The sequence below is a fragment of the Methylobacillus rhizosphaerae genome (assembly GCF_900187985.1).
Taxonomy (GTDB): domain Bacteria; phylum Pseudomonadota; class Gammaproteobacteria; order Burkholderiales; family Methylophilaceae; genus Methylobacillus; species Methylobacillus rhizosphaerae.
In genome coordinates this window covers 345,600-403,270 of record NZ_FZOA01000001.1, presented here as the reverse complement: position 1 = coordinate 403,270, position 57,671 = coordinate 345,600, and the positions used below count along the sequence as shown (strand labels likewise).

52 protein-coding genes (2 of these 52 cut by a window edge) are annotated in these 57,671 nt (G+C 52.7%); 25 read left to right on the top strand and 27 right to left on the bottom strand.

What is annotated here, in order from left to right; all coding sequences use genetic code 11:
• The 5 genes in view from CHB59_RS01975 to CHB59_RS01955 are tightly spaced (at most 43 nt apart) and all read right to left on the bottom strand, a layout consistent with a single transcriptional unit that may run on beyond the window.
• A protein-coding gene (locus tag CHB59_RS01975; protein ID WP_179212032.1) for an FAD-dependent monooxygenase crosses the window boundary here: on the bottom strand, positions 1–1,163 show its 5' portion. Its footprint begins 4 nt before the window's first position; the window shows 1,163 of its 1,167 coding nt (coding positions 1–1,163); it begins with the start codon at positions 1,161–1,163; its stop codon lies beyond the left edge, outside the window.
• A gap of 11 nt (positions 1,164–1,174) precedes the next feature.
• Entirely contained in the window at positions 1,175–2,353 is a 1,179-nt protein-coding gene (locus CHB59_RS01970; RefSeq protein ID WP_089374533.1) for an FAD-dependent oxidoreductase, read from the bottom strand.
• Positions 2,346–3,656: a Xaa-Pro aminopeptidase gene (gene pepP / locus CHB59_RS01965; RefSeq protein WP_281251999.1), complete on the bottom strand. Its 1,311-nt coding sequence runs from the start codon at positions 3,654–3,656 to the stop codon at positions 2,346–2,348. Before pepP ends, CHB59_RS01970 begins: the two co-directional genes overlap by 8 nt.
• Positions 3,657–3,699: 43 nt before the next feature.
• Positions 3,700–4,362, bottom strand: coding sequence for an N-acetylmuramate alpha-1-phosphate uridylyltransferase MurU (gene murU / locus CHB59_RS01960; protein WP_218816189.1), 663 nt, complete (start codon positions 4,360–4,362; stop codon positions 3,700–3,702).
• Positions 4,363–4,383: 21 nt separating this feature from the next.
• Positions 4,384–5,379: an aminoglycoside phosphotransferase family protein gene (locus CHB59_RS01955; protein ID WP_089374617.1), complete on the bottom strand. Its 996-nt coding sequence runs from the start codon at positions 5,377–5,379 to the stop codon at positions 4,384–4,386.
• 198 nt (positions 5,380–5,577) lie between these two features.
• Between CHB59_RS01955 and CHB59_RS01950 the strand changes: the two genes are divergently transcribed.
• From CHB59_RS01950 to nadD, 10 genes are all read left to right on the top strand, one after another.
• Positions 5,578–7,986: an LPS-assembly protein LptD gene (locus tag CHB59_RS01950; RefSeq protein WP_089374531.1), complete on the top strand. Its 2,409-nt coding sequence runs from the start codon at positions 5,578–5,580 to the stop codon at positions 7,984–7,986.
• A 6-nt stretch (positions 7,987–7,992) separates the two neighbouring features.
• Positions 7,993–9,309: a peptidylprolyl isomerase gene (locus tag CHB59_RS01945; RefSeq protein ID WP_089374530.1), complete on the top strand. Its 1,317-nt coding sequence runs from the start codon at positions 7,993–7,995 to the stop codon at positions 9,307–9,309.
• 8 nt (positions 9,310–9,317) lie between these two features.
• Positions 9,318–10,316 (top strand): 4-hydroxythreonine-4-phosphate dehydrogenase PdxA, encoded by a 999-nt coding sequence (gene pdxA, locus CHB59_RS01940; RefSeq protein WP_089374529.1) that lies wholly within the window; start codon positions 9,318–9,320, stop codon positions 10,314–10,316.
• Positions 10,313–11,080: a 16S rRNA (adenine(1518)-N(6)/adenine(1519)-N(6))-dimethyltransferase RsmA gene (gene rsmA, locus CHB59_RS01935; RefSeq protein ID WP_089374528.1), complete on the top strand. Its 768-nt coding sequence runs from the start codon at positions 10,313–10,315 to the stop codon at positions 11,078–11,080. Before pdxA ends, rsmA begins: the two co-directional genes overlap by 4 nt.
• Before the next feature lie 42 nt (positions 11,081–11,122).
• The gene (gene adk / locus CHB59_RS01930; RefSeq protein WP_089374527.1) at positions 11,123–11,779 is read left to right on the top strand and encodes an adenylate kinase; all 657 of its coding nucleotides are present in this window, start codon (positions 11,123–11,125) and stop codon (positions 11,777–11,779) included.
• A 173-nt stretch (positions 11,780–11,952) separates the two neighbouring features.
• Positions 11,953–14,406, top strand: coding sequence for a leucine--tRNA ligase (leuS, locus tag CHB59_RS01925; protein WP_089374526.1), 2,454 nt, complete (start codon positions 11,953–11,955; stop codon positions 14,404–14,406).
• A gap of 9 nt (positions 14,407–14,415) precedes the next feature.
• Positions 14,416–14,949, top strand: coding sequence for an LPS-assembly lipoprotein LptE (locus CHB59_RS01920; protein WP_245834998.1), 534 nt, complete (start codon positions 14,416–14,418; stop codon positions 14,947–14,949).
• Positions 14,946–15,962: a DNA polymerase III subunit delta gene (holA, locus tag CHB59_RS01915; protein WP_089374524.1), complete on the top strand. Its 1,017-nt coding sequence runs from the start codon at positions 14,946–14,948 to the stop codon at positions 15,960–15,962. Before CHB59_RS01920 ends, holA begins: the two co-directional genes overlap by 4 nt.
• A gap of 6 nt (positions 15,963–15,968) precedes the next feature.
• Positions 15,969–17,228: a glutamate-5-semialdehyde dehydrogenase gene (locus tag CHB59_RS01910; protein ID WP_089374523.1), complete on the top strand. Its 1,260-nt coding sequence runs from the start codon at positions 15,969–15,971 to the stop codon at positions 17,226–17,228.
• Positions 17,228–17,923, top strand: a complete 696-nt coding sequence (gene nadD, locus CHB59_RS01905; RefSeq protein WP_089374522.1) for a nicotinate-nucleotide adenylyltransferase — start codon at positions 17,228–17,230, stop codon at positions 17,921–17,923. Before CHB59_RS01910 ends, nadD begins: the two co-directional genes overlap by 1 nt.
• Positions 17,924–17,954: 31 nt before the next feature.
• Here nadD and CHB59_RS01900 read toward each other — a convergent pair whose 3' ends face one another.
• Genes CHB59_RS01900 through CHB59_RS01870 form a run of 7 tightly spaced genes read right to left on the bottom strand, consistent with a single transcriptional unit; the run spans position 17,955 to position 23,403 of the window.
• Entirely contained in the window at positions 17,955–18,425 is a 471-nt protein-coding gene (locus CHB59_RS01900) for a L,D-transpeptidase family protein (RefSeq protein ID WP_089374616.1), read from the bottom strand.
• Positions 18,426–18,448: 23 nt separating this feature from the next.
• Positions 18,449–19,117: a dethiobiotin synthase gene (gene bioD / locus CHB59_RS01895; RefSeq protein WP_089374521.1), complete on the bottom strand. Its 669-nt coding sequence runs from the start codon at positions 19,115–19,117 to the stop codon at positions 18,449–18,451.
• Positions 19,114–19,989, bottom strand: a complete 876-nt coding sequence (gene bioC / locus CHB59_RS01890) for a malonyl-ACP O-methyltransferase BioC (RefSeq protein ID WP_089374520.1) — start codon at positions 19,987–19,989, stop codon at positions 19,114–19,116. Before bioC ends, bioD begins: the two co-directional genes overlap by 4 nt.
• Complete coding sequence (gene bioH / locus CHB59_RS01885; protein ID WP_089374519.1) at positions 19,986–20,786, bottom strand: pimeloyl-ACP methyl ester esterase BioH; 801 nt, start codon at positions 20,784–20,786, stop codon at positions 19,986–19,988. The genes bioC and bioH overlap by 4 nt, the downstream gene beginning before the upstream one ends.
• Complete coding sequence (gene bioF / locus CHB59_RS01880; RefSeq protein ID WP_179212031.1) at positions 20,783–21,982, bottom strand: 8-amino-7-oxononanoate synthase; 1,200 nt, start codon at positions 21,980–21,982, stop codon at positions 20,783–20,785. Before bioF ends, bioH begins: the two co-directional genes overlap by 4 nt.
• Positions 21,983–21,988: 6 nt before the next feature.
• Complete coding sequence (bioB, locus tag CHB59_RS01875; RefSeq protein WP_089374518.1) at positions 21,989–22,996, bottom strand: biotin synthase BioB; 1,008 nt, start codon at positions 22,994–22,996, stop codon at positions 21,989–21,991.
• A gap of 20 nt (positions 22,997–23,016) precedes the next feature.
• Positions 23,017–23,403 (bottom strand): hypothetical protein, encoded by a 387-nt coding sequence (locus tag CHB59_RS01870; RefSeq protein WP_089374517.1) that lies wholly within the window; start codon positions 23,401–23,403, stop codon positions 23,017–23,019.
• Between the two features lie 405 nt (positions 23,404–23,808).
• On the opposite strand from CHB59_RS01870, the gene CHB59_RS01865 reads away from it, so the two are divergent.
• The 3 genes from CHB59_RS01865 (at position 23,809) to trmL (ending at position 25,468) form a co-directional block, all read left to right on the top strand.
• A complete protein-coding gene (locus CHB59_RS01865) occupies positions 23,809–24,216 on the top strand; it encodes a hypothetical protein (protein WP_089374516.1) in 408 nt (135 codons plus the stop codon).
• A 91-nt stretch (positions 24,217–24,307) separates the two neighbouring features.
• Entirely contained in the window at positions 24,308–24,994 is a 687-nt protein-coding gene (locus CHB59_RS01860) for a ComF family protein (protein WP_179212030.1), read from the top strand.
• Positions 24,995–25,003: 9 nt separating this feature from the next.
• Entirely contained in the window at positions 25,004–25,468 is a 465-nt protein-coding gene (trmL, locus tag CHB59_RS01855) for a tRNA (uridine(34)/cytosine(34)/5-carboxymethylaminomethyluridine(34)-2'-O)-methyltransferase TrmL (protein ID WP_089374515.1), read from the top strand.
• A gap of 82 nt (positions 25,469–25,550) precedes the next feature.
• Here the strand turns inward: trmL and CHB59_RS01850 are convergent, their stop codons facing one another.
• The 5 genes from CHB59_RS01850 to CHB59_RS01830 all read right to left on the bottom strand — a co-directional run bounded on the left by CHB59_RS01850 (position 25,551) and on the right by CHB59_RS01830 (position 28,265).
• A complete protein-coding gene (locus CHB59_RS01850) occupies positions 25,551–26,540 on the bottom strand; it encodes an NAD(P)H-dependent glycerol-3-phosphate dehydrogenase (protein ID WP_089374514.1) in 990 nt (329 codons plus the stop codon).
• 24 nt (positions 26,541–26,564) lie between these two features.
• The gene (locus tag CHB59_RS01845) at positions 26,565–27,017 is read right to left on the bottom strand and encodes an SH3 domain-containing protein (protein WP_089374513.1); all 453 of its coding nucleotides are present in this window, start codon (positions 27,015–27,017) and stop codon (positions 26,565–26,567) included.
• Positions 26,998–27,468 carry a protein-export chaperone SecB gene (gene secB, locus CHB59_RS01840; protein WP_089374512.1) on the bottom strand — a complete coding sequence of 157 codons (471 nt, stop codon included), beginning with the start codon at positions 27,466–27,468 and terminating at the stop codon, positions 26,998–27,000. Before secB ends, CHB59_RS01845 begins: the two co-directional genes overlap by 20 nt.
• Positions 27,469–27,597: 129 nt before the next feature.
• Positions 27,598–27,855: a glutaredoxin 3 gene (gene grxC / locus CHB59_RS01835; RefSeq protein ID WP_089374511.1), complete on the bottom strand. Its 258-nt coding sequence runs from the start codon at positions 27,853–27,855 to the stop codon at positions 27,598–27,600.
• A gap of 2 nt (positions 27,856–27,857) precedes the next feature.
• Complete coding sequence (locus CHB59_RS01830; protein ID WP_089374613.1) at positions 27,858–28,265, bottom strand: rhodanese-like domain-containing protein; 408 nt, start codon at positions 28,263–28,265, stop codon at positions 27,858–27,860.
• Between the two features lie 215 nt (positions 28,266–28,480).
• On the opposite strand from CHB59_RS01830, the gene gpmI reads away from it, so the two are divergent.
• Complete coding sequence (gene gpmI, locus CHB59_RS01825; protein ID WP_089374510.1) at positions 28,481–30,034, top strand: 2,3-bisphosphoglycerate-independent phosphoglycerate mutase; 1,554 nt, start codon at positions 28,481–28,483, stop codon at positions 30,032–30,034.
• Between the two features lie 9 nt (positions 30,035–30,043).
• The gene (locus CHB59_RS01820) at positions 30,044–31,324 is read left to right on the top strand and encodes a murein hydrolase activator EnvC family protein (protein ID WP_245834997.1); all 1,281 of its coding nucleotides are present in this window, start codon (positions 30,044–30,046) and stop codon (positions 31,322–31,324) included.
• 66 nt (positions 31,325–31,390) lie between these two features.
• Here CHB59_RS01820 and CHB59_RS01815 read toward each other — a convergent pair whose 3' ends face one another.
• Positions 31,391–31,810: a secondary thiamine-phosphate synthase enzyme YjbQ gene (locus tag CHB59_RS01815; protein ID WP_089374508.1), complete on the bottom strand. Its 420-nt coding sequence runs from the start codon at positions 31,808–31,810 to the stop codon at positions 31,391–31,393.
• A gap of 139 nt (positions 31,811–31,949) precedes the next feature.
• On the opposite strand from CHB59_RS01815, the gene CHB59_RS01810 reads away from it, so the two are divergent.
• Positions 31,950–33,539: an AI-2E family transporter gene (locus tag CHB59_RS01810; protein WP_089374507.1), complete on the top strand. Its 1,590-nt coding sequence runs from the start codon at positions 31,950–31,952 to the stop codon at positions 33,537–33,539.
• 56 nt (positions 33,540–33,595) lie between these two features.
• Here CHB59_RS01810 and CHB59_RS01805 read toward each other — a convergent pair whose 3' ends face one another.
• The 3 genes from CHB59_RS01805 to CHB59_RS01795 all read right to left on the bottom strand — a co-directional run bounded on the left by CHB59_RS01805 (position 33,596) and on the right by CHB59_RS01795 (position 37,491).
• The gene (locus tag CHB59_RS01805; RefSeq protein WP_089374612.1) at positions 33,596–34,087 is read right to left on the bottom strand and encodes a hypothetical protein; all 492 of its coding nucleotides are present in this window, start codon (positions 34,085–34,087) and stop codon (positions 33,596–33,598) included.
• A gap of 146 nt (positions 34,088–34,233) precedes the next feature.
• A complete protein-coding gene (clpB, locus tag CHB59_RS01800; protein WP_089374506.1) occupies positions 34,234–36,819 on the bottom strand; it encodes an ATP-dependent chaperone ClpB in 2,586 nt (861 codons plus the stop codon).
• A gap of 99 nt (positions 36,820–36,918) precedes the next feature.
• The gene (locus CHB59_RS01795) at positions 36,919–37,491 is read right to left on the bottom strand and encodes a hypothetical protein (RefSeq protein ID WP_089374505.1); all 573 of its coding nucleotides are present in this window, start codon (positions 37,489–37,491) and stop codon (positions 36,919–36,921) included.
• Between the two features lie 336 nt (positions 37,492–37,827).
• On the opposite strand from CHB59_RS01795, the gene CHB59_RS01790 reads away from it, so the two are divergent.
• The 7 genes from CHB59_RS01790 (at position 37,828) to CHB59_RS01760 (ending at position 47,149) form a co-directional block, all read left to right on the top strand.
• A complete protein-coding gene (locus tag CHB59_RS01790) occupies positions 37,828–39,867 on the top strand; it encodes a TonB-dependent receptor (RefSeq protein ID WP_218816186.1) in 2,040 nt (679 codons plus the stop codon).
• Positions 39,868–39,895: 28 nt separating this feature from the next.
• The gene (locus tag CHB59_RS01785) at positions 39,896–41,047 is read left to right on the top strand and encodes a PepSY-associated TM helix domain-containing protein (RefSeq protein ID WP_089374504.1); all 1,152 of its coding nucleotides are present in this window, start codon (positions 39,896–39,898) and stop codon (positions 41,045–41,047) included.
• Between the two features lie 216 nt (positions 41,048–41,263).
• Positions 41,264–42,550, top strand: coding sequence for an ATP-binding protein (locus tag CHB59_RS01780; RefSeq protein ID WP_089374503.1), 1,287 nt, complete (start codon positions 41,264–41,266; stop codon positions 42,548–42,550).
• Between the two features lie 8 nt (positions 42,551–42,558).
• Positions 42,559–43,095 (top strand): response regulator transcription factor, encoded by a 537-nt coding sequence (locus tag CHB59_RS01775; RefSeq protein ID WP_089374610.1) that lies wholly within the window; start codon positions 42,559–42,561, stop codon positions 43,093–43,095.
• Between the two features lie 284 nt (positions 43,096–43,379).
• Positions 43,380–45,749 carry a phosphoenolpyruvate synthase gene (gene ppsA / locus CHB59_RS01770; RefSeq protein ID WP_089374502.1) on the top strand — a complete coding sequence of 790 codons (2,370 nt, stop codon included), beginning with the start codon at positions 43,380–43,382 and terminating at the stop codon, positions 45,747–45,749.
• Positions 45,750–45,772: 23 nt separating this feature from the next.
• The gene (ppsR, locus tag CHB59_RS01765) at positions 45,773–46,585 is read left to right on the top strand and encodes a posphoenolpyruvate synthetase regulatory kinase/phosphorylase PpsR (RefSeq protein ID WP_089374501.1); all 813 of its coding nucleotides are present in this window, start codon (positions 45,773–45,775) and stop codon (positions 46,583–46,585) included.
• A gap of 198 nt (positions 46,586–46,783) precedes the next feature.
• Positions 46,784–47,149, top strand: a complete 366-nt coding sequence (locus CHB59_RS01760; protein ID WP_089374500.1) for a DoxX family protein — start codon at positions 46,784–46,786, stop codon at positions 47,147–47,149.
• Positions 47,150–47,249: 100 nt separating this feature from the next.
• On the opposite strand, the gene CHB59_RS01755 is transcribed toward CHB59_RS01760, so the two are convergent.
• Positions 47,250–49,475: a TonB-dependent receptor gene (locus tag CHB59_RS01755; protein WP_089374499.1), complete on the bottom strand. Its 2,226-nt coding sequence runs from the start codon at positions 49,473–49,475 to the stop codon at positions 47,250–47,252.
• Positions 49,476–49,862: 387 nt separating this feature from the next.
• Here CHB59_RS01755 and CHB59_RS01750 point away from each other — a divergent pair, with 387 nt between their 5' ends.
• The gene (locus CHB59_RS01750) at positions 49,863–50,921 is read left to right on the top strand and encodes an NAD(P)-dependent alcohol dehydrogenase (RefSeq protein WP_089374498.1); all 1,059 of its coding nucleotides are present in this window, start codon (positions 49,863–49,865) and stop codon (positions 50,919–50,921) included.
• Between the two features lie 75 nt (positions 50,922–50,996).
• Here the strand turns inward: CHB59_RS01750 and lspA are convergent, their stop codons facing one another.
• The 4 genes from lspA to murJ are packed head-to-tail and all read right to left on the bottom strand — an operon-like array spanning position 50,997 to position 56,768.
• Positions 50,997–51,452 (bottom strand): signal peptidase II, encoded by a 456-nt coding sequence (gene lspA / locus CHB59_RS01745; protein ID WP_089374497.1) that lies wholly within the window; start codon positions 51,450–51,452, stop codon positions 50,997–50,999.
• The gene (ileS, locus tag CHB59_RS01740; RefSeq protein ID WP_089374496.1) at positions 51,445–54,249 is read right to left on the bottom strand and encodes an isoleucine--tRNA ligase; all 2,805 of its coding nucleotides are present in this window, start codon (positions 54,247–54,249) and stop codon (positions 51,445–51,447) included. The genes lspA and ileS overlap by 8 nt, the downstream gene beginning before the upstream one ends.
• A gap of 42 nt (positions 54,250–54,291) precedes the next feature.
• Entirely contained in the window at positions 54,292–55,212 is a 921-nt protein-coding gene (locus tag CHB59_RS01735) for a bifunctional riboflavin kinase/FAD synthetase (protein WP_089374495.1), read from the bottom strand.
• A 14-nt stretch (positions 55,213–55,226) separates the two neighbouring features.
• On the bottom strand, positions 55,227–56,768 hold the full coding sequence (murJ, locus tag CHB59_RS01730; RefSeq protein ID WP_089374494.1) for a murein biosynthesis integral membrane protein MurJ: 1,542 nt from the start codon (positions 56,766–56,768) through the stop codon (positions 55,227–55,229).
• A 170-nt stretch (positions 56,769–56,938) separates the two neighbouring features.
• On the opposite strand from murJ, the gene rpsT reads away from it, so the two are divergent.
• Positions 56,939–57,202 (top strand): 30S ribosomal protein S20, encoded by a 264-nt coding sequence (gene rpsT / locus CHB59_RS01725; protein ID WP_089374493.1) that lies wholly within the window; start codon positions 56,939–56,941, stop codon positions 57,200–57,202.
• 239 nt (positions 57,203–57,441) lie between these two features.
• Here the strand turns inward: rpsT and CHB59_RS01720 are convergent, their stop codons facing one another.
• Positions 57,442–57,671, bottom strand: partial view of a 5-(carboxyamino)imidazole ribonucleotide synthase gene (locus CHB59_RS01720; RefSeq protein ID WP_089374492.1) — the end only. Its footprint extends 916 nt past the window's final position; only the last 230 of its 1,146 coding nucleotides appear in the window; its start codon lies off the right edge, out of view; it ends in the stop codon at positions 57,442–57,444.

Below are 57,671 nucleotides of genomic sequence, written 5' to 3'. Positions count from 1 at the left end.
ATAATAGCTTGTTGTATCAACTTCTTTTTCAATGCTGGCATACTGTTCAAGCACTGTACACCCTGATTACGTACCATTCCGAGCCAGGCAGCAGGATGGGCATACAAATGCGCCAATCCATGTGTCAATAACTGCATCGACAACATATCTGCCTTGCGAGCGCGCTCATACCGTCGTAATACCATCAGGTCGCCTGGACGGCGTCTTGACTGCGAAACACCAAGAGTCTCGGCAAGTGCCTGCACATCGCGGAATCCCAGATTCACACCCTGCCCTGCCAGCGGATGCACCTGGTGTGCCGCATCGCCAACCAGGGCCAAGCCTGGCTTGACGATGGCATCCGGCACCTGCATCGCCAGTGGAAAAGCCTGAGCAGGCGTTATCAGTTGCAGCTCTCCCAAGTGATGCTGCCCAGCGGCAGCCACCTCTTGAGCTAATGCTGTATTATCAAGCGAGAGCAGGCGCTGAGCCTGCGCATTATCGACAGACCATACCATGGAAATCTGTTGTTGTGGCAAAGGCAACCATGCCAGTACATTTTCACCATGAAACCATTGAAAAGCATGTGATAGATGCGGCCGCTCACAGGAAAAATTCGCCACAACCCCCATCTGTGCATAGTCATGCCGCTTTAACGTAATATCTGCCTGCGCACGCAGCCAGGAAGAACTTCCGTCTGCGCCGATCAGTAAGGATGCACCATAACAATCGCCATCCGCGGTCAATACCTTATTCGTGCCTACCCGCCAGTGTACTTGTGTCGTTTTCAGCCCATTCAACAGTGGCACATCCAGCATCTCCATCCTGGCAAGCAAGGCCTGCTGCAAACGATTACCTTCAACAATCCAGCTCAGGCTGGCAAGGTTGGCAGCATAAGCGTCCAGTTCCAGGACATGACCCTGATCACTCCAGACATGCATGCTGTCCACCGCACAGATGCGCCCGGCATCCAGCACCTGCCAGACGCCTAACCGGGTCAGCCACTCAACGTTACCTGGACTGACTGCATAGATACGGCTGTCCCATTCTGGACTCAAGGTAGCAGCATCCATATTGCCGCGCTCAAGTATGGCAACACGATAGCCTTGCAATTTCAAGGCGATCGCTGCCGCGACTCCCACAAGTCCAGCTCCCAGCACCAAAACATCAAATTCGTATTTCATACCAGCCATGGCTACCCTTTGGGACCAAAACTCATCTTGCCAACCAACCGTTTCTTGGCGAATGGCACGATATCCAACAGCCCCAGGCCCAATGCCCGAACTTTGCGTAATCCCACAATATCATTGGAAAATACATTGACTAGGAAATCAGTGAACATCAACCCACCTCGCGTATCTGCCTTGCGAGCTGCCTGATATGTCCTGAGCATACCGTCCCCACCCCAATCAGCAACAGGTGTGGCCGCCAGCAACTGTGCCAGCTCCCAGGCATCGCGCATGCCCACATTAAACCCCTGGCCAGCAACGGGGTGCATGGTTTGTGCTGCATTGCCAATCACGGCAAGATGGGGAGCTGTTACTGGCTTCAGATAAGAAAGTTTAAGCGGGAAACTCAAACGCTTCCCTATTTCCAGGAATCGACCGAGACGGTCCCCAAAATGTGTATGCAATGCTTCAAGGAACTGCTCATCATCCAGCGCCAGCAGAGTCTGTACTTCTTCTGTTTTGCCAGTCCAGACCAGAGAAAAATCCCTTTCTCCGTTTGGTAATAAGGCGACCGGGCCTGCAGGAGTAAAGCGCTCATAGGCAATATTGCCATGTGGCAATTCGCACTTCACTTTGCTGACCAGCGCATCATGTCCGTACTGCTTGGTTTCGCGCTGCAAGCCAGGGATATCCGCAAGGCTACGTCCGCCATCCGCTAGCACCGCCATACGACTTCGGCAGGCATGCACCTCATCCTGGTATCGATATTCGACATGTGCAGCCTCATTGCCAGGTCTGATCGCCAGCGCCTCGGCCTCGTAATGCACATGGATATCCGGGAATTGCTGCAACGCACGATCCAGGGCTGCCGATAGATCACCATAGGCTAATACATAGCCCAACGCAGACTGCCCATGCTCCTCAGCCTTGAGCAAACTGCGTCCCAGGCTGCCTCGCTGTGACACATGGATCGTCTTGATCGCCGTTGCCTTGGGTTCGAGCTCGGACCACAGCCCGAGTTTTTCCAGAATCAGGATACTGCCATAAGACAGCGCCAAGGCACGCTGATCGTGATGTGCAGCACCTTTTGCACGTGCTTCCAGCATGGTGACATTGTAGCCTTTATACTGCAGCGCCAGTGCCAGCGTAGCACCCACTGGGCCGCCACCGACAATCAGAATGTCATGTTCAAGCGCTTCACTCATGACCAGTCGCCATCCATGTTTCGACTTCCTGTACTGTCTTCGGTGTTGCCGCTGTCATGATTTCACATCCCGTTGCAGTAACCACTGCATCATCCTCGATCCGGATACCGATATTCCAGAAGTGTTCTGGCACATTATCTGACGGGCGGATATAACATCCCGGCTCGACTGTCAGCACCATGCCTGGCTGCAGTAAACACCACTCCCCATTCGCTTGCTTGTATTCACCAGCATCATGCACATCCAGCCCCAGCCAGTGCCCAGTGCGATGCATATAGAAACGGCGATAATCGCCGGACTCCAGCACTGCATCCACGGAGCCATGGCACAAACCCAGATCAATTAGCCCTCGCGCCAGCACCTTTAACGCTGCTTCATGTGGTGCGTTCCAATGCTGCCCTGGCTTCACTTGCTCAATCGCAGCATCCTGCATTGCCAGTACCAGTTCGTAAATATCCTTCTGCACTGCGCTGAACTTGCCATTAACAGGAAAGGTGCGCGTGATGTCAGCGGCATAACCTTCCAGCTCACATCCAGCATCAATCAACAACAAGTCACCATCCTTGAGCCTGTCCTGATTGCTAACGTAATGCAGAACGCAGGCATTGCCTCCACCAGCAACAATAGAAGTATAGGCAGGCGCGCGACTGCCGCAACGATAGAATTCATGCAGGATTTCTGCCTCAATTTCATATTCCATCATGCCTGGCCTGGTCATTCTCATGGCTCGCTTGTGGGCCGCCACGGTGATATCGGCCGCCTTGCGCATCACATCCAGCTCATATGGCGTCTTGATCAGGCGCATGGCATCAAGCAATCGTCGCACATCCACTATCATGCCAGGAGCTGCGATGCCACTGCGAGCCTGGCTGGTCAGCTGCTTCAACCATTCCCCCAGTCGTTGATCCCATGCAGACTCGGCACCCAGGCTGAAAAACAGTTGCGGTTGGTTGGCAAGATATTCCCCTATGCGCTGGTCAAGCTCAGTGATGCTGTAAGCCTCATCAAACCCAAACACCTCCCGCGCACCTTCAGGCCCATGACGGAAACCATCCCAGATTTCCCGCTCGAGGTCCTTGTCCCGGCAGAAAAGAATAGATTTTGGTGATTCACCGGCAAGCAGTACAACCACCGCCTCAGGCTCATCAAAACCCGTCAGGTAATAAAAATAGCTGTCGGCGCGATAGGGAAAATGACTATCGCGATTGCGCACAACCTCAGGGGCTGTCGGAATCAGGGCAACACCTTGCCCCATTTTCTGCATCAACGCTTGCCTACGCGCCCGGAATTCTTCAACTTGCACTTTCAGTGTGCTCCTTTACTTTCAATACCATGCTTAGTGGCTGCTATTTTGCACGTAATTCTTGGTCCAAACGCTGTAAGCGCTCAGGCGTGCCGATATCATGCCAGATGCCTGCGTGATGACAGGCTGCAGCCTGGCCTCGCATGACAGCCTCGTGCAATAAAGGTGCCAATTTTGCCACCTCTCCTGGCAGCACTCCATGAAACAAGGTTGGGTCATACACCGCAATACCGGAAAACGTCAGCCGCTGCATCCCATCCAGCAGCAACTTCCCACTATCCAATGCAAAATCGCCGTGTGCATGCTGTGGTGGGTTATCCACTAATACCAGGTAAGCCAACTGGTCAGGTTGCAAACAATCGCGCAAGCCGCCGAAATCCACATCACAGAACACATCACCGTTCACCACAAGGAACGGGGCATCTCCCAGCAAGGATAATGCATTCACGATACCGCCCGCCGTCTCCAGCGCTGACGACTCTGGCGAATACCGGATAGCGATGCCCCATTGGCTGCCATCGCCGAGCACATCCTCTATCTGCTGCCCCAGGTGCGCATGGTTGATCACGACTTCCTTGAACCCCGCTGCAGCCAGCCGCTCAAGATGCCAGACGATCAGCGGCTTTCCACCAACCGGTAACAAGGGTTTAGGCGTGACATCAGTGAGTGGCCGCATCCGTTCACCGCGACCAGCAGCCAGGATCATGGCTTTCACAGCAAATCTCCTTTAAAAAGTGTAGCCGAATTGTGGATCGCGCTTCTCCAGCTCATCAAACAATCTCAATAAAGGCCGCAGCTCGCCATAGCGACCACAAACTTGACGTACATAACTCACGAAGCGTGGCGTATCAGCCAGATACCTGGGTTTGCCATCCCGGTAGTTGATACGCGCGAATATACCCAGAACCTTGAGATGTCGCTGCAAGCCCATCCACTCCACATCACGGTAAAAATCACCAAAATCTGCATGGACAGGTAAACCGGCCTTACGGGCCTTTTCCCAATAACGAATCACACCATCCAGCACACGCTCTTCTTCCCAGCTGATGAACGCATCCTTGAACAGGGAGGCAACATCGTAACTAATCGGGCCATATACCGCATCCTGAAAATCCAGTATACCGGGAGATGGGGTACTCACCATGAGATTGCGCGGCATATAGTCTCGATGCACGTAAACGGATGGCTGTGCCAGATTATGCTTGATAATGACATTGAAGGCGCCTTCCAGCGTGTTGCGCTGGCTATCATCCAATTCAATATTCAGGTGGCGTGCCACATACCATTCCGGGAACAGATCAAGTTCACGACGCAATAATGCAGCATCATATTCCGGCAATATTCCTGGCTTGCTCACCAGCTGCCAGCTCACCAAGGCATCAATGGCGTCCCGAAATAGTCCATCAGCATTATCCTCATTCAGCACATCAAGAAACGTCTGTGAACCCAGATCAGTCAATAACAAGAATCCCTGCTCCAGCTCTTCTGCCATGATGCCAGGGACATTAAGACCTGCATCCCGCAACAAGGAAGCCACTTTAACAAATGGCCGACAATCCTCTTGCGGTGGAGGTGCATCCATAGCGATCAGTGTCGTGCCATCCTCAAGATGGACACGAAAATAGCGCCGGAAACTCGCATCCGCAGATGCGGTTGTCAAATGATATGGCTTGCCCTGCAGCGACTGGTGGAGCCAGTCATTCAATTGGTCTAAGCGTGACACGAACAATACACCCCATTAAGTACATAATGAAAAACCCGTTATAGAATCCAAGCCTGGAGATTCAAACTCTGTTTTAATTCAACCACAAAGCAAATTTGTTGATGATTTATGGATTGATTAAAATGGTAAATTATGCGATTTTATCACCCACAAAACAAACTCGCGCCTACTTAATAAAGCCGTTACCTCTGATTCATTGTGAAAATTCGTCCTATCACTTTCCTTACTGCGCTTGTTTGCCTGGGATTTGGTCATGCCCATGCCGAAACACCCTCAGACAAAGATCCTGGCAGCGCTCCATCCGAGAACCTGCCTGACCCTGACGCCATTGTCATTGAAGGGGACAAGATACAGGTTTATCTGGATCGCAAGCTCAAATCCATCGGCAATGCTTCTCTCACCCAAGATCAGCAGGAAGTGTATGGCGACACCATCGAATACGATGTACAGAACGAAGAGTTACACGTCATCGGCAACGTACGCCTTGAAACCAAGGGCGGTCGTATCAAAGGACCCGAGTTGCGCCTGAATCCGGCAGAAGGTACGGGCGAGATGAAGCAGCCTACCTTTGAACTGGACAACCAACTGGGTAGCCTGCCGCAATTTGGCATATCCGGTAATCAGCGTCAGGATAATGACAACCTGATGTACAACACCAATGCCACTCCGCTGACACAGCAGAACATTGAAGACAGCGGCTACTCCCCCGGACTCAGCCGCAGACAAGGTGCTTCACGTGGCGATGCCTCAGGCGTAGTGTTTGAGGGACCAGATCGGAAACGACTCAAGGATGCACGTTACACAACCTGTGAAGTCGGCTCAGACGACTGGTACATCAGGGCCAAGGAACTCGAACTGGATGATTACTCCAGGACCGGCACGGCGCGTAATGCGCGGGTAGAATTTCAAGGTGTACCTATTTTGTGGACACCATGGGTGAATTTTTCATTCATGAACCAGCGCAAGAGCGGATTCTTGGCGCCCACTTGGGGCACAACCAGCCGCAGCGGCTTTGAGTTCCTGATGCCGTTCTACTGGAATATCGCACCCGATATGGATGCCACCATAGGTACACGCTTCCTCAGTAAGCGCGGCATGCAATACCAGGGTGAATTCCGTTACCTGAACGAGGACTATCAGGGCACGGCCAATATTGAATATCTCCCGAGCGACACCAGCTCTGGTGAGAATCGCTACTACGCAAAGTTTGCCCATTTACACAATTTCCATAATGGCTGGACAGCCGCCTACAACCTGGAAAAAGTGTCAGACGAGAAATACTTCTCTGAAATGTCAACCCGCATCGTCACCACCAGTCGCGTTAATCTGCCACAACAGGCATATGTGAACTATGCTGATGAAAACTGGACGTTCAATGCGTTAGTACAAAAATTCCAGACCCTGGATGGTGTGAACTACCCATTGCAACGTCTGCCGCAGCTCACGCTGACCGGAGACAATGACTGGGGTCCGTTTGATGTAAAACTATTTACACAATGGGCTAATTTTGAACGTAATAATGACGCAATCCGTACGCAAAGCACGTTAAGCGGCGGTACGCTGGACACACTGGTTACCGGTAAGCGCCTGGTTGCCTACCCCAGCATCAGCCTGCCGATGTCACGCCCGTATGGCTACATCACCCCGAAACTGGGCGTGCATTACACCCAGTACCAGGTGGACAATGGCGACTTTACCGTCAGCGACAGCAATGGCAACATCACTTCGCAGGGAATCTATCAATCCCAGAGTCGCTCACTGCCCATTTTCAGCCTGGATAGCGGCTTGTATTTCGAGCGGGATACCCGTGTTGTCAACAATCGCTATACCCAGACACTGGAACCACGTCTCTATTACGTTTATATCCCTTACCGGGATCAATCACTCATTCCAGTGTTCGACTCTAGTAGTTCCGACCTGAACATGAACTCACTATTCCTCGAGAACCAATTCACGGGCCAGGACCGCATCAACAATGCCAACCAGCTAACGCTGGCCGTTACCAGCCGCCTGATCAGCAAAAAGACCGGTGAACAACGGCTGGCAATGACCATCGGCCAGCGCTATTACTTCGCAGATGAAAAAGTATATCTCCCAGGCGTCAACCCACGCTCTGGTGACACATCGGATATCGTCGGTGAAATTTCTGCACGCCTGCTCAACCACTGGAACCTGGATATATTCGGCCAGTACAATACCGACCGTAATGTCTATGTGCGCAACAACATCAATGCCCGCTACAACCCTGAACCGGGCAAAACACTCAATATCGGCTATCGCTACACCGAAGACCGCCTGGAGCAAATCAATATTTCCGGGCAATGGCCATTGGGAAAAGGTTGGTACGGCCTGGGACGCTGGAATTACTCCCTGCGTGAAAACATTCCAATTGAAGGCGTGGCCGGCCTTGAATATGATGCAGGTTGCTGGCAGGCCAGAACTGTTATGCAACGCGTTGCCACTGCCACGGCTGATGCCAACTATGCTCTTTACTTCCAACTGGAGTTGGGTGGCCTGGCCTCGATTGGCCAGAATCCACTGAAACTTCTTAACCGCGCCATTCCCGGCTATACTAGCTCAAGCCTGATTCCGGACTCCTATCAGTAATCGTTTATGCTTAATCATTTTTTGAACTCACTGGCCAAACAGGGCCTTATCGCTTTCCTGCTCCTCATCAGCATGCCATCCATTGCTGCAGACATAGTCAAAATGGATCGTATTGTCGCCGTTGTGGATCAGGGTATCATTACAGAAAAAGAACTGGCTGACCGGATTGAAACAGTCACCGCGCAACTGGAAAAACAAGGTACGCAGCTACCACCCCGGGATGTGCTGGAAAAACAGATTCTTGAACGTCTGATCAATGACAAGCTTCAGCTGCAATTTGCAGCACAAACCGGCTTGCGCGTCGATGATGCCCAGCTGGATAAAACCATTGAGCGGATTGCCGAACAGAACAACCTCAGCACTGGAGAGTTCCGCAAGGCACTGGAGGCAGAAGGTATCCCCTATCGCAAATTCCGGGAAGATATCCGCAATGAAATCATTCTTGCCCGCTTGCGGGAAAGAGAAGTCGATAACCGCATGAATGTCACGGAGTCGGAAATCGACAACTACCTGACGACGCAATCATCGCGCACTGATGCCCAGCAGGATGAGTTCGAAGTTGCCCACATCCTGGTGCGTGCTCCTGAAGAAGGTAGCCCCCAGGAACTGCAGAAACTCAAGGCAAAAGCTGAAACTGCATTGAAAGCATTACAGGATGGAGCAGATTTTGCTCAGATTTCTGCTGGCTATTCCGATGCGCCCAATGCACTGGAAGGTGGCGTTCTGGGCTGGAAAACACCTGCTCAGCTACCTTCACTGTTCACAGAAGCCCTACAGTCATTACAACCCGGGCAGATTTCCAGTGTATTGCGCAGCCCCAACGGTTACCACATACTCAAATTGCTCAACCGCCGTGGAGGCAACTCTCCATTGGTAGTCGATCAGACACATGTACGCCATATCCTGATCAAGTTAAGTGAAATCATCTCAGAACAGGAAGCCCAGCAAAAAATCAATTCCATCAAACAACGCCTGGATCATGGTGCAGATTTTGCCGAGCTTGCACGCCAATACTCGGAAGATGCCTCTGCCAACAATGGTGGAGATCTGGGCTGGACCAACCCGGGTGACACCGTGCCGCAATTCGAGCAGGTCATGAATGCGCTGCCGATCGACCAGATCAGTGATCCAGTCAGGTCGCCATTTGGATGGCACATCATTCAAGTACTGGAACGCCGACAACAGGATATGTCCAAAGAGTCTGCCCGCCTGAAAGCACGTCAGGAAATCCGTGCACGAAAAGCTGATGAAGGGTATCAGGACTGGATCAGTGAGCTGCGTGACCGTGCCTATGTGGAATATCGTCTGGAAGACAAATACTAGGCCGATGTGTGGATAAATTACCCCGCATCGCGGTCACGGCAGGCGAGCCAGCCGGCATTGGTATAGACCTATGCGTCATGCTGGCAAGTCAGCCTCTATCTACCAGGCTGGTAGTCATCGCTGATCAGAACGTACTACTTGAACGTGCCCGGGCATTGCAGCTACCGCTACAGCTCCATACTTACGATGCGACCGATTGGCAGGAACATGACGGACAACACCACCTCACTGTGCTGCACCTACCCTGCCCCGCTCCAGTGCTGGCAGGAGAGCTGAATCCAGATAACAGCACCTATGTGTTGCAGACACTGGAACGTGCCATTGATGGATGCATGCAGTCCGAATTTGATGCCATGGTAACTGCCCCGGTTCATAAAGGTGTCATCAATGATGCCGGGATTGCCTTCACCGGACATACCGAATTCCTTGCAGAACGTACTGCCACCCCGCAAGTCGTCATGATGCTGGTTGGCGGCTCGCTGCGTGTAGCACTCGCCACTACCCACCTGCCATTGGCGGAAGTCAGCAAGGCCATTACTCAGGATAGCCTGGAAACCACGATCCGTATTCTCCATCAAGACCTGGTGCAGAAATTTGGCATTGCACAGCCACGCATTCTCGTCACTGGCTTGAACCCTCACGCAGGCGAGGGTGGCCACCTGGGAATGGAAGAAATCACAACAATCACACCCGTGCTTGAGCGCCTGCGTCAGGAAGGCATGCAGCTCGCAGGCCCGCTACCTGCGGACACCTTGTTCACCCAGCACAACCTGGCTCAGGGAGATTGTGTGCTGGCCATGTATCACGACCAGGGCCTGCCCGTGCTCAAGCATGCCAGCTTTGGCTCAGGGGTCAATGTCACGCTGGGCCTACCCATGATCCGTACTTCAGTTGACCATGGCACAGCACTGGATCTCGCAGGCAAAGGGAATATTGAAACAGGTAGCCTGCTCAGCGCCATTCAATTAGCCATCACACTCGCCCACCATCGCAAGCCGGTAGAATGAAACATATTGCAAAAAAACGTTTTGGTCAGAACTTCCTGACTGATCGCGCCATCATCCATAGCCTGATAGAAGCCATTGCACCGCAGTCTCAGGATTGCATGGTAGAAATCGGCCCCGGCCTGGGCGCAATGACCAAGCCCCTGCTTGAACGCTTGCAGCATCTACATGTCGTGGAAATTGACCGCGACATCATAGACTGGATGCAGGGCCACTATCCGCAGGACAAGCTCACCATCCACGCCAGTGACGCACTCAAATTTGATTTTGGCAGCATCAGTGAACGTCTGCGCGTCGTCGGCAACCTTCCTTACAATATTTCCACTCCCATCCTGTTCCATCTGCTGGAAAATGTTCCGCATATTATCGATATGCATTTCATGCTGCAGAAAGAAGTGGTGGAACGCATGGTGGCCGAACCTTCCAGCGCTGCCTATGGCCGACTTTCCGTCATGCTGCAATACCGGTTGCAAATGGAATACCTGCTGACCGTGCCGCCTGATGCGTTTGATCCTGCGCCCAAGGTGGAATCCGCTTTTGTCCGCGCCGTGCCTTATGCCACACTGCCCTACCCGGCCAAGGATGAAACTCTATTTGCCAAGGTCGTGACTGCCGCCTTCTCGCAACGACGGAAGACCTTGCGCAATACGCTTAAGGGATTACTCGATGATGCAGGCTTCAAAGCACTGGAAATCGACCCGCAACTACGCGCAGAAAACATTGCGCCCGCTGAATTTGTTGCCATTGCCAATTACCTGGCAGCATAAATCACGACTGAATATAATGACGGATTGAAAAAAGGAGACCACATGCGAGTCATACTATTAGGTGCGCCAGGTGCAGGCAAAGGCACCCAGGCTACATTTATCAAGGAACAATTCAACATTCCGCAAATTTCCACAGGCGATATGTTGCGTGCCGCAGTGAAGGCTGGTACCCAGCTGGGCCTGGAAGCAAAACGCTACATGGATTCTGGCGGACTGGTGCCTGATGACGTCATCATCGGCTTGGTCAAGGAACGTATCAAGGATGCGGATTGTCAGCAAGGATTCCTGTTCGATGGCTTTCCTCGCACAATTCCTCAAGCAGAAGCCATGAAGCAGGCTGGCGTAAATATCGACTATGTCGTTGAGATCGATGTACCAGACGAGGAAATCATCAAGCGCATGAGCGGACGACGTGCCCACCTGGCATCAGGCCGTACCTACCATGTGGTATTCAACCCGCCCAAGATTGCCGGCAAGGATGATGTGACGGGTGAAGACTTGGTTCAACGTGACGATGACAAGGAAGAAACCGTCGCCAAGCGGTTAGAGGTCTATCACAGCCAGACCAAGCCACTGGTGGATTACTACTCAGGCTGGGCCGCAGCCGGCGGCGAACATGCGCCCCGTTATGCCAAGATTTCCGGCCTTGGCGAAGTCAGCGAAATACGTCGCCTGGTATTGCAGGCCCTGGGCAAGTAATACCCTACTCATGCATAAAGCCGGACATTGATCCGGCTTTATGCGTTTTAGCCCGGTATCAATATCCTGCGCATACGGATTTCCACATTGCAAATCCATGTCGCTGCCCGGGGATTTTAGTGCAGCTTCAGGTATAATTTTCCTTTAATCTTTTTACAGACGCCTCACCCATCATGCAGCAGCAGTATCCATTTCGCGAAATCGAACAACAAGCGCAACAATTCTGGGAGACATCCCAGACATTTACCGCTACAGAGCAATCTGACAAGCCCAAGTACTATTGCCTGTCGATGTTCCCGTACCCATCCGGCCGCCTGCATATGGGACATGTCCGCAACTACACCATAGGCGATGTGTTGAGCCGTTTCCACCGCATGCGCGGCTATAACGTCATGCAACCGATGGGTTGGGACGCTTTCGGCCTGCCTGCGGAAAATGCTGCGATCAAGAACAATGTTGCGCCGGCCGGCTGGACATACAGCAATATCGACCACATGAAACAACAGCTCAAGAGCCTGGGGCTAGCTGTGGACTGGCAACGTGAGATTGCCACCTGCAAACCGGACTACTATCGCTGGGAGCAGTGGCTATTCACCGAACTCTATAAAAAAGGCCTGATCTACAAGAAAACAGCCACCGTCAACTGGGACCCGGTTGATCAGACTGTACTCGCCAATGAACAAGTGATTGATGGACGTGGCTGGCGCTCCGGCGCTCTTGTCGAAAAACGCGACATTCCACAATACTTCATGAAGATCACCGCCTACGCGGAAGAACTGCTGGCCGATCTGGACAAGTTGGAAGGCTGGCCGGAACAGGTCAAGACCATGCAACGTAACTGGATAGGCAAGAGCTATGGTTGTGAAGTGGAATTCCCACTGGCGTCAGGTGAAGGTACGCTCAAGGTTTACACCACCCGCCCGGACACACTCATGGGCGCGACGTATGTCGCCGTAGCTGCAGAACATGCGCTGGCCACGCAAGCAGCACAAAACAATCCTGAGCTGCAGGCGTTCATCGATGAATGCAAGCGCGGCAGTGTGGCCGAAGCCGATCTCGCAACTGCAGAGAAAAAGGGCATGGATTCCGGCCTGTTCGTTCTGCACCCCATCACTGGCGAGAAGCTACCAGTCTGGGTTGCCAACTACGTATTGATCAGCTACGGTGAAGGTGCGGTCATGGCCGTGCCAGCACACGATGAACGTGATTTCGAGTTTGCCAGCAAGTACAAGCTGCCAATCAAGGCTGTGATCAAACCAGCCCAGGCAGAATTGGAACTGCCCTTGCAGCAGGCCTACACTGAGCATGGCGTTCTGTTTGATTCCGGCGAATTTACTGGCCTCAACTTTATGCAGGCCAGCGATGCCATTGCCACTGCGTTGTCTGCCAAAAAGCTCGGCAAGAAACGTACGCAATACCGTCTGCGCGACTGGGGAATTTCCCGCCAGCGCTACTGGGGTTGCCCAATTCCTATTGTGCATTGTGCAAGTTGTGGCGAAGTACCTGTGCCTGCTGAACAGTTGCCTGTCGTATTGCCGGAAGATGTCGTCATGGATGGTGTCGGCTCACCAATCAAGAAAGACCCAGCTTTCTACGAAACCACTTGCCCAAGCTGTGGCGCGGCCGCTACACGCGAGACTGACACCATGGATACTTTTGTGGAGTCATCCTGGTATTTCGCTCGCTATGCCAGTTTCAACGCAGACAATGGCATGGTGGATGAACGTGCCAACTACTGGCTGCCGGTAGACCAGTATATCGGTGGTATCGAGCACGCCATCCTGCACTTGTTGTATGCCCGCTTCTTCAATAAATTGATGCGTGATGTTGGCCTGATCAAGCATGATGAACCTTTTGCCAACCTGCTGACACAAGGCATGGTGTTGAAGGATGGCAGCAAGATGTCGAAATCCAAAGGAAACACGGTTGATCCCCAGGAGTTGATTGACAATTACGGTGCCGATACTGCCCGCCTGTTCATGATGTTTGCAGCACCACCCGAGCAGAGTCTTGAATGGTCAGATGCTGGTGTCGAAGGTGCACATCGTTTCCTCAAGCGTGTATGGACCGCAGTCGCCACTCATGTCGAGTCTGGCGTGGTTGCAACATTCACCACAGGCGAGCTCGATGTTGAACTCAAGACATTCCGTCGCCAGTTGCACCAGTCCATAGAAAAAGTCAGCGATGATTACGGGCGCCGTCATGCGTTCAATACAGCAATTGCCGCCATCATGGAGCTGATGAACGCTTATGCCAGGCTCGAAGGTAATGATGCCACCACACGTGCCATCAGACAGGAGGCACTGGAAAATGTGGTATTGCTGCTCTCGCCCATTGTTCCGCATATCAGCCATGCACTCTGGCAGGAACTGCGGCCTGGCACACAGTTGCTGGAAGCACGCTGGCCTGTTGCCAACAAGGCCGCTATGGTACAGGATGAAATCGAGCTCATGCTGCAAGTCAATGGCAAATTGCGAGGCAGCATGACAGTAGCGCGCACTCTGGACAAGGCAGCTATCGAGGCACTCGCTGTGCAGCAGGAGAGCATCCAGAAATACCTGGCTGAAGGCAGCGTGCGTAAAATCATTGTCGTACCCAACAAACTCGTCAACATTGTCGTAGGATAATCTATGTATATGCGTGCCACTCGTTTGATCCTGCTTGCCATACTACTGGCGCTGACGGCCTGCGGCTTCAAGATGCGTGGCGTAGCAGACCTCAAGTTCAATACACTGTATATCCAGGGACCATCCATCTCCATTTCCAAGCAGCTGCGACGTACATTTACCTCCAATGGCGTCAAGATTGTCAATTCAGCTGACCAGGCTGAACTACTGCTTGAAATCATGAGTGAATCCCAGGAGCAGCGCATTCTGTCCTTGAGTGGCAAAGGTCTGGTACGCGAGTACGAACTGTTCTATACCATCAATTTCCGCACCCGCGATCCATCCAGTGACACTTGGAATGATGTACAAACTGTCCAGGGACGACGCGACATCACCTATAACGACTCCCAATTACTGGCAAAACAATTGGAACAGGAGCGCCTGTACGACAGCATGAAGGAAGATGCTGTTCGTGAATTGGTACGCCGTCTCATGGTGCTCAAGCCTGCGAAGAACAAACCTCGGGCAGCAGACCTGCGCGCGCCAGGTGATACTGAAGAATGAGACTCAGGCCGCAGGAGCTTGAGCGGCACCTCTCCCAGACCCTGGCGCCACTATATGTACTCATGGGGGATGAGCCGCTTGCCCAGCGTGAAAGCCTGGATGCCATTCGTGCCGCGGCACGCGCTGCTGGCCACGATGAGCGTACTCGCCTTACCGTAGAGCGCCATTTCAACTGGCAACAAATTACTGCGTTCGGCCAGTCCATTTCCCTGTTTGCCAGTCGCCGTATTCTGGAAATTAACATTCCATCCGGCAAGCCCGGTGTTGATGGCAGTAAAGCCCTACTCGCCCTGGCTGAGCAGCCCATTCCGGATACTGTCACTATCGTCATCCTGCCCAAACTGGAGCGCGATGCCAAGAACAGTGCCTGGTTTGCCGCGCTGGAAAACCATGGCATCTCCCTGACATTGAGTGAAATAACCCCTGCGGCACTGCCGCAATGGATTGCTACGCGCCTGGCACAACAAGGCCAGCATACAGACAAGGAAACTCTGGAGTTTATTGCTCACCAGGTAGAAGGTAACTTGTTGGCTGCCCACCAGGAAATCCAGAAACTGGGCCTGCTTTATGCCGAAGGAACACTAGATGGCAACAATGTGCGCGAAGCAGTCTTGAACGTTTCGCGCTATGATGCTTTCCAGCTAGGGGATGCTGTGTTGAGCGGCGACACAGAACATGCTGTGCGCATTCTGCATGGCCTGAGAGATGAAGGTGCCCAACCCGTTGCCATCATGAGCGCCCTGGCTTGGGTATTACGTGGTCTGGTCAAGGTAAAATATGCTGAAACCCAGGGTAGCAACCTCAACAGCGCCATGCAACAGGCCAGGATTTACGGTGATCGGCAAAATCTGGTAAAACGTGCGCTCAATCGCTTGAGTATGCGTCATCTCGAGGCAGCGCTACAGAAACTGGCTGAAATCGACAAGGCTGCCAAAGGGCTGTTAAACCAGGATCCATGGCTGGAAATCTCGCGCCTGTGCTTCGGGCTCGCGCGTCTAGGTAACAGGAAGTAGGAGCGAATGGAAGACATCAAACACTATATGCAACAGCTCGGCATTGAAGCCAGATCGGCTTCACGTGCCATGGCACGTGCCAGCACGGAAACAAAAAACCAGGCATTGAAAGCCATTGCCAGTGCCATTCGCCGTGAACGCGCCACCTTGCTGGCAGCCAATGCCACGGATCTGGAAGTTGCACGTAGCAATGGGCTGGAGCCTGCAATGCTGGATCGCCTGGTGCTCAGCGAAAAAGGTATTGCGACCATGGCAGAAGGCCTGGAGCAGATTGCCAGCCTGCCAGACCCCATCGGCGAAATGTCTGATTTCAAGTACCGCCCATCCGGCATCCAGATCGGCAAGATGCGCGTGCCTCTGGGCGTGATCGGCATCATCTACGAGGCCCGCCCCAATGTCACTGTGGATGCCGCCGGTCTCTGCATCAAGTCCGGCAATGCCGCCATCCTGCGCGGAGGTTCCGAAGCCATCCAGTGCAACCAAGCCCTGGCCGCCATCGTGCATGAGGGCCTGACCGCCGCAGGCCTGCCCACCAGCGCAGTGCAAGTTGTTGCCACCACGGATCGTGCTGCTGTCGGTGAGCTCATCACCATGAAGGATTACGTCGATGTCATCGTGCCGCGTGGCGGCAAAGGTCTGATTGAGCGTATTTCCAACGAAGCGCGCATCCCGGTCATCAAACACCTGGATGGCAATTGCCATGTCTATGTTGACGAAAGCGCCGATCTAGACAAAGCATTGCGCATTCTCGAGAACTCCAAGACCCAGCGCCTGGGTACTTGCAACACGGCAGAATCCCTATTGGTGGCGCGTAGTATTGCGCAACAAGCCCTGCCGTCACTTGCCGCCATGCTGGCCAGCAAGGGCGTGGAAATCCGCGGCTGCAATGAAACTCGCGCGCTGGTACCCGAGGCCAAGCCAGCCACGGACGAAGATTACTACACAGAGTACCTTGCCGCGATTATCTCCGTGAAAGTAGTAGCGGATGTGGATGAAGCCATCAGCCACATCAACCAATATTCCTCACAGCACACCGAAGCCATCGTCACTGAGAACTACACCCGTGCACGCCAGTTCCTACGCGAGGTGGATTCCAGCAGCGTCATGGTCAACGCCTCGACCCGCTTTGCCGATGGCTTTGAATACGGCCTGGGAGCCGAGATTGGCATTTCCACCGATAAGCTGCATGCTCGTGGCCCGGTTGGCCTTGAAGGCCTGACCAGCCTTAAGTACATCGTGCTCGGCGATGGAGAAATCAGGGCCTGATGCCCTCCTACCTGCACTTCACCAGCATGACACTGGGCGATAAGTCTGCCCGGTCCCTATCGCGCATCGGCATCATGGGCGGCACCTTCGACCCCATTCACTTCGGCCACCTGCGCATGGCGCAGGAACTGGCCACAGTGCTGGATCTGGCAGAGGTCCGCTTCATTCCTTCCGCCACTCCACCTCACCGTGACCAGCCCATTACCTCCGCCAGGCAACGTGCAGAAATGGTGACCCTCGCCATTGCCGACAACCCTGTATTCAAGCTGGACACTCGCGAACTGGAACGTGAAGGCTATTCCTACACCATAGACACCCTGCAATCCCTGCATGAAGAACTGCAGGGTCAAGCAAGGCTCTATCTGCTCATGGGCCTGGATGCTTTTGTCGGGATCGCCAGCTGGCACCGCTGGCAGGAATTATTGCAGCTCACGCATATTGTCGTTGCGACGCGGCCAGGGGCAACATTACCTGCGGGAAACCCGATACTGGATGAGTTTCTGCAAACCCACCAGGTTTCAAGCCTGCAGCAACTGCATGCTCAAGCCCAGAATGGCATATATATGCACGGCATCACTGCGCTGGATATATCTGCAACACATATCCGTCACCAGCTGCATACTGGTCAATCCCCACGCTACCAACTCCCGCAGTGTGTACTTGCTTACATTGAGCAATATAGCCTTTATCGCTGACGCCACCCGATAGTTCGGGAATAAGTTTCTATTACTTGATCCGGATTGTAGTGCCTACCTTGACCAAGGTCAGGAACTCATCCATTTCACGATTGGTGATGGCGATGCAGCCATTAGTCCAATCAAATTTCTGCGTGACAGGTGCAAGCCAACCGAAGCCATTTCTCTGTCCGTGCACCATGATGAATCCACCCGGAGACACACCCAGTCTTCTGGCGTTAGCGACATCTGCATCATTTGGGTAATTGACATGCATGGATTTGTAGAACAATGAATCCAGTTTCACATAGTCAAGCGTATATACACCTTCTGGAGTACGCTCATCCCCTTCTTGCACTTTGTGACCTTGCGGATTACTACCCAGTGCAATCCGGTATTCTTTCACCACCTGGTTTCCATCCATCAACATCATTTTCCTGGCAGCCTTATCAACTTTGACCAGGTCAACTTCAGCAAATGCTGACGTGGAAGCCCACAGGCATAGCAGCAACAGAATTTTCATGGCGTGATATCCAAGATCAGTCATTAAAACGCGATCACTCCAGTCATCTCGCACTGTCCACCCCAAGGTACAAATCCAAGATACTCTCCCGGCATACGCTGCCGCAAGGTTTGCAGGTTCTCTTCCAGCATGGCCATCCCGGGATCAACCTGGTTTGCCACCCAGCCTGCCAAAGTCAGGCCATGTTGCTGGATTGCCTTGGCGGTAAGCAACGCATGATTGATACAGCCCAGGCGCATACCGACCACCAGGATGATCGATAGGCCAAGCCTGGTAGCAAGGTCAGCCATATCATACTGCTCATCCAGCGGCACATAGAAACCACCTGCGCCCTCGACAATCACGACATCCGCCTCGGTCTGCAGGCGCTTGAAAGCTGCCACAATATGATCAAGGTCAATCGACACACCAGCCTGCCTGGCTGCGATATGCGGTGCAATGGCAGGCTCGAAGGTATAGGGATTGATATCAGATAATGGTAGGTTGATATTGCTGGCAGCCAACAGTTGGGTGACATCTTCAGAGACCAGCTGCCCATCGAGACGATCGCACCCGGAGGCAACTGGTTTCATACCCACGCTGCGCAAGCCCTGCCGGGCAAACTGGCGTACCAGCATGCTGCTGATAAAGGTCTTGCCCACACCAGTATCAGTGCCGGTGACAAAATAGGCATGGTGCCGGTTTGTATTCATCGTGGCTTCCGTGGATGCAACGTCACGGTGGAAAGTCCAGCCTGCTTGGATTGCAGTTTCCACGCATGGCCATAGACAACTTCATAGGTTGCCGGCAATTTTCCCTCATGGCGAAATTGTTCATAGGCGTCGGTCAGGCGCTGAAGAAAGCCACGCCCCAAAAGCCCACGGGCACGCCCTGTTGCAGCATTATTGGCACCGATTGCCTTGAGGTCGCGCATGACAGCCATGACATCATCATACGTCAGCACAAAGCGTTCAACATCCAGTACCGGATCAGAAAAACCAGCACGTACCAATGCATCCCCAATATCGTGCATATCAATGAACCTGCTGACATGCACGTGATCTCCGCCGGACGCTGCACGCAACTCCTTGAGTGTATCAGGCCCAAACGTGCTGAACATCAGCAGGCCTTCTGGCCGCAACACGCGCGCCATGCCGGCAAAAGCACTGTCGAGATCATTGCACCACTGAATGGCCACGTTCGACCAGATCAAGTCCACACTGGCATCCCGCAATGGCAGTTGTTCAATATCCGCACACAGCGCAGCAGGACGCTTCTGCCCCAACATCGGCAATACACGCTTGATCCAGGGATAGTGCGCCAGGGTCTGCTGCAACATGCCCATGGCAATGTCCAGTGAAATGACATCGCTGTCGGCGTAACGCTTGCCCAATGCCACAGTGGCATGCCCTGTGCCACAGCCCGCATCTAGGATAACGCGCGGCGCGATCTTGACCAGCTCCAGGCGCTCCAGCATACGCTCCCGCACTTCACGCTGCAGGATTGCGGCAGCATCATAACTACCCGCAGCCCGGTCGAAAGATGCGCGCACCCTGGCCTTGTCAATCAAATACTCGTCACTCATTGCGATATGTCTGTTACGGATTCAAGAAAGTCACGCACACTCTCGATAAACTGTGCAGTATGCGACAGGAAGGGAGCATGACCTGCCCCGGAGATGACTCTAAGTCTTGCATGTGGCAAGTGCTGTACCAGCCAGTTCGCTGCCTGCACGGGAGCCAGGGTGTCACGATCACCATGAATCAGCAGCACCGGCTGCTGCAGTCCGGGCAGATCCGAACGCAGGTCATTCTGCAGCAATACATTGAGCGCCGATTCAAGCGCCAATGGTGAGGGTACCGGACGTCCAGCCAGCGCCTGGCGCAATTGCTTGATGGTGGAGCGCGCATCATTGGCTCCCATGCATTGCAAAGTCAGGAACTTGATCAGCGTAGCAGCGTAATCCGCGCCTACTTGTTGCGCGAATTTCTGGAACACGGCAGCTGCCATACCATACTGCCAAGGTTGAGGATCATCAGGCGCAGTATTGACAAAGCGGGGCGTACTGCCCACCAGCACGAGTTTTTCCACCAGCGCAGGATGCTGCATTGCCAGGCGCTGGGCAACCAGGCCACCCAGCGACCAACCCAGCACATTGGCACGTTGCGGCAGGACAGGCAAGAGCGCAGCCACCATATCATCTAGGTTTTCCGCCGCCATGTCATGGCTCAGGCCCATGCCGGGCAAATCCACAATATGCAACTCAAAAGACTGGGATAATTTTTTTACCAGCGGCTGCCACACGCCACCATGCATGCCCCACCCATGAATCAGGACCAGTGGCTGCCCCTTACCAATGATGTCCTGGTGAATCGTACTCATACTGCCTCCAGCCTGTGTAATACAGCCATCAATTGTTGAATATCTGCAGAGCAATGGGCCGCGGACAAGGAAACTCTCAAGCGAGCGGTGCCCTTGGGCACAGTGGGTGGCCGGATGGCTGGCACAAGGATACCTGACTTAAGTAAGCACTTACTAATATGCAACGCATCATCATTGCTGCCAATGATGATGGGCTGGATGGCAGTATCCGATGTCATTAATTGCCAGCGCCGCAACTGGCAGGATTGTCTGAATTCATGGATCATTGCGTGCAAATGCGCTCGCCGGGCATCATCCTGCTGGATCAATTGCACTCCTGCCATGGCTGCCGCAGCGACAGGTGCGGGGCTTGCCGTTGTATAGATATAAGGTCGTGCTGTCTGCATCAGGTAATCGGTCACGGTTTTTGGCCCGGCCACGAATGCGCCTGCAGCGCCGGCAGCCTTGCCCAGTGTCGCCATATAGATGATGCGCGGGGAATCAATGGCAAAATGTTCCAGCACCCCGCGCCCTGTCTTCCCCAATACACCGAACCCATGTGCATCATCCAGCATCAGGTAGGCATCGTATCGCTCGCACAGTCGTAATAATTCCGGCACTGGTGCCAGATCGCCATCCATGCTGAACACAGCATCTGCCACTACCAGTTTCCGCCGCGCCGTGCTGTGTGCCAGCATGCGTTCAAGACTTGCCAGGTCATTGTGGGCATAACGCTTGAGCTCAGCACGCGACAGCAATGCCGCGTCGTTGAGGGAAGCATGGTTGAGCTTGTCGGCGAAGATGGCATCCTCACGCTCGCACAATGCAGTGATAATGCCCAGATTCGCCATGTAACCCGTAGTGAACAACAGGATGCCAGGCATACGCATGAAGGCCTGCAAGGTATGCTCCAATGCCTCATGGGCATCCTGGTGCCCTGTCACCAGATGCGACGCGCCTGTCCCTGCCCCGGCAACAGCGGCGCTTTGCTGCATGGCAGAGATCAGAGCAGGATGCGCCGCCAGCCCGAGGTAATCATTGCTGCAGAATGAAAGTAAACGCTTACCATCAACCTCAACATGCACGCCCTGCATTCCATGTAGCACACGACGCTGGCGTAGCAAGCCGAGAGTCGCACGTTCAGCGAGCTCAGCCTGCAATGCATTCAGCAATGGAGCGGCTACTTCTGCCGGGTGAGATTCCAGCATGGAGGACATCTGGGTTTAAAGTGGATGGATGCCGAGCTTGTCAAACAGCTTGCGGTCAGTCTCAGCCTCAGGATTATCCGTGGTCAGCAACTTCTCACCGTAGAAAATCGAATTGGCGCCAGCCAGGAAACACAATGCCTGAATACCTTCATGCATGCTCTGGCGTCCGGCGGAAAGACGAACAAAGCTTTGCGGCATCGTGATACGCGCCGCCGCAATTGTACGCACGAACTCGAACGGGTCCAGCTCATCCATGCCATACATAGGCGTGCCCTCCACCTGGGTCAGCAGGTTGATCGGCACACTTTCAGGCGGGCGCTCCATATTGGCAAGCTGGGCCAGCAGGCCAGCACGTTGCACGCGGGACTCACCCATGCCGATAATGCCGCCACAACATACATTGATATCCTGCTCACGCACACGCTCCAGCGTATCCAGCCTGTCCTGATATGTCCGGGTTGTAATCACGTCACCATAATATTCAGGCGCCGTATCCAGGTTATGGTTGTAATAATCAAGACCAGCTTCCTTCAACTGCTCTGCCTGGCCGTCCTTCAGCATTCCCAGCGTGGCACAGGTTTCCAGACCCATGGCTTTCACTTCCTGGATCATCTTCAACACAGGCTCGAGATCACGCTGCTTGGGACTACGCCAGGCAGCACCCATACAGAAACGACTGGCCCCATTCTCCTTGGCAGCACGCGCTGCAGCCAGCACTTCCTCCAGCTGCATCAAATCCTGTTTTTCCACGTCAGTATGGTAACGCGCAGCCTGCGGGCAATAGCCACAGTCCTCGGAACAGCCGCCGGTCTTGATCGACAGTAATGTACTCACCTGCACGCCATTCGGGTCGAAATTCTCACGGTGTATGGACTGGGCGCGGTGCATCAAATCAGCAAAGGGCAACTCGAACAATGCCACAATATCGTCTACTTGCCAGCGCTTGGGCGCTTCTGTGCGCAGCTGCACTTTGATACGTTCCGCATTATCCAGCCCGCGTATATCGATCACTGACTCTTGCATGGTGGTGTTGCTCCTCTCTACTATTCTGTTTCAACCGTTAAATCCTGCCACGGCTCTTTCTTGGCACGCAGGATGTCACGAATTCCCAAAGGTACAATGATCAGTACACTGATACCCCAGATAATCAGGGCAAGATTCAACGCCCCGCCCACCCAACCAGCCAGGTTGGAGCTGAAATTAAGCAGCACGACCCATGTCCCGAGTAACCCGTAGAAGCGATATCCTGCCGGCACCAGATACTGACAGACACGATTGCACGGATGATGGGCAATGGAGCAATAGGCAAAAATGGAAGCAGCAATCCAGAAAGGAATCAATACCGGCACAATGACGGCAAGACTGGAAAAGAAAGGAAAACTTTGCGCTGCCCGCATCTGCTGCTTGGCTGTGATTACTTTGGTAGCCATGAGATGAAAATGGAATTCAAAAAAGCGGATTATAACTTGTCAAACCCGATGACAACAATCAATTTACATATGATTAAAAATTAATCACAACATAATTCAGATAAAAACCTCCAGACACTGACCCGGCAATACGCTGCAATATCCATATACATCTATATAGATTGAATCTCCTGCACCCAGCTATGGCATGTCGAGCCTCTTACCGAGCGACATATCATGTGATGGGGAAACAACCAGGCCATACTACTTGCGGCCCTGCAATCAAAACACTAACACCGACATCCGGAATATGGACGCCACATTCTTAACATCATTTATTTTCATCTTAATTCCAATTAAATTTCATTATTATTGATGTAATGAATTCTTCATAATGAATACCGTTGTAGTTTCATGGAAGATGTTATGAGCCCGGTTCCCGCTATCTGTACCATTAGTGCACAATCGCAGAAAAGATGTGCCCAGATGTTCAACCTGGGCTCCATCATTGCCATCACCCTGATGCCTGCGTTCCCGATCCTGTTCATCTGGATTGGTATCTCCATTTTTGTGTACTCCGCCAATATTCAGCACCCATGCCCGCAGGTCAGGAAATATACACAATATGCCGGTTATCGCTTTTACGGCATCTCCGGTTGCCTGCTTGCCTCCATGATTTTTGCCGGGGTACTGATCCCGCTTGTAGGAGATGCATGGCACTTGGTGCTGATACTCTGGGCGATTGCATTTACCGTCGTCGTCCCGGCCGGTTTGTCATCATTGATCAAGGCCCACAAGGAATCATGGCACGACATGACAGTGGAACAACCCTGAAACTTGTCCAGGCTTTCTGCTCGCTCCGATCAGCGAACTCCTCTACAACACGTTAGAATCATCATTTCCATCACCTGATTGGGATAACGTGATGCTGACCAGCATTCTGGACTTGGCATTTCCCCAGCCTTGCCTGCTTTGCGCCGGCCCGGATAGCGGAAGGCCTGGCATTTGCCAACCCTGCCTACAGGACTTGCCGTGGCATCTTCACGATACCTGCCCGCAGTGCGCCTTGCCCAGCCAGCATAATCTCCTGTGCGGGCAGTGCATCAGCCTTGCTCCGGCTTTTGATGCGACATTCAGCCTGTTCCGCTACCAGTTTCCACTCTCCGGGCTGCTGCAACAATTCAAATACAGGCAGCTGCTGTCCCTTGCCCATACCATGGGCAACTTACTTGTCGAGCATGTACCACATATACCGGTCGCCGATTGCATCATTCCCATGCCATTACATCAGGAGCGCCTGCAGGAGCGCGGCTTCAACCAATCCATGGAAATTGCCAAGGTGGTCAGTGCGCGCTTGCATATCCCGGTTGATTTCCGCACCTGCAAGCGTATCAGGCCTACACCACCGCAAGCCAGCCTGCCATACAAACAGCGTCTCCGTAATATGCAAGGGGCTTTTGAATGCCTGACAACCTTACAGGATATGAATGTGATCCTGATTGACGATGTCATGACCACGGGAGCCAGCCTTAATGCCTTGGCAAAAACTGTCAAGGCGGCAGGCGCCAAACATGTAGAATGCTGGGTGATCGCCCGCACATTTTCCCCGTAAACAACCGTTATGTTTGAAATTGTTCTCTACCAGCCGGAAATCCCCCCGAACACCGGCAATATCATTCGACTGTGCGCCAATAGCGGAACACGCTTGCACCTGGTCAGGCCGCTGGGTTTCAATCTAGAAGACAAGCAGCTGAAACGCGCCGGGCTGGATTACCATGAATATGCCAGCCTTGTTGTTCACGACGACTGGGCAGCCTGCAAGCAAGCGCTTGCCGGGCGCAGGATGTTCGCCCTGACAACTAAGGGCAGTACGCGTCACAGCAACATCCAGTTCCTGCCTGGCGATGTCTTTGTATTTGGCCCGGAAACTCGTGGACTACCTGAAGACATTCGTGCTGAATTCAGCCCAGAGCACCGCGTCAGGCTGCCCATGATGCCGGAAAGTCGCAGCCTCAACCTCTCAAATTCAGCCGCTATCCTGCTATATGAAGCCTGGCGTCAGCATGATTTTCCAGGCGCACTTTAAACCGCTGGTGCCTGACAATTCCATAGTAAAAAAACAAAAAGCACCGAATCGGTGCTTTTTGATATTCCAGGTGAGTCCGCTCTTATAGGGATTCTGACTTCTGCTCGCGATTAAGCAGGTTCTCCATAGCCTGTCTCGGCGAACGCCCATGTGAAAGTACCTGATCAACCTCTTGCGTAATCGGCATTTCCACACCAAGGGAATGAGCGCGCTTCATCACCTCACGTGCCGTATGCACTCCTTCAGCCACATGCCCCAAAGTCTTGAGAATTTCCTGCAATGTCTGACCATTGGCAAGACGCAAGCCGACTTCCCGATTGCGTGAATATTGCCCGGTACAGGTCAGAATAAGATCACCGGCACCTGTCAGCCCCATGAAGGTATCCTTGATACCTCCAAGCGCAACACCAAAGCGCGTGATCTCGGCCATACCACGGGTAATCAGGGCTGCCCGGGCATTATTGCCACACTGCATGCCATCACTGATACCGGCTGCAATAGCCAATACATTCTTGAGCGCACCGCCAACAGAAACACCAGTGACATCGGTGCTGGTATACACACGGAAATTACCTCCGTGCAACAAGGCACCAGCACGCGCAGCAAAAGCTGCATCATTGGCAGCCAGGGTCACCGCAGTAGGCAGACCACGCACCAGCTCTGCCGCAAAACTCGGCCCAGACAAGACACCCCAGTGGCGACTATCGCCCAACTCATCCTGCGCCACTTCATGCGGCAGTTTTGCAGTGGCTGCTTCCAGTCCTTTGGATGCCCAGACCACAGGCGCACTAGAACCCAGTCGCTTGATATCCTTCAAGGTATTGCGGAAGCCATTGGTCGGTACCACAGAGACAATCAGGTCAGCGCCTTCCAGCGCACGGCCAAGATCACCCTCCACCACCAATTGGTCACCAAAGGTAAAATCACCGAGATATTGTAGATTGGCACGTGTCACCTGCATATCCATGATATGCGCCTGGTTTCGCGTCCAGAGAGAGACTTGATGCTGGCGGCTGATTTGCAAGGCTAAAGCCGTACCCCAGGCGCCAGCACCTAAAACTGAAATTTTCATAGTGACACTATTTAACAAGCGACATCAAAATCCCCATAAGGATGAAGCCTGCACATAGCCGGTCATGCCATCACGGTGCTTGACCTTGACCCAACCATTCACGGGAGCTTCCAGCATATCAAACACCACATCCTTATCGGCCTTGCCCAGCACAGGAGCCGTTGCATCTGCTGCCTGGCGCACGTCTGCAGGCCCATTTCTCACCAACACGGTACGCTTGGCAGCAAGTTGCTTGGACTCAATCCAGTTGAGGCCTCCTTGTGCATCCCGCACCTTGAGCCAGTCTCCAAGATTGACAATAATCTCAACCGGATAATCCTGGCTGAGAATGAAAGTCTTCTTGCCCTGTGCAGAAGGCGCATCGTACATCACTGCCTTGGTGGCAGAAATCGAGCGAAACTCCACTGCTGACGCCATCACAGGCACCAGCAGCAGAAATGCTGCCGTCAACAGTACTTTAGTTGACTGTTGCACCATTTGCATTCGCCTGGTTCTGTTGTTGAGCATAAAGTGCCTCAAAATTGACAGGATTCAGCAATACAGGTGGGAAACCGGCGCGGGTAATGAGATCCGAGATAGTTTCACGTGCATACGGGAAAATGATGTTCGGGCAGGTAACGCCCAGAATGAACTCAACGTTTTCCTGAGGAATATTGCGAATCTGGAAAATACCAGCCTGGATCACTTCCACCAGGAATACAGTTTTTTCTTCTACCTTGGAAGTGACGGTCACAGTCAACGCCACTTCAAATACACCCTCTTCCAGCTGGGTAGCGGTATTACCCAGCTCGATACCAATTTGTGGTGTTTCAAGCTTGATAAAAATCTGCGGCGCATTAGGGACTTCCAGTGAGAGATCCTTGACGTAAACTTTCTCAATCCCGAATGCTGGTTGTTGTTCTTGTGCTGCTGCCTGTTCTTCTGCCATTTCTCTTCCCTTGATATCGGGTTGCGCAATACGCGCCCCTGTTAAATTAAAAATATAGATAAGCGTTTCAAACTCAGTCCTGCCATTCTATCCGCTTCAGCCCAGGTTTTGTACTACAAAACCACGACACTATTTCGCCAGCAACGGATCCAGCTTGCCAGCCATATCAAGCGCACGCAGGTCATCAAATCCGCCCACATGCATATCGTCGATATAAATTTGTGGAACAGTACGCCTGCCGGTCTGTTCCATCATTTTCATCCTGAGCTCCGGCTCAAGATCAACACGTACCTTGTTTATCTGCTGCACGCCCTTGCTTAATAACAAGCGTTCGGCATTGATGCAATAAGGACAAGTACCGGTGGTATACATCAAAATATCTGCCATGCTCAACCTTTCACCAATGGCAATTTGGCATCTTGCCAGGCCTTGACGCCACCTTGCAACTGCCTCACCTGCTTGAATTCGCTCTTACTCAGAATAGAAGCTGCCTTGCTAGTGTGCGTTCCAGTTTCACCATACACCAGCACCGGCTTCTCCTTAAATCTGCTCAACTCCTTGAGGCGGTCCGGCAGCTGTGCCAATGGAATATGCTTGGCATCAGCGATATGCCCGGCATTGAATTCGGCATCATCTCGCACGTCCAGCACCACTGCGTGCGAGCGATTGATCAGCAACACTGCATCACTGGCACTGATATTGCCGCCAAAACCCCGCTTCATCGAAGTCAGTAACAACATGATGCCGGAACCGAAAGCAAGACCGATCCATAATGCGTTTTTTGCAATGAACTCCACAATCACCCCAAAGAAAATACTGGAAAGCCTGTATTGTACCCAACTTCCATAGACTCAACTGACACTGCTTTCCAGCTAAATGGAGCCAGAATGGCGGAATTCAAGCACTGCCGGCAAAAAACCAGGCACAAACCATTACCACCAGTCAAGACGCATGACTTAGCATAGGTTAAAATACCACTCTATTTCTTGAATTCACCGGAATCCTTACTGTAATGAACGTCACTCCTGCCTTACTCGTCATCCTTGATGGCTTCGGTTACCGCGAAAATAGCCGTGACAATGCAATTGCCCAGGCGAACACACCTAATCTCGACAGAATGTGGACAGAATACCCCCACACCCTGATCAACGCCTCCGAAACCTTTGTCGGATTGCCACGCGGACAGATGGGAAACTCAGAAGTTGGCCATCTCAATATTGGTGCTGGCCGTGTAGTTTTCCAGGATTTCGAACGTATCAATCGCGCCATTGCAAGCCGGGAGTTCTTCAGCAATCCGGTTTTACTAGAAGCAATATCAAAGGCAAAAGTAAATAACAAGGCCATCCATATTCTCGGCCTGGTGTCCGATGGTGGGGTACACAGCCATCAGGACCATATCCACGCGACCATTGAAATGGCTGTGAAAGCCGGTGTCGAGGATGTTTACGTTCACGCCTTCCTTGATGGACGTGACACACCGCCCATCAGTGCTGGACCTTATCTGGAAAAACTGGATCAAGCCTGCGCCCGTATCGGCGGCGGCAGGGTGGCTTCCATCTGTGGCCGTTTTTATGCCATGGACAGAGACAAGCGTTGGCCGCGAGTGGAATCCGCCTATAACCTGATTACTGATGGCAATGGCGAGTTTACTGCGGTCAGCTCACTTGCCGGCCTGGAGGCCGCCTATACCCGGAATGAGAAAGATGAATTCGTCCAGGCGACCGCCATTGTTCCTGAAGGCAGCACTCCGGTAACCATGGAAGATGGCGATGTCGTGATTTTCGTCAATTTCCGCTCCGATCGTGCGCGTCAACTGACACATGCCTTGCTGGATCCTGACTTTGATGGCTTCAACCGCCGTCGCCAGCCCAAACTGGCAGGTTTCTACACACTGACCTTGTATGACAAAGCCGAAACCCGCGCCACCCCGATTTTCTCCCCTGTGGAAATACGCAATACCTTTGGTGAATATGTCGCGCAGCACGGCCTGACCCAGTTGCGTATTGCCGAGACCGAGAAATACCCTCATGTCACCTTCTTCTTTAATGGTGGTGAAGAGCAAGTATTTAATGGCGAAGACCGCATCCTGATCCCGTCCCCAAAAGTTGCCACTTACGACCTGCAACCGGAAATGAGTGCTTTCGAACTCACGGACAAACTTGAAGCAGCCATCCTCAGTAAAAAGTACGATGCCATCATCTGTAACTATGCAAACTGCGATATGGTCGGCCACTCCGGTGACCTCAATGCATCAATCAAGGCAGTGGAAACCATAGATACCTGTCTTGCACGCGTAATTAAAGCCATGGAAAGCATAGGGGGGCAAGCCATCGTCACCGCCGATCACGGCAATGTCGAACAAATGCTGGATTATGAAAATAATCAACCACATACCCAGCACACCACCAACCAGGTGCCATTATTCTTTATCGGTAAGCCTGCAACATTGGCCGTACCCGGCAGCGGTTCATTAAGCGACCTTGCTCCATCCCTGCTCGCTATGATGGGATTGAAGCAGCCTGCCGAAATGACAGGCAAATCCCTGGTCACATTCACTGCGGAATAATCCATGTTGATGCGTCGCTGGTTTCACCTGCTGCTTGCAGGCAGCCTCACTGCCACACCTGCAGTATGGGCAGCCTCGAAAGATGATTCCAGGCAGCCCAAGGCTGCCCTGGATGAAATCCACCAGCGACTGGAGTCATTGAAAAAAGAACTGACCAGCTCTCAGGAGGAACACGCCGAAGCAGCGGATGCGCTCAAGAAAAGCGAAAAAGCTATCAGTGAGGCCAACCGCAAATTACATGATCTCCAGCAACAGCAGCAGGCAAACAACCAGACACTGGACGCGTTACAACAGCAGAAAACCGTTCACACCAATAATCTCAAGCAACAACAGGCATTATTGAACCAGCAGTTCTATCAGCAATATCTGTATGGCAAACCCAGCCAGGCACAAGTGCTATTGCAGCAGCAAGATCCCAATGCCATCACGCGGCAGTTGCATTATTTCGGCTATGTTTCCCACGCCCGCAAGGAGTTGATGGAGGCAGCATCGGCCAATATCATCAAGGTAGAAACCCTCAATGCCGCTACTGCCAAGACATTGCAAAAGCTGGACTCTCTCAAGGAACAACAGGAAAAAGAGCGCGCAGAACTGCAACAACAAAAGGGGGAGCGCGATAAACTCGTCAAACAGATTTCCAGCAAGATCAGCGCTCAACGCAATGAAATTGATAAATTGAAGCGAGACGAGCAACGCCTGACCCAATTGATGGAGAAACTGGCCAAGGCTGCGCGGGAAAAAGCAGCACGAGAAAAAGCCGCCCGGGAGAAGGCACAACGGGAAGCCGCAAAGAACAAAGCCAGGAACCAGGCATCCACCAGCCAACAAGCCTCTGACAGCAAGACGATTGCTCGTAACGATGCCCTGCCCAGCAATGCCTTCGATGGCAGCAACTTTTCATCACTCAAAGGCAAGCTCAACCTGCCGGTACGCGGGGTGGTCACCAACCGTTTTGGCAGCAGCCGCGCTGACACAGGCGTTTCATGGAAAGGCCTATTCATACGCGCCAGCGAAGGCAGTGAGGTCAAAGCAGTTGCCAGCGGCCAGGTGGTCTTTGCTGATTGGTTACGCGGCTTTGGCAATCTGATCATCATCGACCATGGCGGCGGCTATATGAGCTTGTACGGTAATAACCAGGCCGTATTGAAACAGGTTGGAGATAATGTCAAGGGTGGCGATACGGTAGCTGCCGTAGGCAACAGTGGCGGCAACGAACAGCACGGCGTTTACTTTGAGCTGCGTTACCAGAGCAAGCCTTTCGACCCCATGAGCTGGAGTGTAGTCAAATAGACAAGCTACGCTTACCTGCGTAGCACACTATTTCCTACCCCGGAACTGAGCGAGCGTATCGGCGCCTCAAGCGCCGATCAAATGCAGCAAAACTTTACGCGTATGTGCCATGCGTCTGTGCTCATAAAGAAAGACTCCCTGCCAGGTGCCAAGTGCCACTTTACCGTCCAGCACAGGAATGGATATGCTGGTTTGCGTCAATGCCGAACGTATATGCGCAGGCATGTCATCCACGCCTTCAGCCGTATGGATAAATAAAGGATCACCATCCGGCACCAATCGTGCGAAAAAACTTTCCATATCCACCAGCACGTCGGCATCATAATTCTCATTAATCAGGATGCTGGCTGAAGTGTGCTGTATGTAAAGCGTCAGCAGGCCTTCGCCAATGCCGGACAATGCCACCCATCGTGTCACGTCGGGCGTAATGTCGTATAAGCGTCGACCGTTGGTCTGTTTCACAATCTGGTGATGTTGCTGCTGCATATTGCCACTCCTTGAATCAATATGTTCCTTACAGCTTCCAGTATAAGGCTGTATCAGCCCCACTAAACACTTGCGATCTGGTTAATGCCGGATAGAATGGCAAAAAATCCTGTTGTCGTGCCCGACCCGAGCCCATTACATGCTACTCCGCCGTTTCCATTCTTCGCATACGTCACACCGCCGCTATCTTGCATTGCGTGAAGTGCAACTATTTTCCCACCTCAGTGACCATGATCTGGAAACACTGCATCATCTGCTGCATCAGCGCACCTACGTCCGTGACGAGATCATCTTTGATGCAAGCGAAGAAGGACAGGCGGTTTACTTCATCTTGTCGGGAACGATCCGTGTCTCCATCAATGGTGAGACTATCACGACTCTGGAGTCAGGACAGTTCTTCGGCGAACACGCCCTGCTGGAAAATGTGCCGCGCCATGCCCAGGTGCGCGCCGCGGAAAACTGCCTGATTGCGGTTCTATTCCGGGAAGACTTCCTTAACCTGGTCCATACCCATCCACAAGTCGCCGCCATCATCTCCCAGCATTGCAGCCTGCGCCAGACTCAGTACCCTCACCTTGCCAGCCAAACCGCGATTGATGATGCATCGGCAACGAACCTACACCAAGGTCCGGGCCCTATCGCCTGGGCAGGTATTATCACGACGACCTGCCTGCTATTGCTGATTTTCAAGAAAATACTCTGGCTTGTTGTCCCGTTCCTGCTCGCTCTGATCCTGTATTACCTGTTGGCCCCCTTGGAAAAGAAAATGGTGTCCACCGGGAGCAGCCGGGCATTCGCAGCCATCACGCTCAGCGGAGCATTCCTGCTGGTCACTGTCATTGCGCTATTGCTGGTTTACCCAAGGGTCGTTGCCAATGCCGCCACCTGGCAAGCAGGTTTCGCACATTACTCAGCAGGTGGGGCCAGGCTCGCAGAACAAATACTGGGTGACCTGCAATCTCAATTCAGCTTTCTGAAAAACTCCCATCTGGGCAGTAACGTATCCCAGCAGATTACCGATTTTTCCGAGCACTTTTCCGATAGATACCTGAGCAGGATATTAAGTGGATTGGCTGCATGGCTGCCCTCCTTGCTGCTGACACCAATCATCACCTTTTTTATGCTCAAGGATGGTGCCCAGTTCCGCAAAATGCTTGGTGCAGCTGTACCCAATGCTTTTTTCGAGAAAACCCTGTACCTGATTCATGCCGTGGATCAATCTGCGCGTCTGTATTTTGTCGGTCTCATGAAAATCACCGTCATCGACACGCTCCTGACCACCCTGGGTCTCTGGGCGCTGGGTATATCCTCACCATTGATACTGGGGCTGACAGTCGCGGTTCTCTGCTGGATACCCTACCTGGGCCCCGTACTGGGCTTTGCCATTGTGGCGCTGATTGCTTCCACCGACATGCCTGGCAATATCAATGTTATTTACAGCCTTGCCGCATTATTCATTGTCATCCGCATGCTGGACGACTTTTTCTTTCTTCCCGCCATTGTCGGACGCAGCCTGCGCATTCATCCACTACTGACCATCATGATGTTCCTGATTGGTGAAGCGATTGCTGGTGTGGCCGGATTGATGCTGGTCATCCCGATCCTGGGTATTGTGCGCATTCTGGGAGAGACGCTGGAAATCATCCTGAACGATACCCGCCTGCAGGCCAGGCATCGCTACTCAGAAAAACTACGTTGGCGTGCGGCCACACGTGATATAGAAAAATAGCCAAATTAAAAAGGGCTGGAATTACCCAGCCCTTTTCTGCTTTCGACCAGCGACGATCAATACCAGCCCCAGCGCGGACCGTAATAACCCCGGCCCCAGTACGAGCCAAAACCCATACCCCAGTAAGGATCGCGATAGCGCCATTGATACTCGCGCCGCAGTTTTTCCTGTTCGACAATTTTATTCCGCTCACGCTTGTTCAGCTCTTCCGCAAACCCATCACGGAGCGCCTGCTCACGGCTGCTGTACATATAATCCAGCACTTTGGCACTCACTCCCTGTCGACTAAGCTCCAGAGCCTTGGATGGCGTCAGGTCATAACGCGAATTACTTTCCTTGATCTTGACAATAATCTCGTCAGGACTGGTACCTGCTTTGGATATCCGCACCAGTTCATCATAAGTAATAAACGGCGCTGGCTGTGGCATGAGTTTCTCCAGCTCCTCAGCAGAAATACGCTGTATCTGTGGCTCCTTTTGTTGCTGTTGGGTAGTGGCACACCCTGCCAGCACCAGGCTGCCAGCGACAGCTGCAATAAAAAGTCTCATATCATCCCTTTCAATCCAGATCATGACAGATCCATACTCATGTAATCAGACCATGATACTGCAAGCAAATTCCCTTACATCCGTTTTGAGCGGATTTTTTTATCACTCTACCAAATGGGCAGAGATCATCGCTGTCCCCTGCAGTATCAGGTTTTTCCGAACACCATGCGTCCGGCCTTGAAATCCACATGCACGGTATCCTTGGCAGCAAAAGTGCCATTGAGGATTTCCTTGGCCAATGGGTTTTCAATCTCGGACTGAATGGCACGTTTCAGTGGCCGCGCCCCATAAATCGGGTCGAAACCAGCATTGGCAATTTCTGCCAGCGCAGCATCACTCATTTCCAGCTGCATTTCCATTGCGGCCAAGCGCTTGGACAGGTTCTGCAACTGAATATTGGCAATGGACTTCACATGGGCTTCACCCAGCGCGTGGAATACCACAACCTCATCGATGCGGTTCACGAACTCAGGACGGAAATTCGCCTTGACCTCGCCCATGACAGCAAGCTTAATCACTTGATAATCATCGCCTGCCATATTCTGTATCATCTGCGACCCCAGGTTGGATGTCATGATAATCACGGTATTCTTGAAATCCACGGTACGGCCCTGGCCATCGGTCAGGCGCCCATCATCCAGGACTTGCAGCAACACATTGAATACATCCGGATGCGCCTTCTCGACCTCATCCAGCAGGATCACTGAATAAGGTTTGCGGCGCACGGCCTCCGTCAGGTAGCCACCCTCTTCATAACCGACATAGCCTGGAGGCGCACCGATCAGGCGTGCCACGGAATGTTTTTCCATGAACTCGCTCATGTCAATACGGATCAAGTGGTCTTCCGAATCAAACAGGAAACCTGCCAAGGCTTTGGTCAGCTCGGTCTTGCCCACACCAGTCGGCCCGAGGAAAAGGAAAGAACCATACGGCTTGTTCGGGTCGGACAAGCCGGAGCGTGAGCGGCGGATCGCGTCACTGACCAACCGTACTGCCTCATCCTGCCCGACTACGCGCTCATGCAGCTTGTCTTCCATGTGCAGGAGCTTGTCACGCTCGCCCTGCAGCATTTTGGCAACAGGGATCCCCGTTGCACGTGACACCACTTCCGCGATTTCTTCCGCGCCGACCTGCGTGCGCAGCAAACGGTTCTGCTTCTGCTCGCCTTGCTCCTCGGCACTGGCAGCCTGTTTAAGCTGGGTTTCAAGTTGAGGTAATTTGCCGTATTGCAGCTCAGACACTTTCTGCCACTCACCCTTGCGCGTGGCTTCCTCGATCTGCAATCTGACCTGCTCTATCTCCTCCTTAAGATGCTTACTGCCCTGCACCTGGGCTTTTTCCGCCTTCCAGATTTCCTCCAGGTCGGCATATTCCTTTTCCAGGCGTCGGATTTCATCTTCAATCAGGGCAAAGCGCTTCTGCGAAGCCTCATCCTTCTCCCGACGCACAGCCTCACGCTCGATCTTGAGCTGGATCAAGCGACGCTCCAGCTTATCCAGCTCCTCCGGCTTGGAATCAATCTCCATCTTGATACGCGATGCTGCTTCATCAATCAGGTCGATGGCCTTGTCCGGCAGAAAACGGTCGGTAATATAGCGGTGGCTCAACTCGGCAGCAGCCACAATTGCAGGATCGGTAATCTCCACACCATGGTGCACTTCATACTTTTCCTGCAAGCCGCGCAGAATGGCAATCGCAGCCTCGACTGAAGGCTCGTCCACCAGCACTTTCTGGAAGCGGCGCTCCAGTGCGGCGTCCTTCTCGATGTACTTGCGGTACTCATCCAGCGTGGTCGCGCCTACACAGTGCAATTCGCCACGCGCCAGCGCCGGCTTGAGCATATTGCCAGCATCCATGGCACCTTCTGCCTTGCCCGCGCCAACCATAGTATGGATTTCGTCGATAAAGACGATGGTCTGGCCTTCGTCCTGCGCCAGCTCCTTCAATACCGACTGCAAGCGCTCCTCGAACTCGCCACGATATTTGGCTCCGGCAAGCAGGCCTGCCATATCCAGCACCAGCACGCGTTTGTTCTTGAGGGTTTCCGGCACTTCACCATTGACAATACGCTGGGCCAGCCCTTCAACAATGGCGGTCTTGCCCACGCCAGGTTCACCAATCAATACCGGGTTGTTCTTGGTGCGACGTTGCAGTACCTGGATAGTACGGCGGATTTCATCATCGCGCCCGATCACGGGGTCGAGCTTGCCAGAGCGTGCACGCTCGGTCAGGTCGACCGTAAATTTCTTCAATGCCTCACGATTGCCTTCCGCCTCCTGGCTGTCAACACTGCCACTGCCACGCACGGCATCAACAGCCTGCTCCAGCGCCAGCTTGGTCAGGCCATGGGTCTTGAGCAAGCGACCGGTCTCGCCCTTGTCATCAGCCAGCGCGAGCAGAAACATCTCACTCGCAATGTAGGCGTCATTGCGCTTCTGGGCGTTCTTGTCCGTGACATTCAGGAGATTATTGAGATCCCGGGAAATGGATACTTCGCCGCTATTTCCCTGGACTTTGGGCAGATTGTTTACCGCTGTCTGCAAGGCCGCCTTGAGCGGAGCCAGGTTCGCCCCGGCGCGTGCCAGCAACGATGCTGTGCCGCCATCGTCCTGCCCAAGCAATGCCAGCAGCAAGTGGGCCGGCTCTATATTTGGGTTGTCATTGCCAACCGCGATGCTTTGCGCATCAGCAAGCGCTTGTTGAAACTTGGTAGTCAATTTGTCGAAACGCATATTGCCTTCCTTCAATGAAAGTATATTGAGTTGACTACTAAATTGTGGCTATTCCCCCTGAATTCAAGCGCTCAGGTCGACAAACAAAACGATACTTTCCTACCTTGGGTTCCAGGTACGTCCATCATCGTCGGAGAACATCCTGTAAGGCACCGAAGTACCATCGGTACGAATTTCCAGCCAGTTGAGACTGACCTGGTTATTGACTGCATTCAACTCAATCAGGCTGACATCGGCATTTGTCATGCGTTTGGGCGGCGAGGATACCCAGGCTGACCCATCCATACGCGCATAAAATACGCCTTTATTCATCCGCATCCAGACCAGGTGCCATCCCCAGCTACCTCCAGGCACAATCGCCAGCAAGGGAAAATGACAACCCAGATTCTGGCTGCCGCCATAAGTTACACGTCGTATGCCCTGCAAGTGCCCCTCCAGCGAAGTAGCCATCACCAGGTCGCGCGTGCCATCCTTGAACGTGTGCTGCCAGAAAAACACCGGCTGCCCATTTGCATCTCTGGCACCAGCCACACGGCAATTACTGGGAATACGCTCCGACAACTGACGCAGCTGCACGTCCTCCTCATGAGGGGCAGCATCCGGCCCCACCTCAGCGGCAGCTGCCAGGCAGCTGATCAAGACACCTAGAATTCCAATAAGCTGTTGTTTCATGTTTCCGTGACCCATGGAAAGTATATCGGCCAACCCGATGCGACAATCTGTCGCAGTCCAAGAATGGATTTTGTTGCTATTATCCGTGCATGATTCTGTTTAGGCAAAACATGGGCTGATTGCCCAGTGGATATGTGCCATCGTGGTATTCAGTTTACTGCACGCCATCCGTATATCCCCATGTATCGCTAGCAGCTCATCGCTACTTCGGGTAGCAAGTATATGCTGTTATCGTCAGGAGTGGCAGGTTCCGCACTAACCTCCACGCCATGTCTGAATTGTTGTGCAGTTGTCCAGCGCCGCCCAGCCGGCCATCGACCACCCAGGAGTATTTTCATGCAATACCGTTACCGTCTCGTGGCACTTGCTGTCATGACCGCTTTTGGCAACCATGCCTACGCAGACCACGTGACAACCACCCCCAAGGACAATGACTCCACAATTACAGTGGGTGGGATCGTTGTCAGCGGCAACCGTTCCTCATCCCTGCCGGCCCGCAGCATTCTCTCCTCGGTGGATGTGATAGGTACAGACGCCATTGAGACCCAATCCGTACAGAACAGTTGGCAATTGTTTTCGCGCGCACCCGGGGTACAGCTGACCGAATACCGGATGGGTACTACGACCGGCAAGTTCTCCTTCCGGGGATTCAACGGCGAAGGGGAAGTCAACGCGGTCAAACTGTTGATTGATGGGATTCCCAGCAACAGCAACGATGGCAACATGCCTTACCTGGACATGGTCATGCCCCTGGATATAGAGGCAATCGAAATCGTGCGCGGCACTAACGATCCACGCTATGGATTGCATAACATCGCCGGCAATGCCAATATCGTGACCAAGATAGGTGGAAACTACACCACAACCCGTATCAGCTACGGGAGTTTCAACACCCGGGAGCTGCAAGCGGTCACGGGCATTGAACAGGATGGTTTCAGCCAGAACTATTTTGCAGCGGTACAACAATATGGAGGCTATCGTGACCACTCAGACTCACGTAAGGCTTCTGTCGCTGGCAAGTGGTTCTATGACTCAAGTGACGGACGTTTCCGTACTGGCCTGATCATCAGGCACTATGAGCAGGATGCCCAGGAAGCTGGCTACCTCACTTATGCAGAATCCCGTGACCATCCACGGCAATCCATGCCACATAACGACACCGACAAGGGAAAACGCGAACTCAATCAGGTCAGCCTGCATTTTGACTGGACTATCAATGATCACTGGTTCCTTTCCAACAAGGCTTACCTCAACACCATGGATGATCAGCGCTGGGTGCGTTTTTCCCGCAATTCGGCAACACAACAGGAACGGTCTGGCAAGGAAAACCACACTGGACTGATTTCCAGCCTGACCTGGCGACCGCATGTGGACTTTTTACATAGCCTGACCGTAGAAACCGGCTTCAGCGCAGAATGGCAGAATAACCAGCGCAGCCGCTACAGCACCATGTACCGCGAGCGCTTAAGCACGGCCTTTGACCAGCGATTCAACTTTGATATTTATGGTGGCTACATCCAGGCCGTCATCCGCCCAACGCCCAACCTGAAAATCGTGCCGGCTTATCGCATTGACCGCGTCTATGGCGATTTCCACGACCTGACCAGTGGCGATCATGGCGATGTGCAGGATTATGGCGTGATTCGCCAGCCCAAGATTGGCGCGGTATATACATTGTCAGATCATTACAGCCTGTATGGAAACTGGGGGCGCAGCTTCCAGGTAGGCGTAGCTGCAGCGACCTACAAGCTCAATCCCCTGGCGCCCAATCTGAAACCATCCATCAACGATGGCTGGGAGTTGGGCCTCAAATTCCAGCCTGCCGACTGGATCGATGGCCGTATTGCCGTATGGGAACAAAAAGCCAGCAACGAAGTACGCCGGATTCTCAGCAGCACCTCCAATAATGACTCAGAAAACATTGGCAAAACCCTGCGCCGCGGCATAGATTTCCAGGCTAACCTGCGCCCGACGCCTCAACTTGGCCTGTGGGCAAATCTGTCTATCCAACGTTCTGAAATCCTCAAACCGGGCAGCACAGAACTCAGCAACAAAGGCAATGAGATCGACCACGTGCCACGGCAGATCTATGGATTGGGCATGGATTACCAGGCCCTGCCCACGCTCAAACTGTCTGCATGGGCCAACGGCCAGGGTGACTATTATCTGGAACGCGCCAACTCCGCAGGAAAATTCGGCGGATATTTCCTCATGAATCTGGGAGCCGCCTGGCAGATACAGAAAAACCTCAGCCTGGAACTGCAGGTACGTAACCTGGCTGATCGTTATTACGAGTATGTATACTGGGATACGGAGAGCATGCATTCTCCAGGAGAAGGACGCGCGGTCTACGCTTCCATGCGGGTTGATCTATAACCCGCCCCACTCCTGACCGCAAATAATCATGGCAAACAAGCAGAAACTTAGACCCCTGTGGCTCAAGCTGCATCTCTATCTTGGATTGTCACTCGGCCTATTGTTTGTCCTGCTGGGCATTACAGGCAGCATGCTGGTGTTCTACCCCACACTGGATAGCCTGCTCAATCCCCACATCCAGGCCAGCGTACCTGCTTCGCCCCCGTCCCCACAGGCCATACTGGAAAAGCTGCGTGCCATCTACCCCGAGCGCAGTGCAGGATGGCGTATTGAAATGCCTTTGCATGCCAGCGATCCTGTCCTGGCGCGCTACCTGAAACCACATGAAAAACAGGACAGGCACTTCTCCCCTCTCATGGTCACTCTGGATCCACACACATTACAGGTCACCTCCAGTCGTTTCTGGGGAGACACGGTCATGACCTGGATTTATGACCTGCACTATTCCTTATTGCTGGATTTCAAGGGTAAAAACCTGGTTGCCATCGCCAGCATGTTCATCCTGCTGTCCCTGATTTCCGGCCTCTATCTCTGGTGGCCCCGGAACCATCATTTCCGCTCGGCACTCACTTACCGCCGCCATGCCCACCTCTATCGACGCGTTTACGACTGGCATAAACTGTCCGGCCTGTATGGGGCCATATTGCTGCTGATGCTCACATTGACAGGCATCATGCTGGAACGGCCAGACTGGTTTGAAGACTGGCTGGGAGCCAGAACCGGCATGCTGCATATGGGTAGCGCTCCAGCCCCGCAAATCCATGACCAGCCACCCCAACTGCCTGACGCCAGCCTGGATATCATGATGCGCAAGGCGTTGCAGCAGTTTCCCCACAGCACCCTGCGCTGGATATACACGCCAGACAGCGCCACTGCATATTACCAATTCCGTCTTTACCAGCCTGGAGAACCTGGCAGAAGGTTTCCCAGGACCGTCGTCTCCTTCAACCACGCGGGAGATATCATGAACACACATGATTACTTCACGGAAAACAATGGCAGCAAATTAATGAATATGCTGCATCCCCTGCATAATGGCGAGATGTTCGGCTTGGTGGGACGCTGGCTGGTACTAGTCTCGGGGTTCATTCCCTTGATCTTGTTTGTCACCGGCTGGATGCGCTGGCGCCACAAACAGCATGCAACCCGGTACGAGGCAGCCAAGAAAACACGGTTGTGATAAATAAAAAGGGCTGGACACCAGCAAGCGCCCAGCCCCGAAAGTCTGTTAAGCAGACTGTAGATGAGGTATCCCGTAACAGGGATGTAGCTATCCTAATTCCCTTTGCACAATCAGGGAATGCGACATGTTGTCGCATCCCCTAAAACACACATGCCCGCAGCAGCGACATTTTGCCGCACGCCCTGCCATGTCTTGATACGGTAGAATAGTCCCATGTCTGCTCATGCCTTTGCTACCACTCTGCGCCGCCTGCTCTGGCTGCGTGTTGTCATGATGGCAGCCTTGCTTCTGGCAAGCCTGGTAGCAACCTATGTCTATCATATTACCCTCCCGGTTCCCGAAGTAGCGGCGGCCATAGGCCTCATGTGCGGCATCAACCTAGTCAGCTGGCTGCGCCTATGGCGCAAGGCGCGCATTCGTGAGTCAGAGCTCCTGGCCCAATTACTGTTGGATATTGCCATTCTCACCTGGCTATTCCATGCCACCGGAGGTTACAGCAATCCATTTGTCTGGATGTATTTGCTACCGCTGGCAGTAGCTGCAGTCGCGCTTTCATGGCGTTATACCTGGCTGATCGCTGCTCTGGTCATTATCGCCTACAGTGCGCTGACATTCTGGTTCCAGCCGCTTGCCACACTCAGTCACGACCATGCGCATGCGGCTACCGTCACTGACAGTTTCAATCTGCACCTGCTCGGTATGTGGAGCGGCTTCGTGGTCAGTGCCATCGTGATCGCCTTTTTTGTCGAGCGCATGGGCCGCAACCTACGTGAATATGACCGCCTGCTCGCAGAGTCCCGCGAAAAAGTACTGGCCAGTGAACGCATGCTGGCCTTGGGTACCCTGGCGACTGGCGCTGCCCATGAACTGGGCACGCCCTTGTCCACGATGGCAGTGTTGACCAAGGAATTACTGGATGAACAACAGCATCAACCGGAGCTGGCCGCATCGCTGGCGCTGCTACGCAAGCAAGTGGACCGTTGCAAGGAAATCCTGTCATCCATGACTGCAGCGGCAGGCATGATGCGCTCAGAAGCATCCAGCCCGATGACGGTGGAAGCTTTCATCCGACAACTGGCACAACGCTGGTCAGATACCCGCCCAGCCACGCCACTCAAGCTCGATCTGCAATTGCCCGTCCCATGCCCTGTCATGGTGGCGGATCTTGCCTTGAGCCAGGCCATCACCAACCTCATCAACAATGCTGCCGATGCCTCTCCTTCAGGCATTGAGCTGACAGCACATATCACAGGAAATAACCTGCAGCTGGATATTCATGACCACGGCTGCTTCCCGGATGAGCAGACATTGGCAGCAATGGGCCTCCCGTTCAATACCTCCAAACAGGCAAGTGGCGGATTAGGGCTAGGAATTTTTCTCGCAAAATCCGTCCTGGAGAAGTTCGACGGCAGTCTCCGCTTTGATCGTCAGGAGCCGCAGGGGACAATCACGCGCATCCATATCCCCTTAATCAATATCATAGTGAAAGCGCCCGCCTGATGCAGGACATGACAGATCTACCGACCATGCTACTGGTGGATGATGATGAAGTCTTCACCCAGGTACTTGCCCGCGCCATGACCAAGCGAGGTTTCAGGGTAGAAATTGCCCACAACGTGCAGGATGCCATTCTCATCACCACAGACGAAGCCCCTGAGTTTGCCGTGGTTGACCTCAGAATGCCGGGCGACTCCGGCCTGAGCCTGGTCAAGCACTTGAAACAGATCGATGACCAGACACGCATTGTCGTACTCACTGGCTATGCAAGCATCGCCACCGCAGTAGAAGCCGTCAAACTGGGCGCAACACATTACCTGGCAAAGCCAGCCGACGCTGATCAGATACTCGCTGCCTTCGATCGTACCGAAGGCGACCCTGATGCGCCTGTCTCCGACACCGCGTTATCCGTCAACCGTCTGGAATGGGAGCATATACAACGCGTTCTACAGGAAAATGATGGCAATATTTCAGCCACTGCGCGCAGCCTCAATATGCACCGGAGAACGCTGCAACGTAAATTAAATAAACGGCCTGCAAAAAAATAACTCTGCAACACCCCCGCTCCCTCTCGCCTTAACCCGTTCACCCATCTGTCACAATTGTGTTTAAAATGCTGCATTCCCGAATACATGCACATGCTTTTTGACTGTCTTACAATAGCGACAGGTGACACAGAAGAGCAGAATAAGGCAAAATATTGGTTTCTTATCTACATCCCCCTAAATTTTTAGCTTTTTGTTTGCCATTCATACAGCACAACGCTCAACGGAAAACAGACTGAAACAAAAACTTACATGCGCCCAGCGCCATGTATTGATGGAGAGTAAACATGTTGGATTACGTAATCGCCTTTGACAAATTGCGCATCACTGATGTGCCTGCAGTTGGCGGCAAAAATGCCTCTTTGGGCGAAATGATCAGCCAGCTCACTGCCAAGGGCGTACGAGTACCAGGCGGCTTTGCCACAACGGCTCACGCTTATCGCGAATTTCTTGCGAAAGATGGCCTGGACAAGCGCATTAATGCAGAGCTTGACAGCCTGAACGTGGATGACGTGGATGCCCTGGCCGCCGCTGGCAAGAAAATCCGCCAATGGATTATCGACACCCCATTCCCGCAAGAGTTACAGGATGCCATTGCAGACCACTACAAAACACTGACTGCAGACTCCGGCACTGATATGACATTTGCCGTGCGTTCCTCCGCTACTGCTGAAGACTTGCCTGATGCCTCTTTTGCCGGACAACAGGAAAGTTTCCTCAACATCTGTGGCCTGGACAACATTCTGCATGCCATCAAGGAAGTATTTGCCTCCTTATATAATGACCGTGCCATTTCCTACCGCGTGCACAAAGGCTTCGTACACGCTGATGTTGCTCTGTCCGCTGGTGTCCAGCGCATGGTACGCAGCAACCTGGGCAGCTCAGGCGTCATGTTCACCATGGATACCGAATCCGGTTTCCGTGATGTGGTATTCATTACCTCATCTTATGGTCTCGGTGAAACCGTTGTGCAGGGTGCCGTAAATCCTGATGAGTTCTATGTACACAAGCCTTTGCTGGCCAAGGGTTTCCCCGCCATCGTGCGCCGTAACCTAGGCTCCAAGCTGATCAAGATGGTGTTCAGTGACAGCAATGTTGCCGGCAAGAGCACGCATACCGTGGAAAACAGCAAGGAAGAAAGCGCACGCTACTCCATTGCTGATGAAGAAATCCTCGAGCTGGCGCGCTTTGCAGTCCTGATCGAGGAACACTACAAGTGTCCAATGGACGTTGAGTGGGGTCGCGACGGCGTAGACGGCAAACTGTACATCCTGCAAGCCCGTCCAGAAACCGTGAAATCCCAGAGCGGTACTATCGTTGAGAAGTTCCAGATCAAGAGCGAAGGCAATACTGCCGTGATCACTGGACGTGCCGTAACACAAAAAGTCGGTAGCGGCCCGGTACGTGTGGTTCGCCATGCTTCTGAAATGAATACCGTACAGCCTGGTGACGTCCTGGTTGCCGACATGACCGACCCGAACTGGGAACCCGTCATGAAACGTGCTTCCGCCCTGGTAACCAATCGTGGCGGCCGCACCTGTCACGCAGCCATCATCGCACGTGAGCTGGGCATTCCTGCCATTGTCGGCAGTGTCAACGCCACCGAATTGCTGGAAGACGGCAAGATCGTCACTGTATCCTGTGCTGAAGGCGAAACCGGCTATGTCTATGCTGGCGCTGTACCATTTACCGTCACCCAGGAAGAAGAAGCCCAGCTGCCACCAGCGCCTGTCAAGGTCATGATGAACGTTGGCAACCCTGACATGGCGTTCAGCTTCTCCCAGATTCCCAACGATGGCGTTGGCCTGGCCCGCCTTGAGTTCGTGATCAACAACATGATCGGCATTCACCCCAAGGCCATCCTGAACCTGGATTCCGTACCTGCGGACATGCAGGAAGATATCAAGCGCCGCGCCAGAGGGTATGAAAGCCCACGTCAGTTCTATATCGACAAACTGACAGAAGGCGTTGCCACCATTGGTGCCGCATTCTGGCCCAAGCCTGTCATCGCGCGTATGTCAGACTTCAAGTCTAACGAATACCGCAAGCTGATCGGCGGCGAGATCTACGAGCCAGAGGAAGAGAACCCGATGCTGGGCTTCCGTGGCGCTGCTCGTTACATTTCCCCTGACTTCGAAGACTGCTTCGAACTTGAATGTATCGCCATGCGCAAGGTACGTGAACAACTCGGCCTCACCAACATCGAGTTGATGATTCCATTTGTCCGTACTCTGGATGAAGCACGCCGGGTGGTTGAGATTCTGGCCAAGCATGGCCTCAAGCGCGGCGAACATGGCCTGCGCCTGATCATGATGTGCGAGATTCCATCCAACGCTTTGCTGGCTGAACAGTTCCTGGAATACTTTGATGGCTTCTCCATCGGCTCCAACGACCTGACCCAGCTTTCCCTGGGCATGGATCGTGATTCCGGCCTGGTAGCGCATGGCTTTGATGAACGTGACCCCGCAGTCAAGGTCTTGCTGGAAATGGCGATCAGCACTGCCAACCGTCTCGGCAAGTATGTCGGCATCTGCGGCCAAGGACCTTCCGACCATCCTGATTTTGCAGAATGGCTGGTAGCCCAGGGCATCAAGTCCGTCTCCCTGAACCCGGATACCGTCATCAGCACCTGGCAACGTATCAGCAAGAGCAAATAATTCCAATAACGGAGAAGCGCGCCATGCAGCAACGCAGTGTATTTTTCATCTCAGACGGCACCGGTATTACAGCCGAATCCGTCGGGCACCTGTTGGCGCACTTTTCCACGGTCAGCTTCAAGCATATCCGCCTGCCGTTCACCAGTTCAGAACAAAAGGTGGATGAAGCATTGCTACGCATCGCGGAAGCCGAGAAAACAGACGGTGTACGTCCTATCGTCGTCATGACACTGGTCAGCACTGAGCTGCGTGACAAGCTCAAGCAAAGCAATGCCCTGCACCTGGATGTCTTCAACTCCTTTGTGGACCCTCTTGCCGAGGAACTGCAGGAGCAGCCTTCCAGAACTTCCGGTATTGCCCATAGTGTGCTGGGCAACAGCTACTATGAGCGTATTGATGCCATCAACTTCACCCTGAACCACGATGATGGCATGACGGATTTCGGCCTCAGCGAGGCCCAGGTCATCCTGGTGGGCGTATCCCGTTGCGGCAAGACGCCAACCAGCCTGTACCTGGCCATGCAATTCGGCATCAAGGCGGCCAATTATCCCTTGATCCCGGAAGACCTGGAGCGTGGCTCATTGCCGGAAGCATTGAAGAAATACCCGGAAAAGCTCTATGGCCTGTCCATCAATGCAGAGCGCCTGCATCGTGTTCGCAGCGAGCGCCGTCCTGACAGCTTTTATGCCTCACTGGACAACTGCCGCCACGAAATCCGCCTGGCTGAAGACCTCATGCAGCGTGAGAACATCAGCTGGATTGATTCAACCAGCCGCTCCATTGAAGAACTTTCCACCATCATCCTGCAGAAGATTCGTGTTAACTCAAATCATTAGCATCTGAAGCAGGCACAAAAAAAAGGAGCTGACAGCTCCTTTTTTCATTATTTCACCCGCAAAAAACAGACAAATTCCCGGCTCACCCATCCATATCCTCCAGTAGCGCCTGCAAGCAATTTGTTTTATGGTGTCATTTGATGACTGAGTCCCACCTCGGTCATCATTATTCCAATACTAATAGCAGAGGAGAAGTGAATGAACCAGTACGCACATCTGATCGGTCGTATCCTGATTGCCATTATTTTCATTGTGGCCGGCGCAGGTAAAATTTCCGACCCCGCAGGCACCATGGGATATATGGAATCAGTAGGAGTACCAGGCATCTTGCTCTGGCCAACCATTGCACTTGAACTGTTAGGCGGCATTGCCATTATCATCGGCTTCCAGACCCGCCTTATAGCAGCACTGTTGGCTATTTTCTGTATCGCTGCAGCCCTCTTGTTCCATTTCGACTTCAACGACTCTATGCAATCCATCCTGTTCCTCAAGGATATTGCCATTGCAGGTGGCCTGCTGATGCTTGCAAGTACCGGCCCTCAAGGTTTATCTCTGGATAAATAAGGCATCCGCAAAAAAAAGCCCCGGAAATCATGGATTCCCGGGGCTTTTTCATGCCTGGAACATTTGCTTCTTCAGAAGCAAATGCTATCAGCTCATATGATTAATAATTGAACATCAGGGACAACATGGCAGACCGGCCAGCAGCAACATTGGCAAAGTGCGTAGTGAACGTCTTGTCATAGTAGCGCTTGTCTGTCAGGTTCAACACATTCAGCTGCAGGGTCAGGTTCTTGTCGATCTTGTAGCTGGTCATGGCATCAAACCGGGTGTATGAAGGAATAATGATTGTATTGGCAGTATTGGCATAAACGCGATCCATGTAGTTCGCACCACCACCTACAGTCCATTTATCCGTCACATTGTAAGTGGTCCAGATATTGGCGCTGTTCTTGGCAATACCAGGGAACTCATTACCATCCTGAGCCGTAGCAGTTCCATTATCAACCAGTTCGCTATCCAGGTAGGTGTAACCACCAAATACTTGCCAGGATGGAGTCACTGCACCAGCAAAACCGAATTCAAAACCCCTGACTTTCTGATTACCAGCCAAAGCGGTAGTACCATCAGCCAGAGTCACCCGTGCATTATCCTTCTCGGTATAGAAGATGGCGGATGTCAGGGACAAATTGCTCAGCACGTCCCACTTGGCACCAATTTCATAGTTCTTGGTACGCTCAGGCGCCAGGTTTTCGGTGGCTGCACTGATATTCTCCGTACCATCACCATTGGAAGTACCTGTCGCGGTTGAAGACGTTCCATGAGAAATATAGATGCTGGCATTAGGCTGAATCTTGTAGACCAGGCCTGCTTGGTAATTCCAGAATGCAGAATCATTATCCAGCTTGGTGCGTACATTGGTAGAACTGTTCAGTGCATCTGAACCCGTCGAGTAGATATCACGACGCAAACCCAGGTTCAGAATCCAGTCCTGAGCGATCTCAGCACTGTCAAATACATAGAAAGACTTGGTCTGGGTTCTGCTCTTGGTAGTCGTGAGCCCCTTGGCAATAGTGCCCAACCATGGATCAGATGGATTCGGATTATACAAGCTGGTACAAGTATATGAATCTATCATATTTGCAGCAGTACAATCTCTACCAGATACGGCATTAGTCACAAGATAAGGCGTATTGGTAGTGTATTCATAGCTGTACTCAAAACCGGCACTCAGGTTGTGCTTGATTTCAGCAGTATCAAACTTGAAATTGAATTCACTCAGGTTGCCAAAAGACTCTGTCTTGGAGTTACGGCTCTTGGAGTTTCTCCACACTGTCCCATTCGCCACATTACCTGCAGAGTCGTCCGGATTAGTCACGATATAGTCATTCCTGGACACCGCATAGCGGGTCACATTACGGAAACTGATGTCATCATTGAACGCATGCTTGATGGTCGCAGTGCCGGAATCAATTTCAGTCTTACGGAAGTCGCGGTCTTTCAGACCATAGAAATTATCTTTGTTGATACCGCTGACAGGCTTGCGGATTGTTCCCGCGGGTATGTTAGAGGTCAACGGCAGGCCATAGTCCGGCATGTCGTCTGTCTTCAGCTTGTAGTAGCTCAAGGTCAATGAAGTAGGCGAGTTCAGACCGAAGGTGATGGATGGAGCAAAACCCCAGCGCTTCACATCGACAGCATCGCGACCCGGAACGTCCGCATCATGCGCCATGGCATTGATACGAAGCGCTACATCATCACTCAGCAGATAGTTCACATCCAGAGTGCCGCGCTTGTATGAGTCGGTACCGAGCCCTACACTGCCACGAACAAAATTCTCGGCCTTCGGAGTCTTGGTCACGATATTGATACTGCCGCCGCCGGAGCCACGTCCATCAAACGCGCCACTTGGTCCCTTGAGGACTTCGACTCTTTCAATATTGAAGATTTCGCGTGATTGTGAACCCAGATCCCGTAAGCCATCGACAAAAGTAGAAGAGCTGGAATCATAGCCACGGATGAATGGACGATCATTCATCGGCGTTCCACCCTCGCCTGCACCAAAGGTAATACCGGGTACAGTACGCAGTGCCTGCTCAAAAGTAGTGGCACCTTGATCGCGGATCAAATCCTCGGTCAACACCGTCACGGATTTTGGCGTATCCAGCAATGGTGCAGTAAATTTGGTCGAGGAGGCACGGTTGACCTTGTAGCCCTCCACATCATCCTTGTTGGATGTCACATTCACTTCAGGCAGCGTACTGACTTCTGAACCTTGCACATTTTCTTCAGCAGCATGAGCCCCACCCACCGCAGTAAATGCAATGGCAAGTGCCGAAACCGTCGGCTTTATATTGAACAATAATGAAGTATTTTCGACTTTCGCCATACCAATCCCTTTAACCTCTCTGAATGCAATTACTATATAAACTATGAAAGCGCTGCTAATTATAATAAGATTGATTATCAATTCAATTTTATTTAACCAAATATCAACTTGTAATTTTTTGTTAAGAGATAAAATGCAGAAAAAATTTCATAATCAACCGATTATGAAAACACTCCATCAATGTTTCACGCACGCTGCCTAATGGTATTTGCCGTTGTTTTTACTCATCAATCAGCAAAATTAAATGTCTACTCCAAGGTAATATCATAAAAAATTCCGTCATATGGAATTCTGAAGTTAAGTTATTTCCATTTATTGGATCAATATTACAGCGCATAATAACGGCCATTGTTTCGTCTTCCACTTACCAGAATCAGGAGGCTATTCATGGCTAAAGCCATCAGCTACGCAGCGCATGACCCGAAATCTCCATTGGCACCCTTCTCGTTTGAGCGCCGTGAAGTAGGCAATACCGACGTACAGATCGAAATCCTTTTTTGCGGCGTTTGCCACTCTGACCTGCATCAGGTTCGCGATGAATGGGCAAACTCCACGTTTCCCCTGGTGCCTGGACATGAAATTGTTGGTCGCGTCACTCAGGTAGGCAGCAACGTCAAGCATTTCAAGGTAGGTGACCTTGCAGGCGTAGGCTGCATGGTAGATTCATGTGGCACTTGCCCTGACTGTGCGGAGGGCCTGGAACAATATTGCAACCATTCCGTATTCACCTATAACAGCCCGGATAAACATATGCCTGGACAGGCTACTTATGGTGGCTACTCCAACCAGATCGTGGTAGATGAGCGCTTTACCCTGAAGATTTCCGACAAGCTAGACCTGGCAGCCACTGCGCCATTATTATGCGCCGGTATCACTACCTATTCACCGTTACGCCACTGGAAAGTCGGCCCTGGACAGAAAGTCGGTATCGTCGGTCTGGGTGGCCTGGGACATATGGGTGTCAAGTTTGCCAAGGCATTTGGCGCGCATACTGTACTGTTCACCACATCTGCCAACAAGGTGGAAGATGCAAAACGCTTAGGCGCCGATGAAGTCGTGATTTCCAAGGATTCAGAACAAATGCAGCAGCATCTGCAGAGCTTTGATTTCATTCTCAATACCGTCGCTGCACCGCATAATCTCGACCAGTTCATGGCACTGCTGAAGCGTGATGGTTCCATGTGCCTGGTTGGCGTGCCTGACAGCCCGCATCCATCCCCCAACATCGCCAACCTGATCTTCAAGCGCCGCCAACTGGCAGGTTCCTTGATCGGTGGCATCAGGGAAACCCAGGAGATGCTGGACTTTTGTGCAGAACACAATATCACTTCAGATGTTGAATTGATTGCAATCCAGGATATCAATACTGCATTCGACCGCATGCTCAAGAGCGATGTGAAATACCGCTTCGTGATTGATATTGCCAGCCTGAAGCAGGCGGCATAGCCCCAATCCCCCCCAGAAAAAAAGCACACCTTGGTGTGCTTTTTTTCACTTTCTTCCCGCAGACTCAGCGCAAACTCAGGTCTTGTTCCGGAAGCTATCCAATATCAGCAATGCAACCCCGACGCAAATCGCGGAATCTGCAACATTGAACGCGGGCCAATAATATTCCTGATAATGGAAAAACAGGAAATCCACGACATAACCTAACGTCAGACGGTCATACAGGTTGCCCAGCGCCCCTCCCAGAATCAAGGCCAGTCCGACACAGAACAGGCTTTTCTGTGGATGCAGTTTCATCAGACGGATAATGATCACTGAAGCAATCAAGGCGATCACGCTGAAAAAGACACGCTGCCAGCCACCGGCACCGGCCAGGAAACTGAAAGCAGCTCCTTCGTTGTGATAGCGCACCAGGTCAAAAAATGTCGTGACCGGCAGATGCTCTGCATATTCAAACGCCTTGGTCACCAGGTGTTTGCTGTACAGATCAAGTGCAACGACAACTGCGCTCAGGCTCAACCATTTAAGCATAATGACGTGACTCACCTTGTCCAAACAGATTGCTGACGCAGCGTCCGCAGATAGTAGGATGCGCAGTATCGCTGCCGACATCAGCTCGATAATGCCAGCAACGATCGCACTTGGCGTATGTGCTGGCGCTCACCTTCACTTCTAGTTCACCTTCACGCGCATGCAAGGTAGCGCGTGATGCCATCAGCACAAAACGCAGGTCGTCATGCAGCCGCGCCAATGCGGCATGCGCATCACCACTGACATAAATATCCAGCTCGGCCTGCAGGGAAGCGCCTATCCTGCCTTGCGCACGCTCGGCCTCGATCGCCTTGTTGGCAATATTGCGTACTTTCAGCACCGTATCCCATGCCTGCAATGCGGCCTGATCCAGGCTGTGCTCCGGCAAGGCATACCAGGTTTCCTCGAAAACGGTGGCCTTGGCATCCATCCCCAGGGTGCTCCAGACTTCATCCGCTGTGAAGCTGAGGATGGGCGCCATGAGGCGCATCAGGGCATGAGTGATGTGATGTAACGCACTCTGCGCGGAGCGGCGAGCGTGCGACTTGTCACCCGAGGTATAGAGTCTGTCCTTGAGGATATCCAGATAGAATCCGCCCAACTCCTCAGAGCAGAAGCCCACCAGCTTTTGCACCGCGAAGTGGAATTCATACCGATCGAAGTCAGCGACCACTTGCTCCTGTAGTTTCTGCGTCAGGGCAAGACCGAAACGGTCCAGCTCCAGCCACTGATCGACCGGCAGTAAATCCTGCTGTGCATCAAAATCGGCCAGGTTGGCAAGCAGGAAGCGCAGTGTATTGCGAATACGACGATAGCTATCTGTTACACGTTTGAGAATTTCCTCGGACAATGACATTTCCCCGGAGTAGTCCGTGGAAGCAATCCACAGGCGCAGCATATCTGCGCCAAGGCGATTACAGATATCCTGTGGCTCGATGCCGTTGCCGCGCGACTTGGACATCTTGTATCCCTTGTCGTCCACGGTAAAACCATGGGTAAGCAAGGCATCGTAAGGCGCGCGCCCATCAATGGCACAACCGGTGAGCAAGGAGGACTGGAACCAGCCACGATGCTGGTCAGAGCCTTCCAGATATAAATCGGCAGGGTTTTGCAGCTCAGGGCGGCGTTTCAACACCGCTGCATGCGTAGCACCAGAATCAAACCAGACATCCAGCGTATCAGTCACTTTTTTATACTGATCTGCATTCTCAGGCGCATGCTGGGTCAGGAAAGCCGCGCCGTCGAGCGAGAACCAGGCTTCAATGCCCTGCTGCTCAACCTGCAGCGCCACTGTTTCGAGCAATTCCGCAGTTTGCGGATGCGGCTCGCCGGTTTCCTTGTGCACGAAGAACGGCATGGGCACGCCCCAGTTGCGTTGACGCGAGACACACCAGTCAGGACGGTTCTTGATCATCGCCTCCAGGCGCGCGCGACCCCAGGCCGGGAAGAATTCAGTATCATCCACTGCCTTGTTCGCCAGTTCACGCAAGGACTTTCCATTGCTGCCGACCTGATTCATGCCGATGAACCATTGGTGGGTTGCCAGCTGCATCAACGGTGTCTTGTGGCGCCAGCAATGCGGAAAACTATGGTTCAGGCGCGCACTGGCAAACAGTGCACCTTTTTCCTGCAATACGGTAAGGATCACTTTGCTGGCTTCCTGGCGGCCCAGTCCACGAATCGCAGCCAGTTCGACCAGGTCGCTATTGAAGAACTTGCCATCACCACCCAGCAGCACACGCGGCTTTTCCTCGGGATAATTGGCGCGCATCACCAACCAGTCATCATTACCATGAGCCGCAGCGGTATGCACCAGGCCGGTACCGGCATCAGTAGTGACATGCTCGCCAGTGATCACGGGTACAGTGCGCTGGTCAAACGGATGCTGCAACAGCAGCCCCTTGAGTGCAGCACCCTTGGCAGTGCCCAGCACTTGTGTTTCTTCCTCGCCATAACGCTTGAGCGTTGTCTCGGCCAGATCATGCGCCAGCACCAGCAAGCCGCGCGAGGTTTGCAGCAGATCGTAATCCAGCTCAGGATGCACACTCACCGCCTGGTTGGCAGGCAAGGTCCAAGGTGTAGTAGTCCAGATCACGGCAAATACATCCCCGTTGATCGTGATATTGAATACCGTGCCGAGCGCAGCGTTATCGACGAACTTGAAACCGACGTCGATCGCAGGTGAGTTGACATCCTCATACTCCACTTCGGCCTCAGCCAAGGCCGAGCCGCAATCCACGCACCAGTGCACGGGCTTGGACCCCTGATAGAGGTAGCCGTTTTTATAAATGTCACCCAAAGCGCGGATGATGTCGGCCTCGGTATGGAAATCCATGGTGAGGTAAGGATTATCCCAGTCACCCAGCACACCCAGGCGGATGAAATCCTGCTTCTGCTTTGCTACCTGCTCGGCAGCATAAGCACGGCATAGCTCACGGAATTTGGCGGCAGGAATATCCTTGCCATGCTGTTTTTCCACCGCAAGCTCGATCGGCAGGCCGTGGCAATCCCAGCCAGGCACATAAGGCGCATCAAATCCGGACAATGTCTTGGATTTGACAATCATGTCCTTGAGAATCTTGTTAACCGCATGACCAAGGTGAATGGCACCGTTTGCATAAGGCGGGCCATCATGCAGGATGAATTTCTTCGCACCCTTGCGCGCATTGCGTATGCGCTGGTACACCTGTTTCTCCTGCCAGCTTTTCAGCCATGCGGGTTCACGCTTCGCCAGGTCTCCACGCATGGGGAAACTGGTTTCAGGCAGGTTCAACTTGTATTTGGTGTTTTCGCTCATTGGTCTAGTTTCAATTAATCTTCAAGAATCTTGTTTTACAGCTCAGGACTGGGCCTTGAAATACTCACGTGCCATCTCTGCATCCCTGGCAATCCAGTACTTCAATGTTTCCAGGTCATCAAACTTCATTTCATCACGTATCTTGTGCATGAACTTCACACGCACATGCTGCCCGTAAATATCCCGGTTGAAATCGAACAGATGCACTTCCAGCGTTGGCCGACCATCCTGTTTCACTGTGGGCCTAACACCCAGGCTGGCAACGCCTGGCCAGTCGTTTCCTTCAGGTAAACCTTTTAATTTTACCGCATAGATGCCAAAAAGCGGTGGCCTGTCATGCAGCATGTGAATATTTGCTGTGGGATAACCCAGCTCCCGCGCCAGTTTGTCTCCATGTACCACTTTGCCACTGATGCTGTATGTGCGCCCCAGCAAGCGCGCTGCGTCATTCAGTCGCCCCTGGGCCAGCGCCTCGCGCACCAATGTACTGGAAATACGCTGCCCATCCAAGTCGACCTTGGGTTGACTTTGCAGATTGAAACCGGCACGAACAAAATCCTCTATACCGCCTTGTCGCCCGGCACCAAAACGGAAGTCCTCGCCTACCAGGATCGCCTTGGCATCCAGGCGGTCACGCAGGATGTCATACATGAATGTTTCCACTGATATGGCGGCAAAACGACGGTTGAAATGACAGACATAGACATATTCCACTCCAGCCTCGGAAAACAATTCCAGTTTCTCACGCAGAGAAGTCAGCCTGGTAGGTGCGCGGTCAGGGATGAAGAGCTCGCGCGGATGCGGTTCAAAAGTCATGACAGCAGATTTCAGCCCATTGTCGCGCGCCACCTCACTCAGGTGTCGCAACAATGCCTGGTGCCCCAGGTGCACACCATCAAAATTGCCAATGGCAACTGCAAGGGGATGATCGGCAGCCTGATGAAAATGGCGAAATATCTGCATAACAGTCTCGTTGGTCAATGCGCGCTACGTTTAATAAAATCCCGGATTCGTAGCCCCATGAGCCACAACACTGAGAAATATACTGCTCCGCCCAGTGCAACAAGCCCGCATAAATGCGCAAGCTTGATCCACAAGCCCGACTGGAGCCAGTGCTCGCTACTACCTGCAGCGAACCAGAGTGCAACAGACATCAACAGCAGGGCAACCGCTACCTGCGCAATGAATCTCGCCCAGCCAGCTTGTGGTTGATAAATACCACGCCGACGCAATTGATAGTACAACAAACTGGCATTGATACATGCGCCCAGGCCAATTGCCAGTGCCAATCCTGCATGTTGAAAAATACCGACAAAGACCAGATTCATCAACTGAGTTGCAAGCAATGTAGCAACCGCAATCTTGACCGGTGTCTTGATATTCTGGCGCGCATAAAATGCCGGGGCTAGCACCTTCACCAGAATCAACCCCAGCAAGCCCAGGCTATAAGCCACCAGGGCCTGCTGCGTCATCCATACATCATGCTCAGTAAAAGCACCGTAGTGGAACAGGGAAGTCACCAGCGGTACAGCCAACACGGCCAGCGCCACTGCCGCCGGCAACGCCAGCAGCAATGTCAGACGCAACCCCCAGTCCAGCAAGGACGAATATTCACTTTCCGCCTGGTCCGCGACACTTTTGGACAAGCTGGGCAACAGGATGGTCCCCAGTGCAACCCCGAGCAAACCTGTAGGAAACTCCATCAGTCGATCTGCGTAATACAGCCAGGACACACTGCCACTTTCCAGAAAAGAGGCAAAAATCGTATTGATCAACAACGACAACTGTGCAATTGACACGCCGAATACAGCCGGCCCCATCAGCTTCAGAATGCGCCAGACTCCCTCATCCTGAAAATCCAGCCGCAAGCGCGGCAGCATTCCTATCCGGCGCAAGAATGGTAACTGGAACCCCAGCTGTAATAATCCACCCGCAAATACCGCCCATGCCAACACCATGATAGGAGGATCAAAATATGGCGCAAAGAACAAAGCCGCACAAATAAAGGCAATATTCAGCCAGACTGGCGTAAAGGCGGGAACAGAAAACTTGCTATAGGTATTAAGCACTCCCCCGGCAAGTGCCACCAGGGAAATCAGGAAAATATACGGGAAGATAATGCGCAACATATCAACCGTCAGCATGAATGTCTGCGGCTCACTGCGCGCCCAACCTGGCGCGCTAACATATACGATGGCTGACGCTGCCAGTATGCCGACCAGGGTGACCAGCATAAGTACCAGTCCGAGCAAGGTGGCCACCTTGCTAACCAGATCATGCGTTGCTTCATGCCCGCGCCGGTTCTTGTACTCAGCAAGCACAGGCACGAATGCCTGGGAAAACGCTCCCTCGGCAAACAGGCGCCGCAATAAATTGGGTATTTTGAATGCCACAAAAAATGCATCGGTATACATACCGGCACCGAACACCCGCGCAATCAAGGTATCCCTGACAAACCCCAAGACGCGGGAAAGCAATGTCATGCTCCCGACAGCAGCTAAGGCTTTTAACAAATTCATTGCGCACGCATCATTGAGTTATCAAGTACCGAGAACTGATTTCAGAGCAGGATTTTACCATGCCATGTATAATCTTCCCGGAACAAATTGACTTGATTCTTGCATTTGATTTTGAATTTGGTTAATATGCTTGGCTTCGTATTTTGTTAACTCTATTTTAGGAATATCTCATGGCTAATAGCGCACAGGCGAGAAAGCGTGCACGTCAGGCAGTCAAGCAACGCGCCCACAATGCAAGTTTGCGCTCGGCTTTGCGTACCGCGATCAAGAAGATCATCAAAGCGGTGGAAGCCGGCGACAAAGCTGCAGCTCAAAGCGTGTTCAACGAGAACGTTAGCGTCATTGACCGCATTGCTGACAAGCAAATCATTCACAAGAACAAGGCAGCTCGCCATAAGAGCCGCCTGAGTGCAGCGATCAAGGCCCTCGCCTAATCCCTCACATCTTAGTGCAATAAAAAAGCCACGGAAATCCGTGGCTTTTTTATTGTCGGTGCCCTGTCATACAGCCAAGCAGCCATCCGCTCACTTAATTTCCGCTTGATAATGATCTGAAAATCATGGCCAAAAGCCCGCAGGAATCCGCGTATAAATAACTCACCCTGCTCTATCGGATGACGATATAAAAAAAGCACATCAACGATGTGCTTTTGTATCTTACCTGCGTTTCAATATTACTTGCCAACGCCTAACTGATCACGCACTTGCATGGCTTCGGATAATACTGCCTCGGCACGCTCGCCAATCACGGTGAAATGGCCCATCTTGCGGCCAGGACGTGCTTCATGCTTGCCATAGAGGTGCATTTTCAGTCCCGGTTCAGCAAAAGCAATGTCCCATGCCGGTTCTGCGCCATTTTTCCAGATATCGCCCAGCAGGTTGACCATCACAGCAGGACTATGCT

What these genes read in the sequence shown, in the direction of transcription:
- CHB59_RS01970 (WP_089374533.1), bottom strand. Translation starts at nt 2,353, where the DNA reads ATGAGTGAAGCGCTTGAACATGACATTCTGATTGTCGGTGGCGGCCCA.
- murU (WP_218816189.1), bottom strand. Translation starts at nt 4,362, where the DNA reads ATGATCCTGGCTGCTGGTCGCGGTGAACGGATGCGGCCACTCACTGAT.
- CHB59_RS01945 (WP_089374530.1), top strand. Translation starts at nt 7,993, where the DNA reads ATGCTTAATCATTTTTTGAACTCACTGGCCAAACAGGGCCTTATCGCT.
- rsmA (WP_089374528.1), top strand. Translation starts at nt 10,313, where the DNA reads ATGAAACATATTGCAAAAAAACGTTTTGGTCAGAACTTCCTGACTGAT.
- adk (WP_089374527.1), top strand. Translation starts at nt 11,123, where the DNA reads ATGCGAGTCATACTATTAGGTGCGCCAGGTGCAGGCAAAGGCACCCAG.
- leuS (WP_089374526.1), top strand. Translation starts at nt 11,953, where the DNA reads ATGCAGCAGCAGTATCCATTTCGCGAAATCGAACAACAAGCGCAACAA.
- CHB59_RS01920 (WP_245834998.1), top strand. Translation starts at nt 14,416, where the DNA reads ATGCGTGCCACTCGTTTGATCCTGCTTGCCATACTACTGGCGCTGACG.
- holA (WP_089374524.1), top strand. Translation starts at nt 14,946, where the DNA reads ATGAGACTCAGGCCGCAGGAGCTTGAGCGGCACCTCTCCCAGACCCTG.
- CHB59_RS01910 (WP_089374523.1), top strand. Translation starts at nt 15,969, where the DNA reads ATGGAAGACATCAAACACTATATGCAACAGCTCGGCATTGAAGCCAGA.
- nadD (WP_089374522.1), top strand. Translation starts at nt 17,228, where the DNA reads ATGCCCTCCTACCTGCACTTCACCAGCATGACACTGGGCGATAAGTCT.
- CHB59_RS01900 (WP_089374616.1), bottom strand. Translation starts at nt 18,425, where the DNA reads ATGAAAATTCTGTTGCTGCTATGCCTGTGGGCTTCCACGTCAGCATTT.
- bioD (WP_089374521.1), bottom strand. Translation starts at nt 19,117, where the DNA reads ATGAATACAAACCGGCACCATGCCTATTTTGTCACCGGCACTGATACT.
- bioC (WP_089374520.1), bottom strand. Translation starts at nt 19,989, where the DNA reads ATGAGTGACGAGTATTTGATTGACAAGGCCAGGGTGCGCGCATCTTTC.
- bioH (WP_089374519.1), bottom strand. Translation starts at nt 20,786, where the DNA reads ATGAGTACGATTCACCAGGACATCATTGGTAAGGGGCAGCCACTGGTC.
- bioF (WP_179212031.1), bottom strand. Translation starts at nt 21,982, where the DNA reads ATGTCCTCCATGCTGGAATCTCACCCGGCAGAAGTAGCCGCTCCATTG.
- bioB (WP_089374518.1), bottom strand. Translation starts at nt 22,996, where the DNA reads ATGCAAGAGTCAGTGATCGATATACGCGGGCTGGATAATGCGGAACGT.
- CHB59_RS01870 (WP_089374517.1), bottom strand. Translation starts at nt 23,403, where the DNA reads ATGGCTACCAAAGTAATCACAGCCAAGCAGCAGATGCGGGCAGCGCAA.
- CHB59_RS01865 (WP_089374516.1), top strand. Translation starts at nt 23,809, where the DNA reads ATGAGCCCGGTTCCCGCTATCTGTACCATTAGTGCACAATCGCAGAAA.
- CHB59_RS01860 (WP_179212030.1), top strand. Translation starts at nt 24,308, where the DNA reads ATGCTGACCAGCATTCTGGACTTGGCATTTCCCCAGCCTTGCCTGCTT.
- trmL (WP_089374515.1), top strand. Translation starts at nt 25,004, where the DNA reads ATGTTTGAAATTGTTCTCTACCAGCCGGAAATCCCCCCGAACACCGGC.
- CHB59_RS01850 (WP_089374514.1), bottom strand. Translation starts at nt 26,540, where the DNA reads ATGAAAATTTCAGTTTTAGGTGCTGGCGCCTGGGGTACGGCTTTAGCC.
- CHB59_RS01845 (WP_089374513.1), bottom strand. Translation starts at nt 27,017, where the DNA reads ATGGTGCAACAGTCAACTAAAGTACTGTTGACGGCAGCATTTCTGCTG.
- secB (WP_089374512.1), bottom strand. Translation starts at nt 27,468, where the DNA reads ATGGCAGAAGAACAGGCAGCAGCACAAGAACAACAACCAGCATTCGGG.
- grxC (WP_089374511.1), bottom strand. Translation starts at nt 27,855, where the DNA reads ATGGCAGATATTTTGATGTATACCACCGGTACTTGTCCTTATTGCATC.
- gpmI (WP_089374510.1), top strand. Translation starts at nt 28,481, where the DNA reads ATGAACGTCACTCCTGCCTTACTCGTCATCCTTGATGGCTTCGGTTAC.
- CHB59_RS01820 (WP_245834997.1), top strand. Translation starts at nt 30,044, where the DNA reads ATGCGTCGCTGGTTTCACCTGCTGCTTGCAGGCAGCCTCACTGCCACA.
- CHB59_RS01815 (WP_089374508.1), bottom strand. Translation starts at nt 31,810, where the DNA reads ATGCAGCAGCAACATCACCAGATTGTGAAACAGACCAACGGTCGACGC.
- CHB59_RS01810 (WP_089374507.1), top strand. Translation starts at nt 31,950, where the DNA reads ATGCTACTCCGCCGTTTCCATTCTTCGCATACGTCACACCGCCGCTAT.
- CHB59_RS01805 (WP_089374612.1), bottom strand. Translation starts at nt 34,087, where the DNA reads ATGAGACTTTTTATTGCAGCTGTCGCTGGCAGCCTGGTGCTGGCAGGG.
- clpB (WP_089374506.1), bottom strand. Translation starts at nt 36,819, where the DNA reads ATGCGTTTCGACAAATTGACTACCAAGTTTCAACAAGCGCTTGCTGAT.
- CHB59_RS01795 (WP_089374505.1), bottom strand. Translation starts at nt 37,491, where the DNA reads ATGAAACAACAGCTTATTGGAATTCTAGGTGTCTTGATCAGCTGCCTG.
- CHB59_RS01790 (WP_218816186.1), top strand. Translation starts at nt 37,828, where the DNA reads ATGCAATACCGTTACCGTCTCGTGGCACTTGCTGTCATGACCGCTTTT.
- CHB59_RS01785 (WP_089374504.1), top strand. Translation starts at nt 39,896, where the DNA reads ATGGCAAACAAGCAGAAACTTAGACCCCTGTGGCTCAAGCTGCATCTC.
- CHB59_RS01780 (WP_089374503.1), top strand. Translation starts at nt 41,264, where the DNA reads ATGTCTGCTCATGCCTTTGCTACCACTCTGCGCCGCCTGCTCTGGCTG.
- CHB59_RS01775 (WP_089374610.1), top strand. Translation starts at nt 42,559, where the DNA reads ATGACAGATCTACCGACCATGCTACTGGTGGATGATGATGAAGTCTTC.
- ppsA (WP_089374502.1), top strand. Translation starts at nt 43,380, where the DNA reads ATGTTGGATTACGTAATCGCCTTTGACAAATTGCGCATCACTGATGTG.
- ppsR (WP_089374501.1), top strand. Translation starts at nt 45,773, where the DNA reads ATGCAGCAACGCAGTGTATTTTTCATCTCAGACGGCACCGGTATTACA.
- CHB59_RS01760 (WP_089374500.1), top strand. Translation starts at nt 46,784, where the DNA reads ATGAACCAGTACGCACATCTGATCGGTCGTATCCTGATTGCCATTATT.
- CHB59_RS01755 (WP_089374499.1), bottom strand. Translation starts at nt 49,475, where the DNA reads ATGGCGAAAGTCGAAAATACTTCATTATTGTTCAATATAAAGCCGACG.
- CHB59_RS01750 (WP_089374498.1), top strand. Translation starts at nt 49,863, where the DNA reads ATGGCTAAAGCCATCAGCTACGCAGCGCATGACCCGAAATCTCCATTG.
- lspA (WP_089374497.1), bottom strand. Translation starts at nt 51,452, where the DNA reads ATGCTTAAATGGTTGAGCCTGAGCGCAGTTGTCGTTGCACTTGATCTG.
- ileS (WP_089374496.1), bottom strand. Translation starts at nt 54,249, where the DNA reads ATGAGCGAAAACACCAAATACAAGTTGAACCTGCCTGAAACCAGTTTC.
- CHB59_RS01735 (WP_089374495.1), bottom strand. Translation starts at nt 55,212, where the DNA reads ATGCAGATATTTCGCCATTTTCATCAGGCTGCCGATCATCCCCTTGCA.
- murJ (WP_089374494.1), bottom strand. Translation starts at nt 56,768, where the DNA reads ATGAATTTGTTAAAAGCCTTAGCTGCTGTCGGGAGCATGACATTGCTT.
- rpsT (WP_089374493.1), top strand. Translation starts at nt 56,939, where the DNA reads ATGGCTAATAGCGCACAGGCGAGAAAGCGTGCACGTCAGGCAGTCAAG.